The 53,523-nt window shown below is 64.2% G+C and carries 67 protein-coding genes and 2 tRNA genes (2 of these 69 running past the window's edge); 20 read left to right on the plus strand and 49 right to left on the minus strand.

Annotation, left to right across the window (positions count from 1 at the left end):
• The 4 genes from E3T46_RS17190 to E3T46_RS17205 form a co-directional block, all read right to left on the minus strand.
• Positions 1–1,234, minus strand: the 5' portion of a protein-coding gene (locus E3T46_RS17190) for an MFS transporter (protein ID WP_134579486.1). The gene continues 251 nt to the left of window position 1, outside the view; only the first 1,234 of its 1,485 coding nucleotides appear in the window; it begins with the start codon at positions 1,232–1,234; its stop codon lies beyond the left edge, outside the window.
• Between the two features lie 58 nt (positions 1,235–1,292).
• Positions 1,293–1,366, minus strand: a tRNA-Pro gene (locus E3T46_RS17195).
• Between the two features lie 77 nt (positions 1,367–1,443).
• Positions 1,444–2,436, minus strand: coding sequence for a metallophosphoesterase (locus tag E3T46_RS17200; RefSeq protein ID WP_134579487.1), 993 nt, complete (start codon positions 2,434–2,436; stop codon positions 1,444–1,446).
• Entirely contained in the window at positions 2,433–5,030 is a 2,598-nt protein-coding gene (locus tag E3T46_RS17205) for a transglycosylase domain-containing protein (RefSeq protein WP_241980887.1), read from the minus strand. The genes E3T46_RS17200 and E3T46_RS17205 overlap by 4 nt, the downstream gene beginning before the upstream one ends.
• A gap of 71 nt (positions 5,031–5,101) precedes the next feature.
• On the opposite strand from E3T46_RS17205, the gene E3T46_RS17210 reads away from it, so the two are divergent.
• Both E3T46_RS17210 and E3T46_RS17215 read left to right on the plus strand, forming a co-directional pair.
• Positions 5,102–5,269, plus strand: a complete 168-nt coding sequence (locus tag E3T46_RS17210) for a DUF4177 domain-containing protein (RefSeq protein WP_134441105.1) — start codon at positions 5,102–5,104, stop codon at positions 5,267–5,269.
• A 2-nt stretch (positions 5,270–5,271) separates the two neighbouring features.
• Positions 5,272–5,742, plus strand: a complete 471-nt coding sequence (locus E3T46_RS17215) for a RidA family protein (RefSeq protein ID WP_134441106.1) — start codon at positions 5,272–5,274, stop codon at positions 5,740–5,742.
• Positions 5,743–5,956: 214 nt separating this feature from the next.
• On the opposite strand, the gene acs is transcribed toward E3T46_RS17215, so the two are convergent.
• The gene (gene acs, locus E3T46_RS17220) at positions 5,957–7,933 is read right to left on the minus strand and encodes an acetate--CoA ligase (protein WP_134579489.1); all 1,977 of its coding nucleotides are present in this window, start codon (positions 7,931–7,933) and stop codon (positions 5,957–5,959) included.
• 502 nt (positions 7,934–8,435) lie between these two features.
• On the opposite strand from acs, the gene E3T46_RS17225 reads away from it, so the two are divergent.
• From E3T46_RS17225 to E3T46_RS17245, 5 genes are all read left to right on the plus strand, one after another.
• A complete protein-coding gene (locus E3T46_RS17225; RefSeq protein WP_134579490.1) occupies positions 8,436–9,665 on the plus strand; it encodes a TadA family conjugal transfer-associated ATPase in 1,230 nt (409 codons plus the stop codon).
• Between the two features lie 69 nt (positions 9,666–9,734).
• Entirely contained in the window at positions 9,735–10,733 is a 999-nt protein-coding gene (locus tag E3T46_RS17230; protein ID WP_241980889.1) for a type II secretion system F family protein, read from the plus strand.
• Positions 10,734–10,907: 174 nt separating this feature from the next.
• Positions 10,908–11,132 (plus strand): DUF4244 domain-containing protein, encoded by a 225-nt coding sequence (locus tag E3T46_RS17235; RefSeq protein WP_134579562.1) that lies wholly within the window; start codon positions 10,908–10,910, stop codon positions 11,130–11,132.
• Between the two features lie 82 nt (positions 11,133–11,214).
• Positions 11,215–11,550, plus strand: coding sequence for a TadE family type IV pilus minor pilin (locus tag E3T46_RS17240; protein ID WP_134579492.1), 336 nt, complete (start codon positions 11,215–11,217; stop codon positions 11,548–11,550).
• Positions 11,547–11,960 (plus strand): Rv3654c family TadE-like protein, encoded by a 414-nt coding sequence (locus tag E3T46_RS17245; RefSeq protein WP_134579493.1) that lies wholly within the window; start codon positions 11,547–11,549, stop codon positions 11,958–11,960. The genes E3T46_RS17240 and E3T46_RS17245 overlap by 4 nt, the downstream gene beginning before the upstream one ends.
• On the opposite strand, the gene E3T46_RS17250 is transcribed toward E3T46_RS17245, so the two are convergent.
• Positions 11,957–12,190: a hypothetical protein gene (locus E3T46_RS17250; protein WP_134579494.1), complete on the minus strand. Its 234-nt coding sequence runs from the start codon at positions 12,188–12,190 to the stop codon at positions 11,957–11,959. The genes E3T46_RS17245 and E3T46_RS17250 overlap by 4 nt on opposite strands.
• A 207-nt stretch (positions 12,191–12,397) precedes the next feature.
• On the opposite strand from E3T46_RS17250, the gene topA reads away from it, so the two are divergent.
• From topA to E3T46_RS17270, 4 genes are all read left to right on the plus strand, one after another.
• Complete coding sequence (gene topA, locus E3T46_RS17255) at positions 12,398–15,403, plus strand: type I DNA topoisomerase (protein ID WP_134579495.1); 3,006 nt, start codon at positions 12,398–12,400, stop codon at positions 15,401–15,403.
• The gene (gene tmk / locus E3T46_RS17260) at positions 15,400–16,017 is read left to right on the plus strand and encodes a dTMP kinase (RefSeq protein WP_104133359.1); all 618 of its coding nucleotides are present in this window, start codon (positions 15,400–15,402) and stop codon (positions 16,015–16,017) included. Before topA ends, tmk begins: the two co-directional genes overlap by 4 nt.
• Before the next feature lie 104 nt (positions 16,018–16,121).
• Positions 16,122–17,597, plus strand: coding sequence for a HAMP domain-containing sensor histidine kinase (locus tag E3T46_RS17265; RefSeq protein WP_134579496.1), 1,476 nt, complete (start codon positions 16,122–16,124; stop codon positions 17,595–17,597).
• A complete protein-coding gene (locus tag E3T46_RS17270; protein WP_134579497.1) occupies positions 17,594–18,250 on the plus strand; it encodes a response regulator transcription factor in 657 nt (218 codons plus the stop codon). Before E3T46_RS17265 ends, E3T46_RS17270 begins: the two co-directional genes overlap by 4 nt.
• Positions 18,251–18,332: 82 nt before the next feature.
• Here E3T46_RS17270 and E3T46_RS18110 read toward each other — a convergent pair whose 3' ends face one another.
• The 3 genes from E3T46_RS18110 to E3T46_RS17285 all read right to left on the minus strand — a co-directional run bounded on the left by E3T46_RS18110 (position 18,333) and on the right by E3T46_RS17285 (position 20,573).
• Positions 18,333–18,830: a hypothetical protein gene (locus E3T46_RS18110; RefSeq protein ID WP_166790322.1), complete on the minus strand. Its 498-nt coding sequence runs from the start codon at positions 18,828–18,830 to the stop codon at positions 18,333–18,335.
• Positions 18,831–18,961: 131 nt separating this feature from the next.
• Positions 18,962–20,176 (minus strand): aminoglycoside phosphotransferase family protein, encoded by a 1,215-nt coding sequence (locus E3T46_RS17280; RefSeq protein ID WP_166790323.1) that lies wholly within the window; start codon positions 20,174–20,176, stop codon positions 18,962–18,964.
• A complete protein-coding gene (locus E3T46_RS17285; RefSeq protein WP_134579499.1) occupies positions 20,163–20,573 on the minus strand; it encodes a hypothetical protein in 411 nt (136 codons plus the stop codon). Before E3T46_RS17285 ends, E3T46_RS17280 begins: the two co-directional genes overlap by 14 nt.
• A gap of 196 nt (positions 20,574–20,769) precedes the next feature.
• Between E3T46_RS17285 and E3T46_RS17290 the strand changes: the two genes are divergently transcribed.
• From E3T46_RS17290 to E3T46_RS17320, 7 genes are all read left to right on the plus strand, one after another.
• Positions 20,770–21,945 (plus strand): DNA polymerase III subunit delta', encoded by a 1,176-nt coding sequence (locus E3T46_RS17290; protein ID WP_092449764.1) that lies wholly within the window; start codon positions 20,770–20,772, stop codon positions 21,943–21,945.
• Positions 21,946–22,118: 173 nt separating this feature from the next.
• On the plus strand, positions 22,119–23,654 hold the full coding sequence (locus tag E3T46_RS17295; RefSeq protein WP_134579500.1) for an alpha/beta hydrolase: 1,536 nt from the start codon (positions 22,119–22,121) through the stop codon (positions 23,652–23,654).
• A gap of 39 nt (positions 23,655–23,693) precedes the next feature.
• The gene (locus E3T46_RS17300; RefSeq protein WP_134441119.1) at positions 23,694–24,332 is read left to right on the plus strand and encodes a TetR/AcrR family transcriptional regulator; all 639 of its coding nucleotides are present in this window, start codon (positions 23,694–23,696) and stop codon (positions 24,330–24,332) included.
• Between the two features lie 46 nt (positions 24,333–24,378).
• A tRNA-Thr gene (locus E3T46_RS17305) sits at positions 24,379–24,454 on the plus strand.
• Positions 24,455–24,592: 138 nt separating this feature from the next.
• Entirely contained in the window at positions 24,593–24,781 is a 189-nt protein-coding gene (locus E3T46_RS17310) for a hypothetical protein (RefSeq protein WP_134579501.1), read from the plus strand.
• Positions 24,782–24,937: 156 nt separating this feature from the next.
• Positions 24,938–26,035: a type I restriction endonuclease gene (locus E3T46_RS17315; protein ID WP_134579563.1), complete on the plus strand. Its 1,098-nt coding sequence runs from the start codon at positions 24,938–24,940 to the stop codon at positions 26,033–26,035.
• Between the two features lie 370 nt (positions 26,036–26,405).
• Positions 26,406–26,798 (plus strand): hypothetical protein, encoded by a 393-nt coding sequence (locus E3T46_RS17320; protein WP_134579502.1) that lies wholly within the window; start codon positions 26,406–26,408, stop codon positions 26,796–26,798.
• A gap of 96 nt (positions 26,799–26,894) precedes the next feature.
• On the opposite strand, the gene E3T46_RS17325 is transcribed toward E3T46_RS17320, so the two are convergent.
• The 6 genes from E3T46_RS17325 to E3T46_RS17350 all read right to left on the minus strand — a co-directional run bounded on the left by E3T46_RS17325 (position 26,895) and on the right by E3T46_RS17350 (position 29,510).
• Positions 26,895–27,335, minus strand: coding sequence for a hypothetical protein (locus tag E3T46_RS17325; protein ID WP_134579503.1), 441 nt, complete (start codon positions 27,333–27,335; stop codon positions 26,895–26,897).
• Positions 27,332–27,661: a hypothetical protein gene (locus E3T46_RS17330; RefSeq protein WP_134579504.1), complete on the minus strand. Its 330-nt coding sequence runs from the start codon at positions 27,659–27,661 to the stop codon at positions 27,332–27,334. Before E3T46_RS17330 ends, E3T46_RS17325 begins: the two co-directional genes overlap by 4 nt.
• A 263-nt stretch (positions 27,662–27,924) precedes the next feature.
• Positions 27,925–28,260: a hypothetical protein gene (locus E3T46_RS17335; RefSeq protein WP_134579505.1), complete on the minus strand. Its 336-nt coding sequence runs from the start codon at positions 28,258–28,260 to the stop codon at positions 27,925–27,927.
• Between the two features lie 167 nt (positions 28,261–28,427).
• On the minus strand, positions 28,428–28,661 hold the full coding sequence (locus E3T46_RS17340) for a hypothetical protein (RefSeq protein WP_134579506.1): 234 nt from the start codon (positions 28,659–28,661) through the stop codon (positions 28,428–28,430).
• A gap of 4 nt (positions 28,662–28,665) precedes the next feature.
• Positions 28,666–28,977, minus strand: coding sequence for a hypothetical protein (locus tag E3T46_RS17345; protein WP_134579507.1), 312 nt, complete (start codon positions 28,975–28,977; stop codon positions 28,666–28,668).
• Positions 28,974–29,510: a hypothetical protein gene (locus tag E3T46_RS17350; RefSeq protein ID WP_134579508.1), complete on the minus strand. Its 537-nt coding sequence runs from the start codon at positions 29,508–29,510 to the stop codon at positions 28,974–28,976. The genes E3T46_RS17345 and E3T46_RS17350 overlap by 4 nt, the downstream gene beginning before the upstream one ends.
• 47 nt (positions 29,511–29,557) lie before the next feature.
• On the opposite strand from E3T46_RS17350, the gene E3T46_RS18115 reads away from it, so the two are divergent.
• Together E3T46_RS18115 and E3T46_RS17355 are read left to right on the plus strand one after the other, a co-directional pair.
• Positions 29,558–29,704 (plus strand): hypothetical protein, encoded by a 147-nt coding sequence (locus E3T46_RS18115; protein WP_166790324.1) that lies wholly within the window; start codon positions 29,558–29,560, stop codon positions 29,702–29,704.
• 53 nt (positions 29,705–29,757) lie between these two features.
• Positions 29,758–30,216 carry a hypothetical protein gene (locus E3T46_RS17355; RefSeq protein ID WP_134579509.1) on the plus strand — a complete coding sequence of 153 codons (459 nt, stop codon included), beginning with the start codon at positions 29,758–29,760 and terminating at the stop codon, positions 30,214–30,216.
• On the opposite strand, the gene E3T46_RS17360 is transcribed toward E3T46_RS17355, so the two are convergent.
• From E3T46_RS17360 to E3T46_RS17525, 34 genes are all read right to left on the minus strand, one after another.
• Positions 30,213–31,013, minus strand: a complete 801-nt coding sequence (locus tag E3T46_RS17360; RefSeq protein ID WP_134579510.1) for a hypothetical protein — start codon at positions 31,011–31,013, stop codon at positions 30,213–30,215. The two genes, E3T46_RS17355 and E3T46_RS17360, sit on opposite strands and share 4 nt — an antisense overlap.
• 29 nt (positions 31,014–31,042) lie before the next feature.
• Entirely contained in the window at positions 31,043–31,912 is an 870-nt protein-coding gene (locus tag E3T46_RS17365; protein ID WP_134579511.1) for a hypothetical protein, read from the minus strand.
• Positions 31,913–31,918: 6 nt separating this feature from the next.
• The gene (locus E3T46_RS17370; RefSeq protein WP_166790325.1) at positions 31,919–33,232 is read right to left on the minus strand and encodes a hypothetical protein; all 1,314 of its coding nucleotides are present in this window, start codon (positions 33,230–33,232) and stop codon (positions 31,919–31,921) included.
• A gap of 17 nt (positions 33,233–33,249) precedes the next feature.
• Positions 33,250–34,122, minus strand: coding sequence for a hypothetical protein (locus E3T46_RS17375; RefSeq protein ID WP_134579513.1), 873 nt, complete (start codon positions 34,120–34,122; stop codon positions 33,250–33,252).
• Positions 34,119–37,262: a phage tail tape measure protein gene (locus E3T46_RS17380; RefSeq protein WP_241980893.1), complete on the minus strand. Its 3,144-nt coding sequence runs from the start codon at positions 37,260–37,262 to the stop codon at positions 34,119–34,121. Before E3T46_RS17380 ends, E3T46_RS17375 begins: the two co-directional genes overlap by 4 nt.
• A 3-nt stretch (positions 37,263–37,265) precedes the next feature.
• The gene (locus E3T46_RS17385; protein ID WP_134579514.1) at positions 37,266–37,556 is read right to left on the minus strand and encodes a hypothetical protein; all 291 of its coding nucleotides are present in this window, start codon (positions 37,554–37,556) and stop codon (positions 37,266–37,268) included.
• Positions 37,557–37,582: 26 nt separating this feature from the next.
• Positions 37,583–37,981 (minus strand): hypothetical protein, encoded by a 399-nt coding sequence (locus E3T46_RS17390; RefSeq protein WP_134579515.1) that lies wholly within the window; start codon positions 37,979–37,981, stop codon positions 37,583–37,585.
• 3 nt (positions 37,982–37,984) lie between these two features.
• A complete protein-coding gene (locus tag E3T46_RS17395) occupies positions 37,985–38,767 on the minus strand; it encodes an IPT/TIG domain-containing protein (protein WP_134579516.1) in 783 nt (260 codons plus the stop codon).
• Complete coding sequence (locus E3T46_RS17400; RefSeq protein ID WP_134579517.1) at positions 38,764–39,180, minus strand: minor capsid protein; 417 nt, start codon at positions 39,178–39,180, stop codon at positions 38,764–38,766. The genes E3T46_RS17395 and E3T46_RS17400 overlap by 4 nt, the downstream gene beginning before the upstream one ends.
• Positions 39,173–39,490: a hypothetical protein gene (locus E3T46_RS17405; protein WP_134579518.1), complete on the minus strand. Its 318-nt coding sequence runs from the start codon at positions 39,488–39,490 to the stop codon at positions 39,173–39,175. Before E3T46_RS17405 ends, E3T46_RS17400 begins: the two co-directional genes overlap by 8 nt.
• 9 nt (positions 39,491–39,499) lie before the next feature.
• Complete coding sequence (locus E3T46_RS17410) at positions 39,500–39,826, minus strand: hypothetical protein (RefSeq protein WP_134579519.1); 327 nt, start codon at positions 39,824–39,826, stop codon at positions 39,500–39,502.
• A complete protein-coding gene (locus E3T46_RS17415; RefSeq protein WP_134579520.1) occupies positions 39,823–40,182 on the minus strand; it encodes a hypothetical protein in 360 nt (119 codons plus the stop codon). The genes E3T46_RS17410 and E3T46_RS17415 overlap by 4 nt, the downstream gene beginning before the upstream one ends.
• An 18-nt stretch (positions 40,183–40,200) precedes the next feature.
• Positions 40,201–40,479, minus strand: coding sequence for a hypothetical protein (locus E3T46_RS18205; protein ID WP_174845418.1), 279 nt, complete (start codon positions 40,477–40,479; stop codon positions 40,201–40,203).
• Positions 40,479–41,396, minus strand: a complete 918-nt coding sequence (locus E3T46_RS18275; protein ID WP_198419249.1) for a hypothetical protein — start codon at positions 41,394–41,396, stop codon at positions 40,479–40,481. Before E3T46_RS18275 ends, E3T46_RS18205 begins: the two co-directional genes overlap by 1 nt.
• 26 nt (positions 41,397–41,422) lie before the next feature.
• The gene (locus E3T46_RS17430; RefSeq protein ID WP_134579521.1) at positions 41,423–41,815 is read right to left on the minus strand and encodes a capsid cement protein; all 393 of its coding nucleotides are present in this window, start codon (positions 41,813–41,815) and stop codon (positions 41,423–41,425) included.
• A gap of 2 nt (positions 41,816–41,817) precedes the next feature.
• Positions 41,818–42,969 (minus strand): head maturation protease, ClpP-related, encoded by a 1,152-nt coding sequence (locus E3T46_RS17435; protein WP_134579522.1) that lies wholly within the window; start codon positions 42,967–42,969, stop codon positions 41,818–41,820.
• Entirely contained in the window at positions 42,966–44,222 is a 1,257-nt protein-coding gene (locus E3T46_RS17440; protein WP_134579523.1) for a DUF935 family protein, read from the minus strand. Before E3T46_RS17440 ends, E3T46_RS17435 begins: the two co-directional genes overlap by 4 nt.
• Before the next feature lie 13 nt (positions 44,223–44,235).
• Entirely contained in the window at positions 44,236–45,867 is a 1,632-nt protein-coding gene (locus E3T46_RS17445) for a terminase (RefSeq protein WP_174845419.1), read from the minus strand.
• A gap of 17 nt (positions 45,868–45,884) precedes the next feature.
• Positions 45,885–46,229 (minus strand): hypothetical protein, encoded by a 345-nt coding sequence (locus E3T46_RS17450; RefSeq protein WP_134579524.1) that lies wholly within the window; start codon positions 46,227–46,229, stop codon positions 45,885–45,887.
• Between the two features lie 145 nt (positions 46,230–46,374).
• A complete protein-coding gene (locus tag E3T46_RS17455; protein WP_134579525.1) occupies positions 46,375–46,710 on the minus strand; it encodes a hypothetical protein in 336 nt (111 codons plus the stop codon).
• Positions 46,711–46,725: 15 nt separating this feature from the next.
• On the minus strand, positions 46,726–47,070 hold the full coding sequence (locus E3T46_RS17460) for a hypothetical protein (protein WP_134579526.1): 345 nt from the start codon (positions 47,068–47,070) through the stop codon (positions 46,726–46,728).
• Between the two features lie 20 nt (positions 47,071–47,090).
• The gene (locus E3T46_RS17465) at positions 47,091–47,411 is read right to left on the minus strand and encodes a hypothetical protein (protein ID WP_198419251.1); all 321 of its coding nucleotides are present in this window, start codon (positions 47,409–47,411) and stop codon (positions 47,091–47,093) included.
• 748 nt (positions 47,412–48,159) lie between these two features.
• Positions 48,160–48,360 (minus strand): hypothetical protein, encoded by a 201-nt coding sequence (locus tag E3T46_RS17470; protein WP_134579527.1) that lies wholly within the window; start codon positions 48,358–48,360, stop codon positions 48,160–48,162.
• Positions 48,357–49,226 carry a hypothetical protein gene (locus E3T46_RS17475; protein WP_134579528.1) on the minus strand — a complete coding sequence of 290 codons (870 nt, stop codon included), beginning with the start codon at positions 49,224–49,226 and terminating at the stop codon, positions 48,357–48,359. The genes E3T46_RS17470 and E3T46_RS17475 overlap by 4 nt, the downstream gene beginning before the upstream one ends.
• Complete coding sequence (locus tag E3T46_RS17480; RefSeq protein ID WP_134579529.1) at positions 49,223–49,498, minus strand: hypothetical protein; 276 nt, start codon at positions 49,496–49,498, stop codon at positions 49,223–49,225. Before E3T46_RS17480 ends, E3T46_RS17475 begins: the two co-directional genes overlap by 4 nt.
• Complete coding sequence (locus E3T46_RS17485; RefSeq protein ID WP_134579530.1) at positions 49,495–50,034, minus strand: hypothetical protein; 540 nt, start codon at positions 50,032–50,034, stop codon at positions 49,495–49,497. The genes E3T46_RS17480 and E3T46_RS17485 overlap by 4 nt, the downstream gene beginning before the upstream one ends.
• Position 50,035: 1 nt before the next feature.
• Positions 50,036–50,323 (minus strand): hypothetical protein, encoded by a 288-nt coding sequence (locus tag E3T46_RS17490; RefSeq protein ID WP_134579531.1) that lies wholly within the window; start codon positions 50,321–50,323, stop codon positions 50,036–50,038.
• Positions 50,320–50,718: a hypothetical protein gene (locus E3T46_RS17495; RefSeq protein ID WP_134579532.1), complete on the minus strand. Its 399-nt coding sequence runs from the start codon at positions 50,716–50,718 to the stop codon at positions 50,320–50,322. Before E3T46_RS17495 ends, E3T46_RS17490 begins: the two co-directional genes overlap by 4 nt.
• Positions 50,719–50,854: 136 nt before the next feature.
• Complete coding sequence (locus E3T46_RS17500) at positions 50,855–51,142, minus strand: hypothetical protein (protein WP_134579533.1); 288 nt, start codon at positions 51,140–51,142, stop codon at positions 50,855–50,857.
• Positions 51,143–51,281: 139 nt separating this feature from the next.
• Entirely contained in the window at positions 51,282–51,638 is a 357-nt protein-coding gene (locus E3T46_RS17505; RefSeq protein ID WP_134579534.1) for a hypothetical protein, read from the minus strand.
• Positions 51,635–51,823, minus strand: coding sequence for a hypothetical protein (locus tag E3T46_RS17510; protein WP_134579535.1), 189 nt, complete (start codon positions 51,821–51,823; stop codon positions 51,635–51,637). Before E3T46_RS17510 ends, E3T46_RS17505 begins: the two co-directional genes overlap by 4 nt.
• A complete protein-coding gene (locus E3T46_RS17515; RefSeq protein ID WP_134579536.1) occupies positions 51,820–52,143 on the minus strand; it encodes a hypothetical protein in 324 nt (107 codons plus the stop codon). Before E3T46_RS17515 ends, E3T46_RS17510 begins: the two co-directional genes overlap by 4 nt.
• Positions 52,144–52,327: 184 nt before the next feature.
• Entirely contained in the window at positions 52,328–53,107 is a 780-nt protein-coding gene (locus E3T46_RS17520) for an N-6 DNA methylase (protein ID WP_134579537.1), read from the minus strand.
• Positions 53,108–53,168: 61 nt separating this feature from the next.
• Positions 53,169–53,523, minus strand: partial view of a single-stranded DNA-binding protein gene (locus E3T46_RS17525; RefSeq protein ID WP_134579538.1) — the 3' portion only. 161 nt of this gene lie beyond the right edge of the window; the window shows 355 of its 516 coding nt (coding positions 162–516); its start codon lies off the right edge, out of view — the gene reads right to left on this strand; its stop codon occupies positions 53,169–53,171.

A 53,523-nucleotide genomic window follows, 5' to 3' on the forward strand; every position in this document is an offset into this window, starting at 1 on the left:
AACGGTCGACGGTTGCGACGATGAAGGACACATTCGGGGCGATGAAGAATCCGCTGCCGAGGCCCGCGATGAACAGGGGCGGCAACAGGTGCCAGTTGGTCAGCTCGCCCGGTGTCACCACGAGCATGGCCAGCCAGATCCAGATCAGGCCGATCGTGACGAAGGCGACGCCCACCACGAGCACGGTACGCCCGAGACGCTTGGCCAGGCGGTCACTCTGCGACGCCCCCAGAATGGTTCCGATCGCGAACGGGATGGAGACGAGCCCTGACTCGAGCGCGCTGTGCCCGAGGCCGGCCTGCCACAGAATCGAGATGGTGAAGAAGATGCTCGTGAAAGCTGCGAAATAAACGAGCGCGAGAATGACGCCGCCGGTGAATGCCGGGTGGGAGAACAGGTGCGGCGGCACGAGCGGGCTGCCGTTTCGCTTGGCGACGACGACTTCCCAGACGCCGAACGCGACGACGAGCAGCACCCCGACCGCGAGGGTGACAAAGGTCCAGAGCGGCCAACCCTGATCTTCGCCCTCGATCAACGGCACCAGCAGGGCAACGAGGCCCGCCGAGACGAGCACAAGGCCGAGCCAATCGATACCGGCCCGCGACGTCGGCGCGGCCTTGGGCAGCGCTGCACCGCCGGGCAGCAGAAACACGGTGGCTCCGAGCGCGAGAATACCGATCGGCAGATTCACCCAGAACACCAGGCGCCAACCGTTCTCTACGCCGAAGGCCTCGATGATGAGTCCGCCGACGATCGGGCCGAGCGCGGTGGAGACGCCAATGACCGATCCCATGATGGCGTAGGCCTTGCCGCGCGCGCTGGCCGGGAACATCAGCTGGATGACGGCGGTCACGGCCGGCACGAACATACCGCCGGCCAGTCCCTGAATCACGCGGGCGATGATCAGCTGCAGGTCATTCTGGGCGAGGCCGCAGGCGAGGCTCGCGACCGTGAACAGCGCGAGTCCGCTGAAGAACACCCATTTGTGGCCGTAACGGTCGCCGACGCGACCGGCCGGGATGAGCGCGAGGCCGAAGGCGAGGGCGTAGCCGGAAATGATCCATGACAGTGTCGCTTCCGACGCATCGAGGCTCGTGCGAATGCTCGGCAGAGCCACGTTCACGATGGTCGTGTCGAGCAGTGCCATGAACATGCCCGCCAGCAGCACGATCAGGGCCTGCCAGGCCCGGCGCGAAACGATCGGAGCTATGGGGGGAGCGGGCGTAGATGTCACAGGAGATCCTACAACAAAACCCCCACTCGCCTGGAGTGGGGGTTTTGTGTTAATACTGTCGGGGTAACAGGATTTGAACCTGCGACCTCGTCGTCCCGAACGACGCGCGCTACCAAGCTGCGCCATACCCCGATGGCCCTTAGGCCTTGATCAGTATAGGCGCTTCCGGGCCGTCCTGACGAATTGAGCGAGTAGGCAGCCAGCAGGCCTTATCCGGCGCAGAGGGTAAGCAGGGTTGCCTCGGGCGGGCAAGCGAATCGAACCGGAGCGTAAATCGACGTGCCGAGTCCGGCCGAGACATTGAGAAAGGCGGTGCGCAGCCCGTGGTTCCAGGTGCTGAGGCCCTTCACCTGGCGGCGGGGAATGTCGCAGTTGGTCACGAGCGCGCCGAAACCGGGCACGCAGACCTGGCCGCCGTGGGTGTGCCCGGCCAGAATTAGCTGGGCGCCGTGATTCACGAACGAGTTCAACACCCGCTGGTACGGCGCATGGGCGACGCCGATGGTGAGCGTGGAGCGCGGGGCCGCGGCCTCCTCCGGGTCGGGCCAGACGTCGTCACCGAGCGGATCGTTCGCCCGCAGGTCATCGATCGCGCGCGTGATCAGGTCGAGCCGGTCGCGCCCGATGTGCGGGTCGTCGACGCCGAAGAACTCCACGTGGGTGCCCTTCAGGTCGAGGGACTCGGCCGCATTGTTGATGTCGGTCCAGCCGAGATCGGCAAACACCCGGCGCAGGGCATCGGTGTCGAGTTCCTCGCGGCGCACGTTGCGCCGGCTGGACGGCCCGCCGAAATAGGTGAACGGGTTCTTCAGCTGTGGCCCGACATAGTCGTTGGAACCGTTGACGAACACGCCGGGGATGCCTCGGAACGGTGCGAGGGCATATTCGATGCCGGTGACGCCGTTTTCATGCCCGAGGTTGTCGCCGGTGTCGACGACAAGATCAGGCTTCAGTGTGGCGAGGCTGCGCACCCACTCCTGCTTGTTTTTCTGCCACGGGGCCATGTGCAGGTCGGAGAGATGCAGCACCCGAATGGGCGCTGACCCCGGTGCGAGCACCGGAACGCTCACCTCACGCAGCGTGAACCGGGTGCGCTCGACCAGTGCCCCCCAGGCGAAGGCGGCGAGGCCGACCGCGCCAGCAGCGACGAGGGACGTGCCGACGAGACGGACACCACCGCCGAGGCCACGAGCCGCGGTCATTCGTCCTTCTTGTCGGTGCTGGCGTCCGCATTAGGAGCCGTGTATTTTCCGACGACAATCGTCACGGCGTCGCCGGGGCGACTGGCCGTTCCTTCGCCGGGCTGCACGGCGACAACCTTGCCGTCCTGGGCCTTGTCCATTGTGATCTGTTCGGTTTTGGCCACCGTGAAACCGTACGGAGCGGCGGTGAGCGTGCTGCGGGCATCCGCTTCACTCTTGCCGATGACGGCCGGAATGGTGACGCCGGTGCCATCACTCGAGTAAGCCGTGATGCTGGAACCGCGACTCGAGGAGGACCCGCCGGCCGGGTCGGTGTTGGCCACGGTACCGGCCGGCATCTCAGAGCTCGTCACGCCGCCGTCGACGAACAGGAAGCCGGAGGCTTCGATGGCGGATTTGGCGTCGGACATCGACTTGCCGCGCACGTCGGGTACCGGAACAGACACCGCGTTGATCACGCTGGACGAGGCCTCGGGGAATTCGCCTTCGCCGTACCGTTCGTTGGCCTTGGACATGATGATCGGCCAGATGCGGTGGCGAGCCTCGGCGGTATACATGCCGTTCAGGTAGGCGTTTCTGGACCGCTGACTCTTCCAGTTGGACCCACCCACATTGACCACGCCGACGACGGTGGCCACCTTGGTGGTGGCACCGCTCATCCAAGTGTCCTTGGACCCGTCTGTGGTTCCGGTCTTACCGATCATGGGCAGGCTGTGAGTCGTTCTGTTGTTGGACTGTACGGCCGTTCCACGGGTCATGACCGTTTTCATGGCGTACTGCATGCCGGCAGCGACCGAGGGTTCAACCGACTGCTGGCAGGTGGACTTGGGGATGGGCAGCTCGGTGCCATCGGACCCGATGATCTTGGTGATGGCGATTTCACTGCAGGTCATGCCGTTGTTGGCGATGCCGGCAAAGGCCACCGCCATGGTCAGCGGGGCGATCTCGTTGGTGCCGATCACTGAAGCGGCACCCTGGTCGAGGTCCGCGCCGTCGGCCCGGTGCACACCAAAGGCTTCGGCGGTCGTGCGGATGCCGCAGAGGTCGAGCTTCTTGGCCATGCCGATGAAGCCCGTGTTAATCGAGCCGGTGGTGGACTGCAGGGCCGAGTAGTTGGTGCCGCCCTCGTTGGAGTCGTTGCGCGGGTTGAAAGGCGGCGAGTCGTTGTCGTAGTTCCGCACGCCGAGGCAGCTGTCCTGAAAGTTGCCCCAGTTGGACTTGCGGCGGGAATCGACACGCTCGGTGAGTGCGTGGCCTTCCTTGAGCCACTCGGCCAGGGTGAACACCTTGTAGGTAGAACCGGGCTGGAACCCGCCGGAGCCGCCGTAGGCGAAGTCGGTGTTGTAGTTCACGCTGGTGTAGTTGGCGCCGGTGGCCTGCACGGCGGGGTCCTGGCTGTAGTCCTTGTTCTGGGTCATGACCAGGACGTTGCCCGTGCCGACCTGCACGCTGGACACCACGCCGCCAACGTTCCAGTCATTGACAACCTTGGGAATGTTCGCGTTGAGCGCGGCCACGGCGGTGGCTTGAAGTTCGAGGTCGAGAGTTGTGTAAACGTCGAATCCGCCGCGGGTGAAGTTGTCGAGGCGTTCCTCTGCGGTCGCGCCAAAGGTCTCATTGTTCTTGAGCACCTTGGTCACGTAGTCGCAGAAGAAGGCGTTGTCGCCGGCGGTCTGGCAGCCGGTGCTGGGCACGGTGATGACGGGCTCGACCGGTGCTGCCACAGCGGCGTCGTAGTCGGCCTGGGCGATCTTGTCGTACTTGAGCATCTCGTTGAGAATGTAGTCGCGACGAAACTTATTGTCGGCGTAGCCGTTGGCCGCACCATTGGTTTCGCTGTCGGGGTGGTCGAGCTGAAACTTGACCGGGTTGTTCACGATCGCCACCAGACTGGCCGCCTGCGGCAGGGTGAGCAGTGCCGCGGTGGTGTTGAAATAGTAGTTGGCAGCGGCTTCGATGCCGTAGACCGATCCGCCATACCCGGCAATGTTCAGATAGCCGCGAAGAATGTCTTCTTTTTCGTACTTCTTCTCGATGCCGATGGCCAAACGCATTTCGCGCAGCTTGCGGTCAGCGGTCGGCTTGGTGGCATCGGAATAGCAGGCGTCGGCCTCGTCGGCGTCGGTCATCACCTCGCACTTTTGAATGAGCACGTTCTTCACGTACTGCTGCGTGATCGAGGAACCACCGCGAGTGTCACCGCCGGCCAGGGTCTGCACGGCACCGTTGAAGCTGGACTGAATGTCGACGCCACCGTGCTCCATGAAGCGCGGGTCTTCACCGGCGATGGCGGCATCCTTGGCGAACTGGCTGATCGCGTCGGAGGCCACATCGACCCGGTTCTGCTCGTAGAACGAGGCGAGGAGTACTCGGGTGCCCACCGGATCCGCGGCGTCGGTCGACGCGTAGATGTTGCTCTTCTGGGAGAGCCGATCGATGGAGAGGTACTCGGGCAGGCTGTCGAACACGTTGATCGTGTTCGTGGCGGCCATGCCGGACAGGGCAACGGCTGGGGCGACGGCGGCGGTCACGAGAATACCGGCGACGGCACTCATCCCGACGAGACCCAGGAGACCGCCCAGAGCCCCGCTCACGGTTCGATTTTTGGCAGACATAGAATTGAGCGTAAGCGACAAATCTGAAAGCCCGCCTCAATAGGAGTCACATGCCCGCCTGGGAGTACCTCACAACGCCGTTGATGATCCACAACACGGCCGCCATTCTGAACAACTGGGGCTCTGACGGGTGGGAACTCGTGCAGGTCGTACCCGGTCCAGAAGGTGGCCTCGTTGCCTACCTGAAACGCCCCCTCGCCGCCAAGGAAGGGGCATAGTCGTGTCGAAGATCGAAGCACGCCTGGCCGAACTGGGCCTTGAACTGCCCAGCGTCGTGCCGCCGGTCGCCGCCTACCTGCCCGCCGTGATCAGCAACGGTTTCGTCTACACCGCCGGCCAGCTGCCGATGGTTTCTGGCGCGCTGCCTGCTGCCGGCAAGGTCGGCGACGGCCACGGCCTGATCCCAGCCGCTGATGCTCAGGAGTATGCCCGCACCTGCGCGCTCAACGGCCTCGCCGCCATCAAGAGCGTGATCGGTTCGCTTGACCGCATCACCCAGGTGGTCAAGGTCACCGGCTTCGTCGCCTCCGATCCCGCGTTCACCGGCCAGCCGGCCGTGGTCAACGGTGCTTCGAACGTTCTGGTCGAGATCTTCGGCGACATCGGGCGTCACGCCCGCTCCGCCGTGGGTGTTGCGGTGCTGCCGCTCGATGCTCCGGTCGAGATCGAGTTCGTCGTCGCCTTCGCATAAGTACGTGTTCGGCGCGCCGGGCATCCGCTTTTGAAACGGATGCCCGGCCCGCGGTGGCGAATTCAGGAAAAATGCGACGGCGGTGTCCAGCGCGGCCCGCAATCGCGGGGTGCCGGCACACGGCTGACCCGGTTTTCCTGAATTAGCCACCGCAAAGACCTGAGGCCGCTCCCTGGTGGGGCGGCCTCAGTGGTTGAACGCGAGTTTGGCGCGGCTACTTCTTCTTCATCTGCGAGGTTATGGTGTTCATCACCATCGTGTCGGCGAGGGTCGTCACATCACCGACGTCGCGCCCCTCGGCCGCGTCGCGCAGCAGACGGCGCATGATCTTGCCGGAGCGGGTTTTCGGCAGCTCGTCGACGATGTAGATGTCGCGCGGGCGGGCGATCGCACCGATCTGCTGGGCGACGTGCTTGCGCAGAATGCCGACGATGTCCTCGTGCGAGGCGATTTCGGCCTGACTGAACTTGATCACAACGAACGCGACGACGGCCTGACCGGTCGTTTCGTCGGCGGCGCCGACCACGGCCGCTTCAGCGGTGAGCGAGTGTGCCACGAGCGAGGACTCGATCTCGGCGGTCGACAGGCGGTGCCCCGAGACGTTCATTACGTCGTCGACGCGCCCGAGCAGCCAGATGTCACCGTCGTGGTCGAGGCGGGCACCATCGCCGGCAAAGTACAGCGGGCCGTCCTTCGCGCCGGTGGTTCCCTCGAACTTGTCCCAGTAGGTCTCCTTGAAACGCTCCGGGTCGCCCCAGATACCGCGGAGCATGGCGGGCCAGGGCTGGGTGACCACGAGGAGTCCGCCGTTGCCGTGGCCAACGTGCAGGCCGTCATCGTCGAGCACGTCGATGGTGATGCCCGGAACGGGAACCTGGGCCGCGCCCGGCTTCGTCTCAGTGAGACCCGCGAGGGCCGAGACCATGATCGATCCGGTCTCGGTCTGCCACCAGGTGTCAACGATGGGCGTGATGTTGCTGCCGATGACCTCGCGGTACCACATCCAGGCTTCGGGGTTGATGGGCTCACCGACCGAGCCGAGCACACGCAGGCTCGACAGGTCGAACTTCTGCGGAATCTGGCGGCCGAGCTTCATGAAGGTACGGATGGCCGTGGGCGCTGTATACAGAATCGAGACCTTATACTTCTCGATAATTTCCCACCAGCGACCGGTGTGCGGAGAATCGGGGGTGCCTTCGTACAGCACCTGGGTGGCGCCGTTGGCGAGGGGGCCGTAGACGACGTAGCTGTGTCCGGTGATCCAGCCGACGTCGGCGGTGCACCAGTAAACATCCGTTTCGGGCTTGAGATCGAACACATTCTGGTGGGTGAACGCGTTCTGCGTGAGGTAGCCGCCGCTGGTGTGCAGGATGCCCTTGGGGGCGCCGGTCGTACCCGATGTATACAGAATGAACAGCGGGTTCTCGGCCGGGAAGGCCTCAGCCTCATGCTCGGGGGAGGCCGTCTCCATGGCATCGGACCACCAGATGTCGCGGTCGTTCCACTGCACGTCCTGGCCGGTGCGCTTGACCACGAGAACGTTCTTCACCGAGGAGTCGTTGGTCTGGAGGGCAGCGTCGACGGCCGGCTTCAGGGCGCTGATCTTGCCCTTGCGGTAGCCGCCGTCGGCCGTTATAACGAGCACGGCGTTGGCATCGTCGATGCGCGAGCGCAGGCTTTCGGCACTGAAACCACCGAAGATGACCGAGTGCACGGCGCCGATGCGGGCCACGGCAAGCATCGAAATCACCGCCTCCGGAATCATCGGGAGGTAGATGGCCACGCGTTCGCCGGCCTTGACGCCGAGGCCGAGCAGCACGTTGGCGGCCTTTTTGACCTCGCTGGTGAGCTCGGCGTAGGTGTAGCTGCGGGAATCGCCGGGCTCGCCCTCGAAGTAGAGGGCGACGCGGTCGCCGTTACCGGCGAGGATGTGACGGTCCAGGCAGTTGTACGCGACGTTGAGTTCACCGTCTTCAAACCACTTGGCAAACGGCGGGTTGGACCAGTCGAGAGACTTGGTGAACGGCTTGTGCCAGTGCAGTAGATTGCGCGCCTGATCAGCCCAAAATGCGGCCGGGTCCTTTTGCGCTTCGGTGTACAGTTCCGGTGTAGCTGCGGTCTCCGCTGCAAATTCCGGAGTGGGTGGGAATCGGCGCGATTCGTGGAGGAGGGTATCGATGTTGACCGTCATATTTGTAATTCGCTCCTTTGCGGTACGTGCATGCAGGACATTGCCAGCTCAACTGAACCCTACCGGTTCCGGGCCGATCTCTGTATACAGAGCGACTTTTTGAGCAATAGGAACCTAGAAATTAGATTCGAAATGGCAATTCTGTACGCCCCCAAGCGAGTGTCCTCTCTTTGGAGGACATTGGACTTGCAATTTGTCCCGGGCCGCGTAAACTAAAACACGTCTGGATGAAAGTTCTGACCAGCAAGACGTATGGTTCCCCCCAATCTGCGTGTTGCTAGGCGGCACCTGTTCCCCCCAATAGGTGCCGCCCCTTCTATTTAAATGCGCAGATCGTCAGGCGTGGGTCGCTTGCGTGGCAGCTCATTTCAGGGCAGGTCGGGCGTGCCAGGTGCGCTGCGTGGGGCTGGTGCCGATCCTCCCCAGACGCGACCAGCAGCCGTTTCCCACCGATCCCGGCGGCGGCCTACCTGCGCGCCCGGACCCGCTCTACGGTCGGAGCATGGTCCAGCCCTTCGTCGCCGTTCCGTCTTACGCCGTTCCGGGTGTCGCCGGTTCGTCTTGCGCCGGCGCGGTTGCGGCGTCGCCTGCGAATCCGCGCACCGCGTCGGGCACACGACCGCTCGCTGCGCCGCAGCGAGCGCCGACTCCCCGGCATCGCACGGTGCCCACGGATGCCGTAGGTACCGTGCCGCAGAACAGCGCCGTTCTGCAGGCGGTCGCCGCTGGCGGCATCCCCGGCGGGATCGGCGCCGAACCGGTTTACAGCCCGACTCGCCCCGGGACCAACCGTTCCGACCTTCGGGCGCTCGGCCCGCTGGCCGGCTACGCCGAAGACCCCGAGACCACCGACCTGTTCGTCAACGGGGATTCCGGGCTGTGGATTGATGCCGGCCACGGCCTTGCCTTCGCACCGGCCTGGCAGCTCGGTGAGGCGGAGGTACGTGCTCTGGCCGTGCGGCTGATCGCCCTCGGCGGGCGACACATCGACGAGGCCAGTCCCTGCGTTGACGTTCGGCTGGCCGACGGCATTCGGGTGCACGCGGTACTGCCTCCGGTATCCAGCACGGGAACGCTCCTGTCGATTCGGCTTCCGCACGCCGCGCATCGTAGCCTCGGTGCGCTCGCGGAAGCCGGTTTGTTCGGCGTGGGCGAGGCATCCGCTGCCCGGCTGAACCGACTGCGTGCGGCGGTGCGCGGTCGGCAGAACCTGCTCATCACCGGCGCGGCCGGCAGCGGAAAGACCACCCTGCTGGCCGCATTGCTCGGCGAGGCACCGGCCGACGAGCGCATCGTCGCGATCGAAGACGTGGCCGAGCTGCGCATCCTGCATCCGCACGTTGTCGCGCTCGAGGCCAGGCAAGCCAATCTGGAGGGCGCCGGACGCATCGGCCTCGAGGCCCTGCTGCGTGAAGCTCTGCGCATGCGGCCGGATCGGCTCGTTCTGGGCGAGTGCCGCGGATCCGAGATTCGGGAGCTGCTCGCGGCGCTGAATACCGGGCACGATGGGGGAGCTGGCACCCTGCACGCGAATTCCCTCGACGACGTACCGGCCCGTCTGGAAGCCCTCGGGGCGCTCGCCGGCATGAGCGCGGCGGCGGTAGCCCGCCAAACGGTGAGCGCGATCGGGCTCGTGCTGCACCTGGAACGTACCGAGGGGGTGCGGCGGCTGGAGGCGGTCGGCCGGTTTACGCTCAATGGTCGGGACCGCCTGGCGATCGAGGCCCTGTGATGCGGCCGTGGGCAGCGATCGCGTGGTGCGATGTGCCTCTTCACACGGTCGCGAGGGGAGGATCCGCTCTTGCGGCACGGTGAATCGGTGCCGCCGATCGAGGAGGTCGCGGCGGTCACCCAACGGCTGGCCGTGCTGCTCTCGGCCGGCGTTTCTCCGGTCTCGGCCTGGGGCTATTTGTTACCAACCTCGGGTGGCCCGCCGGCGACAACGAGTCGTACCGTGCCACGCGCCGGATCGCCCGCGGCGGGCGGCGCGGAGACTGCGACCACGGGCATTCTGCGGGCTGCCGCTCGGGCTGCGGCCCGTGGCGACAGCGTGGCCGATGCGATCGCCGGGCAGGCACGCGGCGAGACCGAATCCGCCTGGCGGGGACTCGCTGCGGCCTGGCAGGTCGCCACCCAGGCCGGGGCACCACTGGCCGGTTGCCTGCGGGAACTCGCCGCGTCACTGCGTGACCTGGCGCAGGTGCAGCGCGACCTCGAGGTCGCCCTGGCCGCCCCGCGCGCGACGGCACGATTGGTCATGGTGCTGCCGGTGATCGGCATCCTCTTTGGCAGCCTGATGGGCTTCGACTCGGTGCACACGCTGTTCGCGACCGTGCCCGGGCTGCTCTGCCTGGCCGGCGGCGGTGTGCTCATGGCCGCCGCTGCGGGTTGGAGCCGCGCGCTGGTACACCGAGCGGCGCCGACCGAGCTGACTCCCGGTTTGCGACTCGAACTCATGGCCATTGCCATGTCCGGGGGCGGGTCGATCGATCGTTCCCGGGCGTTCGTGCACGCTGCGGCTGAGCGCTATGCGATCGGGTCTGGAGCGGAGTCGGAGGATGATCCAATCGAGCGGGTGCTTGACCTGTCGACCCGGGCGGGGGTTCCGGCAGCGGAATTGTTGCGCAGCGAAGCCGAACAAGTGCGACGGGATGCCCGAAGTGCGGGACAGCGTCGAGCCGGGACCCTCTCGGTGACGCTCATGCTGCCGCTCGGCCTGTGCATTCTGCCCGCGTTCATGCTCGTCGGCGTCGTGCCACTGCTGATCAGCGTGCTCTCCTCCACCCTCGCCACGTTCTAAGGCTGTGCACAGATCAGCGGATGCGTGCGGCTGCCACTTCCAGATCGGAGCAGAGTGAATGCGCTCGTGCCACCCAACCCGCGTCGACAGACGCCAGAAGGAGACGAGCCTGTGTATACAAAGATCGGGTCAGTGGAAAAAGCGGTGCCTGTCGCGGTGGTGTCTGCCGACGTGATGCTGGCCGAAACCGTGCCGGAGGAATCAGCGGCTAACACTGTGCTGCCCGCGCGAAGTACCCTGCGACGGCTGACCGACGAGGCCGGAGCTGCCACCGCCGAATACGTGGTCGCCACGATGGCCGCGGTTGGCTTCGCCGGATTGCTCATCGTCATTCTGCGCAGCGACGAGGTACGTGGGATGCTCACCGACCTGGTGCGCCGTGCACTCAGCATCGGGTAGTCGCGGGCGCGCGCATCGGAGGCAGGCCTGGCCGAGCCGGTCCAGTCGGGCGAGTCGGGAAAATTGGGCCAGCCGGTCAAGGATGAGCGGTCAGACGAATCGGGGCAGCATTACGGCCGAGTTCGCCACCGCGCTGCCGGCCGTTGTGCTCGTGCTGGCCTGCTGCCTGGGCGCAGTGCAGGTCGTCGGGGTGCAGGTGCGGCTGACGGATGCCGCCGCCACCGCGGCGCGGGTCCTGTCCCGCGGCGACAGTGTGGCCCGCGCAGCGGCGCTCGTCGCCGGTGCAGTGTCGGGAGCCGACCTGGCGGCGGAACGACGCGGCGAATTCGTCTGCGCCCGAGTCACCGCGACCGGCTCTGGTCTGTTCGCGGAGCTCACCCTCGAAGCGCGTTCCTGCGCCCTCGCCGGTGGCCAGTGAGCGCGGGCGGGCGGCGGGGCGGGCCCGAGCGGGGGGCAGGCTCGATCCTCGCGATCGCGGTGCTTGGTGCCACCGTGCTGCTGACGATCCTCGTTGTGTCCACCCTCGCGCTGCTCGCGGTCGGCCGGTCCATCGCGAATGCCGCTGACGCGGCCGCGCTCGCTGCGGCCGACACCGCATCCGGGGCAATCGCGGGCTATCCCTGCCCAGCGGCGGATGCCGTCGCAGCGCTCAACGAGGTGGCCGTAACCCGCTGCGCGGTGACCGGGCTGCTCGCATCCGTTTCGGTGAGTCGCACGGTTCTGGGCATCGAGCTCTCGGCGAGCGCACGGGCCGGGCCGCCGCCGGAGTCTGCACTGCCGGAGGCTGCACCGCCTGAAACTCAGCCGCCCGAAGGCGACCCCACCTAAGCGAGCAGAACCTCGAGGTACCGGTACTCGACCGCCGTAGGACGACCGGATTCGGAGCCCTCGAACTCCCGGCCGGCACCACGCGCATAGAGATATCGTTTGCCAGCGTCGGCCGGAATCTCAATGCGCGGTTGCGGATCGCCCGAATCGAGGAAGGTCGTCGTGATTGTCTTGCCCTGGAGGGGGCCATCCGTCAACATCGCGGTGTATGTGGCCGTCATTGTACCCATGGGTCTATTCTGCACTCTGGCTTACAAACGGCAAGGGTATCGAGCCGACACGCGGCACGCCCAGAGCGAACTGGATGGTCGCTGGGAGTGGCGTGTATGCCAGCGGGACGCGCCGACCGGCACCCGTCGATTAGGCGGGCACTCCATTCCAGTGTGTATGGTGTGCCTTGGCCCATCATTTGGCCACTACCTATAAAGAGGAGTCTGGTGCCAGGCACTAAGAAGCTGGTCATTGTTGAATCACCGACCAAGATGAAGTCGATCGCCGCGTATCTCGGCGACGGCTATGAAGTTTTGTCTTCGGTCGGTCATATTCGCGATCTGATCGAGCCGAAAAACCTGCCGCCGGAACTCAAGAAGGGTGCGCTCGGCCGATTCTCGGTCGATGTGGAAAACGGTTTCGAACCGTACTACGTGGTCTCCGACGCCAAGAAGAAGACCGTCAGCGAACTCAAGCGTGCCCTCAAGAATGCGAACGAACTCTTGCTCGCAACTGATGAGGACCGCGAAGGCGAGGCCATTGCCTGGCACCTGCTGCAGGTGCTGCAGCCCAAGGTTCCGGTCAAGCGCATGGTGTTCCACGAGATCACCAAGGACGCCATCCTCGCTGCCAAGGACAATACTCGCGACCTCGATACCGCCCTCGTCGACGCGCAGGAAACCCGGCGCATCCTCGACCGCATCTACGGCTACGAGATCTCTCCGGTGCTCTGGCGCAAGGTCGGCCCGGGCCTCTCCGCTGGCCGCGTGCAGAGCGCCGCGACCCGCCTCGTCGTCGACCGGGAGAAGGAGCGCCTCGCGTTCGTCTCGGCCGGCTACTGGGATCTGCTGGCGCGACTGGGGGCATCCGCTTCAGAAACAGACCAGGCCTTTGACGCGAAGCTCGTGCGTCTGAACGGTGAGCGCATCGCCACCGGCGGCGATTTCGACGATTCGGGTGCGCTCAAGCCGACCGTGAAGGCCGTCACCCTCGACGCGTCCGCTGCTCAGGCACTGACGATCGCTCTGAAGAGCCCGGGCGTCAAGCTCGAGGTCACCAAGGTCACTTCCAAGCCGTACCGTCGCAGCCCCGCCGCACCATTCACGACCTCGACCCTGCAGCAGGAAGCGGCGCGCAAGCTGCGCTTCACCGCCCGGCAGACCATGAGCGTGGCGCAGTCGCTGTACGAAAACGGGTACATCACCTATATGCGTACCGACTCGCCGTCGCTCGGGCAGCAGGCTCTCACCGCTGCCCGCACCCAGGCGGCCGCGCTCTACGGTGCTGAAACGGTTCCGGATGCCCCGCGCGCCTACAAGGGCAAGAGCAAGAATGCGCAGGAAGCGCACGAGGCAATTCGCCCCTCCGGCGACACTTTCCGCACCCCGACCTCGCTCGCGTCGAGCCTGCGTGGCAACGACTTCAAGCTCTATGACCTCATCTGGAAGCGCACCGTCGCCTCGCAGATGAAGGACGCCACCGGTTTGACCGCCTCGGTGACCATCGCCGCCGGCCCGACCGGCACGTCGGAGCACCCCGCCGCCTCGGGCGCGCTCGCCGAGTTCTCGGCCAGCGGAACCGTCATCACCTTCCGCGGCTTCATGCTCGCCTACGAAGAGTCCAAGGACGAAGAGCGCAACGCGTCGACGGATGCGACCGAGTCCAAGCTGCCGCCACTCGAAGAGGGCCAGAAGCTGGCCCTGCAGGGCCTCGAGGCCAAGGGCCACGAGACCACCCCGGCCGCCCGCTACACCGAGGCCAGCCTGGTTAAGAAGCTCGAAGAGCTCGGCATCGGCCGGCCGTCGACCTTCGCCTCGATCATCTCCACCATCACCGAGCGTGGCTACGTCACGCCGCGCGGCCAGTCGCTCGTTCCCAATTGGATCGCCTTCTCGGTCGTGCGCCTGCTCGAAGAATTCTTCGGAGACCTGGTCGAATACGACTTCACCGCCGAGATGGAGGACGACCTCGACCGCATCGCCGGCGGCGAAGCCAACCGTCTGGACTGGCTCAACAGCTTCTACTTCGGCAGCGATAAGCATCGCGGCCTGCGCCAGGTCATCGACAACCTCGGTGAGATCGACCCGCGGGTGATCAACTCGGTCACCATCAGCGATGACATCACCCTGCGCATCGGCAAGTATGGCCCCTACCTCGAGGTCATCGACCCCGACGCTGCAGCGGATGCCCCGCCCCGCCGGGTGAACATTCCGCCGGAACTCGCTCCCGACGAATTGACCGCGACGAAGGCCCGCGAACTCATCGACGCCCCGGTCGTCACCGACCGTGTGATCGGACTCAACCCGGAGAACGGCAAGGAGATCGTCGCCAAGGACGGCCGCTTCGGCCCGTATGTCACCGAGCTCGCGCCAGCTCCGGACGAGCCGGTTGTTCCGGTTGTCGTGGCTGTTCCCGTGGAAACGATCGACCCCGCCACCGGCGAGGTCACGGTGACTAAGCCGAAGCGCAAGCCGGCCGTTAAGAAGGTGGCCGCTGCTGACAAGCCGCGCACAGCATCCATTTTCAAATCGATGGATCTGGCCACCGTCGACTTGGAAACCGCGCTGCGCCTGCTCGCCCTGCCGCGCATGGTGGGGCTCGACCCGGAGACCGGCACCGAGATTCTGGCCCAGAACGGCAAGTTCGGGCCGTACCTGAAGAAAGGCATCGACACCCGGTCGCTCACGAGCGAAGACCAGATCTTCGACATCGACCTGCCCGGTGCGATCGAGCTGTACGCCCAGCCGAAATATGGCGCCCGCCGTGCGTCGAGCGCCCTGAAGGAATTCGAAGCGCCCGACCCCGAAAGCGGTAAGGCGATCAAGATCAAGGACGGCCGGTTCGGCGCGTATGTGACCGACGGGGTTACCAACGCGACGATTCCCAAATCTGAGGACATCGAGGAGATCGACTTCGAGCGGGCCGTGCAGCTGCTCGCTGACAAGCGGGCCAAGGGTCCGGCGGCTCCTCGCAAGAAGGCGCCGGCCAAGAAGGCCGCCGTCAAGAAGCCGGCCGTGAAGAAGGCGCCGACGGCAGCAGCGAAGGCTGCCACCGCTAAGAAGGCTGCTGCGACCCGTGCCGCGAACGCGGCGGCCAAAGCAGCGTTGGCCGGCACACCAGTGGCTCCGGTCAAGAAGGCCGCGGTCAAGAAGCCCGCCGCCAGGAAAGCGCCAGTGAAGAAACCGGCCAGCTCTGCCGCTGACGCGGCCTCGACCACCACGATTGCGCCGTGACCGGCCTCTTCATCACCCTGGAAGGCGGCGATGGATCAGGCAAGACCACGCAGGCGCTCCTGCTCACCAACTGGCTTGAGGAGCGGGGGCGCACCGTCGTGCGCACCCGCGAGCCCGGCGGAACGGATGTCGGGGTCGCGATTCGCGAGATCGTACTGCACCACCGCGGCGAGGTGGATCCGCGCGCCGAAGCCCTGCTCTACGCCGCAGACCGGGCCCAGCACGTCGGTACGAAGCTGCGGCCGGCGCTCGCCCGCGGCGATGTCATCGTGCAGGACCGCTACCTCGACTCCTCGGTCGCCTACCAGGGGGCGGGCCGGGTGCTCGGCGCCACCGAGGTGCGGGACCTGTCGCTCTGGGCCGCCGAGGGGCTTCTGCCCGATCTGACCGTGCTGCTCGACCTCGACTCGCGCGCCGCCCGGGCCCGCCTCGAAGCCGACGACAAGGTCTTCGACCGGCTCGAGGCCGAGAAGAACGACTTTCACGCCCGCGTGCGCGCCGCTTTTCTCGAGCTGGCCGCCGCGGAGCCCGCCCGTTTTCTGGTAGTGGATGCTGCGGCCCCCGCCGCCGAGGTCGCCGCCATCATCCGAGCTCGAGTTTCCACCCTCCTCTAGCGTTTCGGGCCCGCAACCCGGGCCCGGTTTATAACTGGGCCCACGGTCGGCGCCCTGGCCCCGAACGTGGGCGGGGTGGCAACTCTCTAAGGGATACTGAAGCTATGACCTCGACTCCCTCGTCCGCTGTGCGATCCGGCTGGTCGGTGCGGGTGCGCATCCTCACCGCCATTCTGGTCGTCGCCGGCCTCGGCCTGGCCGTCGCGGGCGGCACGGCCTACCTCGTGCAACGCGACCGCGCCCTGCACGACATCGACGCTCGCCTCGCGACGAGCGTCGAGAGCGTGCGCTTCATCGTCACCGGCGTGCCGACCACCAACCTCAATGAGGTCGAGGCATTGCCGGAGGCGTCCGGCGCGAGCTACCTGTCCACCCGGGAGGCATTGCAAGCGGTCATGGCCCGACTCGTTCCGAGCCCCAACGAGAGCACCCTCGGAATCATCGACGGCATCCCGGCGCTGATCCCTGGCACCGAGTTGTCTTTCCACCTGGAGGATGATGCCGGGCTCGTCCTGCGCATTCTCGATGAAGTGGCCGGTGTCAATGTCGTGCGCGGCACTGCCGTCTCCGAACTCGGCAACCTGCGGTATATCGCCGCGCCGGTGACCGTGGAGGGTAGCGGGGAAGCGGGAATTTTCGTCACCGCTTTTGATCTGGACGCTGAGCTCGGTGAGTTGACGAGCGCCTTTCGCATCTATGCGGCCGTCGCGGCTGCGGCGCTCGTGGCGATCGGGCTGGTCGGATGGTTCGTCGCCGGCCGCCTGCTGCGACCGGTGCGCCAGCTGCAGGCCGCCGCGTCGCGGATCACCGCAACCGACCTGCACGAGCGTATCCCGGTGATCGGCCATGACGACATCTCCGAGCTCACCGGAACGGTCAATGACATGCTCGAGCGTCTTGACGAGTCGCTGACCGCGCAGCGACAGCTGCTCGAGGATGTGCGCCACGAGCTCAAGACTCCGATCACCATCGTGCGCGGCCATCTTGAGTTGCTGGATCCGCGCAATCCCGACGATGTCGCATCCGCTCGGGAAATTGCGCTTGACGAACTCGACCGGATGACCGGACTCATCGACGACATCGAGTCGCTCGCCAACGCCCAGCGCGGCAATCTGCAGCGGGTACCAACGGATGCCGGCGACCTCACCGAGCAGTTCTACCTCAAGGTCAGTGCGCTGCCCGGCCATGTCTGGATCCTGGCCGAGCGCGCGCACGTTGTCGTGCCGGTCGATCCGGCCCGGCTCACTCAGGCGTTCCTGCAGCTGGCGAACAATGCCGCCAAACACTCAGCTTCCGGCACGACCATCGAGATAGGCAGCACCGAACACGCGGAAGCGGTGGAATTCTGGATCCGCGACAACGGCCCCGGCATTCCGACGGAGGCCAAGGCCCGCATTTTTGAACGGTTCGGCCGTGTCGATTCCGGGCGTGGTGTCGAAGGTTCCGGCCTCGGGCTGCCGATCGTCGACGCTATCGCGCGGGCGCACGGCGGCTATGTCGACCTGGTGACGTCGCCCGACGGATCCCGGTTCGGCATACTGGTGCCGCGCCGTGCCGTTGATGTGGTGGCCGCGACATGACCAGCATCCTCATCGCGGAGGACGAGGCTCGAATCGCTCTGTTCGTGAGTAAGGGCCTGAGGGCCGCCGGCTATTCCTCGACCGTGGTCGATGACGGGCTCGACGCCGTGAGCTACGCCCAGTCCGGCACCTTCGACCTGCTGCTGCTTGACGTTGGACTGCCGAGCATAGATGGCTTCGAGGTGATGAAACGGATCAGGGCCGAACGGCTGCCGCTGCCGATCATCATGTTGACCGCTCGGTCCACGACCAGCGACATGGTCGCCGGCCTCGACGGTGGTGCCGATGACTATCTCGCCAAACCGTTCAAATTTGATGAGCTGCTGGCGCGCATCCGCTTAAGACTGCGAGATGCCGAGCAGAGCTCGCCGACGGGGCTGGCCTATGGGGAACTCGCCCTCGACCTGCGCACCCGCCGTGCAACGGTGGGGGAGCGCACCGTGGAACTGTCGGCCCGGGAGTTTGCCCTCGCTGAAGAGTTTCTGCGGCACCCCGACCAGGTACTCAGTCGTGAGCAGCTGTTGAGCCGGGTATGGGGTTACGACTTCGATCCAGGTTCCAACGTCGTTGACGTGTACGTGCGATATCTTCGGGCGAAGTTCGGGCCGGAACGCATTGAGACGGTGCGCGGCATGGGATATCGGCTCAAGTAATCCCGCTCGAGGAAGCAGAAAACCCGGGCGCGGGCCCGGGCTTTCTGCCGCTCGTTGTTCGACCTGAGCCGCGACGCTCTGCTTAGTCGACGGATGCGGGGCTCTGGACCGATGCCGGGCTGGCCGGCGAGGCGACCGAGGCGGCAGACACCAGGCTCGCGACGGACGGTGCGGAGACCGGGGTCACGACCGAGACGGCTGAAACCACCGAAACGGCTGAGACCGCCGACGCGACACTTACGGTGCTCGACGTGCTCGAGCTGCTCGAGCTGATCGACGAGTCGTTGCTTGAGTCGTTGCTTGAGTTGTCGGATGAGTTGTCGGATGAGTTGTTGGAGGAATCATCGCTCGAGAAGGACACCGAGTCGTCGAATGTCGAGACACTCGCCGTGCTGAACGGAATCGCCGTGCTCGTCGAGATGGAGCTCACCGGCTGCACACCGATCGAGCTTCCCGAACGGTCCTCAATCTCGAAGGCGTTCGCTGCGGTCACGGCACCGCCAGCGAGAAGTCCGATACCGAGTGCGGATCCGGCGCCCATAGCAATCCAACGCTTCTTGGCTGTCATCTTGGGGTTCATGGTGTCTCCTTGTAGTTGGCGGGTCGAGCCTGTGCTCGTCTGCTGTTACTTCAAGATTCCTGCCCCAGCATGAGAAGCCTCGGAGCCCGGCGTGAGAGGACTCTCATCTTGGCCGAAGGCATCCGCTGGTCTCAGGCTGAGGCGGGGTCGACGACGAGTTCGGTGGCCGCGGCGAGCAATGTCGCGCTGTGTGCGCCCGGGGTCAACACGTGCCCGAGCAGGTGGGTTGCCGCGATGTACCGCGCCCGGTTGAGAAACTGCTCGCCGCGGCGAGGCCACCGGCTGCGGGCGCGGGCAGCCAGGACGCGGCAGCCTTCGGCGGCTTCGGGATTGGAATGGTCGTCGTGGTGCAGGGCGCTCACGACCAGGTGCGCGTAGAGCGCAGCGGCATCGTCGGCCGGGTCGCCGAGCCCGGCCGTGTCGATGTCGAGCACGCCGGAGATGCGTGGGGAGTCGAGAGTGTCGGGGTCCAGAAAGATCTGCCCCAGGTGCAGGTCGCCGTGCACGGTGACGGGCGCGGCGGGAATCGCGGCCGCGCGCATCCGTTCTATGGCAGCGCCGAGGGCGGTGATCCTGGACCATTCGGCCGGCAGCAGAGAACCCGCCCGCTGCACGTACCAGGGCAGGCGCGCTGACAGCGATGCTCGTGCCGGGCCGGAACTTTCGATCAGGCCGATTTCTGTTGTGAGCCGATCGAGCTCGTCGAGGAAAGGTTCGGGCGAGAATTGCGCGACCACCTGGCTCGCTTCGACACCGTGAACGGACTCCAGGGCGATGAATCCGTCGGCGCTCCAGCCGCGGCTGCGCGGTACCGGAACGCCGGCGGCTCCCCAGAACACGTGGCGAGCATGAAGCGGCCCTGCGGCGGCCGGGCGAACGACTTTGAAATACACCGTGAACTCGGGAGCGACCATACGCACGACAGCGCGTTTTCCTGGCCGATAAGCCGCGATGGTGACGACGAGGCTGCTCGCGTGCAGGCCGAGCCGGGCGAGCAGGACCTGGGCGGCGTCCGGGTAGACCGCCGCGGCCAGGGCCGGTAGCTCGGGATCGTTCGGGTACAGCCAGGCGGCCACGGTTTCGCCGGTTTGCTCGTCACGGAAGGCGAGCACGCCGGGCCGGTCACGTTTGGTCGGATTCGATTCGAGGTAGACGGTGTGGGACTCGGTCGTCTGGGTGCCGGGATCCAGCTCGATCGTGTACCCGGCAGTGAAGCCGCGAGCGGTCGTTTCGATGCTGAACCGGTGCAGCCCTACCAGGGTCATTCCGAGCGACTCTGCGACGGCCTCGAGAATCTCCGGCGCCTGTTCCAGCGGCCGCGACCCGCCGGGTTCAGTCGTCGTCAACGTCAACGTCAACGTCGTCAACGTCGTCAACTTCGTCAACGTCGTCAACGTCGTTGTCTGCGTTGTCTACGTTGTCTACGTTGTCTACGACGTCAATTTCGTCAACGTCGTCGTCGTCGATGTTCTGTGATCCGGCCGGGGGAACAGCGACGGGCGGGGCGACCGGAACATCAGCGGTGGCGGTCGAAGTGGGCGTGGGCGTCGGTGCGATTTTGGGCGTGGTATCCGCATCTGTCGTGCTCGAGTCAGAGTCGGTGCTCACGGGATCGATTCGCTGAACCAGCCCGGGCTCGTCGGTGATAGTGAGAGCGGACGTCATCGCGACGGCACCCGCCGATCCGGCGCCGAGGGCGGCCACAATCGCGGCACCGAACGCCACCTTCCAGAAAGTCTGCATTGTTCCAGTCTGGGGCCTCGACGAAGGTTCTCACGCAGAGCAGCATGAGAGGGTTCTCATCTTGAGTCGGTCGTGACCTCGTGACCTCGTGACCTCGTGGCTTCCGCAACCGGGCCCATGATCTACCAGTCGCCCACCTTCCGGGCCCGGGCCCGAGCACGCGGGCGGTGTCGGTGGGGCGGGTTACCCTTGACTCATGGCAGTGTGGGACAACCTAACGGGACAGGCCGACGCAATCGCCATCTTCCGGGCGGCGGCGCAGCGGGTGCCCTCCGCCAGTGACAGCAGCAGCTCCGCCGAGTCCAACTCGATGACGCACGCCTGGCTCATCACCGGGCCACCCGGGTCCGGCCGCTCGAACCTCGCATTCGCCTTCGCCGCAGCCCTGCTCAGCCCGGGCACCCCCGCCGAAGACCTCGCCGCGGCGCGCCAGGTCGAGGCCCGCACCCATCCAGACCTCAGCGTGCTCGCCACCGAGGGCGTCATCATTAAAATGGAATCCGTCAAGGAAGCCGTCGCCCGCTCGCAGTACTCGCCCTCGGTCGGCCGCTACCGCGTCGTCGTGGTCGAAGACGCTGACCGCATGGTCGAGCGCACCTCCAACGTGCTGCTGAAAGCCCTCGAAGAGCCGCCCGAACGCACCGTGTGGATTCTGTGCGCGCCCAGCGAGGCCGACCTGCTCCCCACCATCCGCTCACGCGTACGCACCGTGCGCCTGCGCATGCCAAGCGTCGCCGACGTGGCCGACCTGCTGGTGCGCCGCAACGGTGTCGACCCGGTCATCGCCGAACTCAGCGCCCGCCTCGCCCAGAGCCACATCGGCATGGCCAAGCGGCTCGCCACCAATGCCGACGCCCGGGCCAGACGCGAGGAAACCCTGCGCACGGCCCTCGGCATCCGTTCGGTGTCGTCGGCCGTCAACGCTGCCGCACGGCTGCTTGCCATCGCCGGCGACGACGCCAAGGCCATCACCCTCGAGCTGGATGCCGCCGAGCGCGACGGCATGCTGCGCTCGCTCGGGGTCGAGGCCGGCCAGTCGGTGCCGCCGGGGCTGCGCAGCCAGATCAAGGCCCTCGAAGACGACCAGAAGCGTCGGGCCGTTCGCAGCCTGCGCGACGGCATCGACCGCATCCTGGTCGACCTCGCCTCCCTCTACCGTGACGTGATGATGGTGCAGCTGGGCCGGGACCAAGCGGTGATCAATCTCGAGCTGCTGGCCGAACTGCGCACCGCGAGTGCGGCCAGCGCTCCGGCGGCCACCGTCGCCACCATGGACGCAATCGCCGTGGCCCGCCAGCGTATCCAGGGCAACGTCGCGCCCGCGCTCGCGCTCGAGGCGATGCTGGTGTCGGCGATCCGTCGTCCCCAGTGATATCGAAATCAGTGACATCGAAACCAGTGACGTCGAAACCAGTAACACAGCGACGTCGAAACCAGTAACACAGCGACGTCGAAACCAGTAACACAGCGACGTCGACAACAGCGACTCCCAGCCGCTTTCGGTAGCGTGAGCCGTAGCATCCGCTTCAGGAAAGAGGAAATCCGTTGAACCGCAGTATCCGCGCACTGAGCGCCACGGCCGCCGCACTGGCGCTCACGCTTATTTTGAGCGGATGCTCCGCCTGGTTTGCGACGGATGACGGCCCGGCCGAGTCCACGCCTACCGGCGAACAGGTTGACAGCGACCTCGCCCCGTTCTACAGCCAGGTGCTGCAGTGGGACGGCTGCGGCGACGGCCTGCAGTGTGCAGAGGCGTCCGCCCCGCTCTCCTATGGCGATCCGGCCGCCGGGGAGATCTCGCTCGCCCTCGTGCGCCACGTGGCCACCGGGAACGATCGCATCGGTTCCCTGCTGGTCAACCCCGGCGGACCCGGCGGTTCCGGCTACGATTTTGTCGCGGATTCCCTCGACTACGCCACCGACAAAAAACTGCAGGCGAGCTTCGATATCGTCGGATTCGACCCGCGCGGGGTGGGCCGTTCTTCGGCGGTGTCCTGCTACGACTCCGCCGAGATGGACGAGTACCTGTATGGGCTGACCGAGGCGAAACGCGGCACGGATGCCTGGATCGCGGAGCTTGCAGCGTCGTCCGACGCCTTCGCAGCGGCCTGCGCCGACGAGACCGGGCCGCTGCTCGGCACCGTCGACACCCAGAGCGCCGCCCGTGACCTCGATCTGCTGCGCGCCGCCCTCGGCGACACAGAGCTCAATTTTCTCGGCTACTCCTACGGCACCTTTCTCGGCGCCACCTATGCCGAGCTCTTTCCCGAGAAGGTCGGGCGCTTCGTGCTCGACGGGGCCGTCGACCCGTCGACGAGCAACTTCGAGGTCACCAAGACGCAGGCGGTGGGCTTTGAAAATGCGCTGCGCGCCTACCTCGCCGACTGTGTGACGGGGGAGGACTGCCCGTTCCGGGGCAGTGTTGACAACGCTCTGACGACAATCGGGGCGCTCATGGCGTCGGTTGACGCGAGCCCGATCACGGCAACGGATGGCCGTCAGCTCGGCGCGAACGCGCTGCTCACGGCGATCATCTATCCGCTTTATCAGGCCACGGCGTGGCCGCAGCTCAGCGTCATGTTCGACACCGTCATGCACGGCAGCGCCGACGGCGCCTTTCAGTTCGCCGACGCCTACAACGGCCGGGATGCCGACGGTAACTATTCCGACAACTCGACCGAGTCATTCATGGCCATCAACTGCATCGACTACGCCTACAACGCCGACCCGGCGTCGATGCGCGCCCAGGCCGCCGAACTCGCCGAAGCTGCCCCGGTGATCGGCCCGTACATGAGCTTCGGCGACATCGGGTGCGCCAACTGGCCATACACGTTCACCGGCGAACGCGACGAGATCCACGCGGCGGGCGCGGCACCGATTCTGGTCGTCGGCACCACCAACGACCCGGCGACCCCTTACGTTTGGGCGCAGCAGCTGGCCGAGCAGCTCGACAGCGGCACCCTGGTGACCTACACCGGTGAAGGTCACACCGCCTACAACAAGTCGAATTCCTGCGTGAATGATGCGGTCGACTCCTATCTCATCGACGGAATCGTGCCGGCCGCCGACCCGCAGTGCTAACCACTCAAGGGCGTTCGAGCGCTGTGGAACAATTGGGGCATGTCGATCGAAACGGAACAGCCGGGCCTGCGTGAGCGCAAGCGCCTCGCCACCCGGCGAGCCATCCAACACGCCGTGCTGACCCTGTCCCGCGAGCGCGGCATTGAGCACGTCACGGTCGAGGAGATCAGCCGCCTCGCCAATATCTCGCCGCGCACCTTTTTCAACTATTTCCCTTCGAAAGACGCCGCCCTAATTGGGGACGCGCCCGGAATGGCATCCGCTGAAGATATAGAAATCTTTGTCGCGGCTGGCCCGAGCAGCGACGTGCTCGCCGATCTGGCCCTGCTGCTCGCCAAGAGTCTGCAGCGCACCGAGGCCGACCGGGAGATTCACCAGCTGCGCCGCACGATTATGAAGGAGAACGCCTACCTGTTCGGTATGCGCATGGCGACCCTGCGCGACTTCGAGGACCAGCTGCAGCAGATTATCGAGCGCCGTTTCAGAGCGGATGCCCCGGAGCGAGCCGAGGACCCGGCCGAGCGGAATCAGCGGGCCCTGTTGTTCACGCTCGTAGCCGTCGCGGCGATCCGTCATGCCTGGCGGGTCTGGGCGGAGGGCGACGATGTGGCCCCGCTTTCGGAGTGCGTGAACGCCTCATTCGCCGAGGTGTACAGAATCACTCGTAGAAACGACTAGGCTTGGCTGCTGTGTCACCGACTGCCTTTCGAGGTGATCTGGTAACGCCGCCTTAGCTCAGTTGGTAGAGCATCTCACTCGTAATGAGAAGGTCGTCAGTTCGATTCTGACAGGCGGCTCCACATGAACAGAGGGATCGGAGCCTACGGGCCTCGGTCCCATTCTTGTCAGTGCACCCTATCTGGCACCCTATGGAATTTTTCGCTCGTTTCTGAGTGTTCGCCACGCCGCGATAGGCTCGCGGTAACACAGTGGGAACGATGTTTGAATATTGGTTTATCTCACTGCCGACGCAGGCAGGCAAACGGCTCAAAGGTGAGTCGGTTGAGGATCATGCGAATCGAGAGCTAAACGAACTGGCTGATCGCGGCTGGAAAGCGCTGAGTGCGACTCGCCCAAATGTGATCGGCCCCATCGGGTTCCTGCTGCGCAAGGCAAAGAATTCATGAGCGGCGTGCCACCACCCTGCTCGACGCGCAACGACGCATCCGCGCACCATCTTGGCGGGCGAACCGGAACCGTGGGCGTGCAACCGTCGCGCGCGTCCTCGCCTGTCGGTTGTGGCAGGTATTGTCATCAATAACTACATAATCTTGGGGTGGGACATGGAATTTTCAGAATTGCTTTCAGCATTGGCGCTGAAGGTGCGTAACCAGAAAGACGCAATCGAAACCGAGGAGGCCACGAAAAACGCCTTCATCATGCCGTTCATCTCGACGATCCTTGGGTACGACGTATTTGACCCGCTGGAGGTCGTGCCTGAATTCACCGCAGATGTTGGCGTCAAGCGTGGCGAGAAAGTCGATTACGCGATCATGCGTGAGGGCGAAGTTCAGATTCTCATCGAATGCAAGAAGTCGACCGAGCCGCTCAAGATTGAGCACGCCTCGCAGCTCTTTCGTTATTTCGCGGTCACTAACGCACGGATTGCAGTTCTCACCAACGGTCAGGTGTACCAGTTCTACACCGACCTGGATTCGCCAAACCGAATGGATGACAAGCCGTTCCTTTTGCTTGACCTGCTAAACATTGATGACAGCCTGCTTCCGGAGCTTCGCAAGCTCACCAAGGGCGTCTTTGACCTGGACTCCATCATCAGTTCAGCCGAAGAGCTGAAGTACATTGGCCAGATCAAGCGAACGATTGCCGCGCAGTTCACCGACCCGCACGATGAGTGGATCCGTTTCTTCACCACTCGCGTATACGACGGCGCTTTCACGCAGAAGGTACGGGAGCAATTCACATCGCTAGTTGCCAAGGCCACGAAGCAGTTTCTGAACGATCAGGTTAATTCGCGACTCAAGACAGCACTGGGTGGGTCCAACTTTTCGCCCGCCGTGTCGGACGAATCCGCCGACGCGCTCGATAGCCTGCCGGTGGCCCAGGCAGACCTGAATCGTGACACCGAGCTGGAGACCACCCTCGAAGAACTCGAGGGCTATCAGATTGTGAAAGCCATTGCCTGTAGTGAGGTCAAACCTCACCATGTCACCCATCGGGACGCGAAGTCCTATTTCGCCATCTTGCTGGACGACAACAACCGCAAACCTATTGCGCGCCTTCATTTCAATAGCAAGAAGCAGAAGTACATCGGTCTCTTTGATGCCAACAAGAATGAAACTCGTCATCCAATCGAGACGCTGGACGATATCTACCTGCACGCGCTTGAAATCCGAACGGCCGTAAAAACACTTCTGGCCTAGGACGACGGTCGGCACGAATCGGTTCGTGCCGACCAGATCGCGGGAACCTGCATGGCCCCTGATACTCCTGGATGTAGCGGGACAGAGGCGCTGCGTGCCCGGTGACAACATCTGAGGTCGGGCATGGAGGAAGCACTGAGCGGATGGCGGGAATCGAACCCGCGCTATCAGCTTGGGAAGTTGAAGTTCCAAGGTGACGCATAGTTATGGGTAGTATTCAGCGAATTTCCAGGGAAGACTATCCGTAACTACATACAGATATTCACTGAAAGCAGCCAATAAGTAGCCAATTTCTGCCCTGCATTGCGCTGGCCAAAGGCGACGGATGTCCGACACGCCGCGCTAGGCTCGTGGCAACACAGGGGGAACCATGAAGCTGCGCACCATTGCCATCGCTGCAACCGTTCTACTACTGGCCGGGTGCTCAGCCGCCGGGGCCGGAAAGACGGGCGCAGCCGATAGCCCGCCAGCTGACGCGTGTGTGTTCCTCGCCAGAGGTGCGTACTCTGATGGCGTCGACTTCTTCCTTGAGTACGCGGCAGAGCCTGCGTCCGCCGAAGTTGCTGACCTCACGAGCATTGTTGATCGCTTCTCACGGGCGTCAGAAGTAAGTGACGGAAACCTTGCACGGGCCCTCGCGAGTGTGAATGTTCAGTTCGGTGCAATCGAGGAGCGGCTCAGCGGTGGTGATCCACTCGCGCCCGTTGACTACCAGGCCCTCAAGGATGGGCTTGATGAAATCGGTGCTGAGTGTTCCGATTAGGAATGTAGGTCCCCGATACGACGAAAAGCCCCGCCACCTCGTGAGAGGGGCGGGGCTTCAATTCGAGGCGGGCAACCGTGGCCGATGGAGTCGGATCTATTTCGGGTCTTCGATAGGGTCCCCGACGAGAGGATGGAGCGGGCCGCGCTCTTGCGCGGCGTCACGCAAGTGTCGCCCCTTTTTCTCACATGCGCCGCGGCTATGCATGGTGAAATCGACAGAGGCATGGCCGTCAGGCTGATCGTCGTCCATCGAATCGTCGTACGCGTGCAGCGACCGCTTGTCGACATCCTCAATACTCAGAGCCCAGGTCCCAACGGACTCGTGCTCGACGACCCAATCGTCATACGCCTGGGCCGCACCGATCCGCTCTCTCCTAGTCGAGAGGAGCCCCGCGTCCAGTGCGGACGGGCGGAACGCGACCGAGGAGAGAGCGCCGTCGGCCAAGAGCTGATCGGGGTGCACTTGCCTGAGGAGAAGCTCTGATTGATTGACTAACGGTTCGAGTCTTTGGCTGATACCTGCATCAGCTGTCATGCCAGAACTCCAGTGACTATGAATGCTTCAAGCGAGGCCGCATCGAGACCCGTGGTCTTCTCGTCGAACTCATCTGTCTGGGTGTTATCGACATACAGGTACATCTGATTATCGGGGCGCAGCTCTGCGGTGTACTCGCACGCCGACGTTTTCCACTGAAGCGCGAGAGCACCATCGCCTACAGGAATAAGAGAGATGACATGACTGCTCGAAGCGACTGCATCCGCATGACGCTCGATCCAATCCAAGAGGTCGGCGTCTGGCGCGACGCTGCCGGCGCCGAGCCAACCGTCTTCCAAGGTACGGATCTTGGAGAGTCGCTGCATGACTGCCTCCCGACCGGTTGTGCTGTGCATCATATCGCCACCCGAAGTCACAGTAGATGCCGGAGCAACCGCGACAGCGGGCGTCCAAGCAAGTGTGATCAGAGTAGCGCGAGGTGTGAACTTCTCATAGCTCGCATCCGCAGCCCACGGTCGGCCAACCATCTGGGTAACGAATGTTGTCTGCGCGCTAGCTGCAGGAACTCCTGAGATGAGTAGCGCCGCAGACGCAGCAGCAACGCCAACAGAGAATGCAACACTATGACTCATCGAGTGCTGGGATCAGTTGCTTCCAGGTAGCGCCCCAGCGTCGCGTGGAAACTCTTCAGCCGCTCCCGCGAAACGAAGAATCGTGAAACGGGCACGACCGGAAGAATCGTGTTCGCGAAGGCGTCGGGTCCGGGATCAGGCTGCGGCTCCATGGATATCGGCGGATTGAGGTGCCCAAATGTGAGGTAGGTGCCATCCGGGGTCATGCCATTCTCAACAGGAGGCCCCTCCTGAATGAGCATCTGATTTACTACCGCAGGGACACTCAACGGATCCAGCACCCACTGGGCCTGAATTTGGAACTGTACTTGCGGTGGCATTGTCTCACTCATTGTTTGAGTATGTCAGACCGTTCCTCGTCAGAAATGACCAGACGGTCACAACTGCTACCCCCGAATAGGGTGTCTACTCGGATCGCACGGGCCTGACGTGGCTGACATGCCGACCCATTGCGATAGCCGCGACTGTCTAACGAGACCTGGGTGGGGGTGGCCTAGAGTCACGCTTCCTTCGTGGTTGGCGTCTCGGTTTCTGTGGCCGGTTCCTCCTCGACAGGTTCGGGGATGATCGCGGCGTCGAGTGTCGCCTGGTCGCCGCCGGCGGTGAGGAATTGGGCGGAGAGTTGGGCGACTTGCTGCGGGATGACGATCAGACTGAACTGCCTGTTTTGCTCAGCGTTGACGTCGAGTCGGTGCTGCTCGAATTCGGAGTCGGTGAGGGTGGTGAGGTCCATGCTGCTACTCGGCGTGCTTCGCAGTGGCGTAGACCGGTGTCTTGGAGCTGCCGAGCATGAGTGTTTCAATCTTGGGCCAGCGCTTGCCGAGCCACCGTGCGAGGGCATAGTAGGCAAGGATCACGAGTGCTGTCACGAGCGAGTACAGCAGGGTGCGCCATTCGGGATCGACGGCGGCGAGGAAGTCGAAGACGGCGGGGATGCGGCTGGCGAGCCAGGTGAGGAGCGCACCGATGAGTGCGGGCACGCCGGTGCGGACGTAGGCGAGTGCGCGGGTGCGGATGGTGTCGCCGATGGCGAGTTCAGTGGTGGTCATGGTTTCTCCTTGGGGTGGGTGTCTTCGAGTTCTTGACGGATCTGGTCTTCGTCGTCGGTGGCGCGGATGCCGGCGGCGTCGAGGCGCTTGAAAATGGCGAGCATGCCGCGCTCAAGGCGGTCGACGGCGAGTTCAGTTCGTTCGCCCGAGTCCTTGATGCTTGAGCCGTCGTTGTTGTGCGTCTCGTGGAATATGCCCGCGATCTTGTCGGTCTGCGCCGCCATCGTCTTCGTCTGGTCGGCGAGGGTCGCATCTGTCCGGGCAATGAAAGCGGTGAGGCCGCGAATGCTGGCGAGGGTCGCGGCGAATGCGACAATGCCCTTCGCGCCGGCAACGACCGCGGCCCACCATTGACGGCCCCATTTGAGGCCAGCGGCAATGGCGAGGGCGTAGATCAGCAGCTCGAGCAGCGTGACCGAGCTTGCCCAGTCGATGAACCAGTCGGGGAAAAGCTCGGGCATCAGCTGGTCGGATGCTGGCATGAGTCGCTGGTCGGACCGCACGTGCAGGTGTTCGATGGATCGTGGCGACACGCCATGGGTGCCCCTTTCGGTGTTGTTGTGTGTGGGAGGATCAGGGCGTGGCGAATCAACCGAAGACACCGATCACGGGTGTGCGCATTCCCCTGGATCTGAAGGTGGCAGCTCAGGCGAAAGCAGCATCGAATGGCGAGACGCTTTCGGATGTGGTGCGTCGGGGTTTAGCCGAGTACGTGGCGGAACCATAACGAGGGTGTGCATACACCTTGCGCGGGTGTTCATACACCCGTAGGTTGGAGCCATGAAGATCACATGCGCTCTTGCCATTGCCGCCATAGTCACAGCAGCCCTCAGCGGATGCGCGGGTGCCGAGATGGAGCCGGTGAGCATTCGGGAAGTGCTAGCAACGACCGCGCCGATGTCTGAACCGACCGCGGAGCCCGTGGCGCCGATTGAGGCCCCTCAATCGATCGAGGTGCCCGTCGAAACTGTCACCCCGGTCAAGCCCACAACGCCCGCAGTCAAGGCTCCACCAGCACCGGCAGGCACGGCACCGGCTGCTCCAGCAGCTCCCGTACCCGCCCCCGTCGCGCCTATTCCGGTAGCTCCGATCGTGGAACCCGTTGTTGAGCCTGCCCCGGTCGAGACTGTTGATCCGTTCGCTGCATGGTTGGCGAGCCCGACTTTCACGTGTGAAGAGGGATTCGCGCCCGGCTGGTTGAACGATGCAGGCATCCCGACGGGGTGCGTCGCGAACTAGCTAGCGAGGCGTGCGGCCGCGTCGTCGTTTACTGCCTTGGCAATTGCGGCTTCGTCGATGGTGACGTTCACGTCGCCGATCTGGGAACGCACTGCCTCCGCGACAACCTTGGCGATCGCTCCGGCGTCGATGGTCGGTGCGGCTGCCTGTGTGTTGTTGTTGAGCGAGAGGCCGCGCAGTACGTTGTTCATCATGTCGGTTTCGAGCTTGTTGAACGTTTGCGGCGCGTCTGCCGTGCTGTTCAGCAGCCGCTTGAAGAGGTCGTAATACTGCATCGAGGGCAGGCCGAACCAGCCCTGATCGGTGACGAGGTATCCGGTTCCGTTGGTGTCCCAGGCGAGGTACATGCTCTTCTTCTTTCGGGTAGGTATTGGGGCTGAATGGGTCGCAGCCGGCGCGGCCGATGCTGCCAAGGTTTGCGTGCCGTGCCGGAGCGACCATCCGCGGTATCGCATAGACGGCTTACGCTTGGAGTATTCGGCCAGGGTTGCGGTTCCGAGCGCGGTTCCCCATAGTGAGGTTGCACCGTCGCTTGCCATGAGCATCAGCCCGCCGCCGAGTTCAAAGGCGACATGCCCCGGCCCGTTGCCCCAGTAGTGGATGGCGCCGCGTGGTGCCGAGAGTGGACTGGGGTTTAGCCAGCCAGCCGCGTTGCCTGCGAGTGTCGCCGTGGAAAAGCTCTGGGAGAACCCGCCCGCCCGGTAAACGAACGACTCGCACCAGTTGTGCCACGTGCCACCGCCGCGTGTCGGGTGCGCCCGCGCGTAGGCGATTACTTGCTCGATGGTATTGGTCATGAATGGCCCGCCGCCGCAGTAAGCATCGTCTACCCCACCCGGCTAATGGATACCATGCCGGTAACTGTGCGCGTGGCCCCTGTAACTTGCAGTAGCTCAGTTCCGATAGTTGCGCCTCCTGCCGGAATGCGGATATTAGGAACGGACACCGACATTCGGTCGCGCGAATTTGTGTTGCCTCGCACGATGGCCCCATTGGGCGCGGTGATCCCAACAAATGATTCCCCGGTTGAAACAGCACCGATGTTCACTGCGACGGTGATTGCATAGATGCCGGCTTGCGGGATGAAGAACGAGCCAGTGCCGGCTTGCACCATACCTGCGTATGTACTGAACGTCTGGGTAACGGTTCCTAAGGTCAGCTGTGATCCTGAGGCTGCCGAAATCGAGGTGGTGAATTCGGAGTGGTACTGAGTTGTAATCCCGGCACCACCATCGTTTGAAGTGGCGCGCGCGTCGAACAGCGCAACGGCTGTCGTTGTGGCGTTCACCCACGCCCACCACAGTGGCTGGTCATCGACCACGCCGGGGGTGGAGTTGATCGTGGGGTATGCCGTCGGCGGTGCGGTCGGGGTGGTGCTGGTCGTAGTGGCACCGGCAACCGCGACGAGCTCGCACGTGCCCCCTGTGCCTGCCCACGTCCGGCGCAGCACGCTCAGGTGCCACTGTCCGGCGGTGGGCGCCGAGAAAGCAACCACCTCCGCAGTCGGAGCGGTTGCCATGACGAATGGCGCATAAGCATCACCCGCCGAGATGGAGATCGAGCGCACGCCCGCGACTTGCGTGGCCATGTAATCAGCCGCGCTCCCCACGGCATAGCGGACGCCAGCCAGCGCCATCATCTTCGCCAGCTTTGCCTCATCAAGGGTGCCGTCGAAGCCGTAACCTGTGATTGCCATGTCGTCCTACCTGCTCGTTGAAAGTCGTCGTTGTGCAGCGGCGAGCTGCGAAATAGCCCGTGCGAAAAGCTCGTCGGGATTGTCAGTGCGGTTGCCGACCTGCGGGGTGACCTTCGCACCATTGGTTTTGTCCCATTTGAGATTCACGGCCATAATCTGGTCAGTGAATGGGATGCCGTTCGCCATGATGGAGATGTGATCGCCGCGCCGAAATCCGGTCGGGCTGTACTGGAAATTCGGGGTCTCCGAGAGCGTCAGCGACAGGCCGGAAGTCGGCGCACCCTCCGCGAGACCCTTTGCCCCCGTCGCATTCATGTAGCCGGTGAACTGATTTTTATCTGCGGTCGCAACCTCGGTGCGGAGCAGGTAATACTTCGCGATCCGGTAGGCATCTGCGAGCGTGCCCGGCCAATTCAAGGTTGCGCCGGTTGCGTCCCGAAAGACCTCGATGATGTCGCCGTACTCGGCCTCAAGACCGGTCGTGTCGCGCACGTCCCAGAATGCGCGCGCGACATCCTCACCAGGGCCGCCGCCGACAATTCGGGTTGCGGTCGGATACTGCTGTGACCAATCCCCGTCGAGGACAACACCCGAATCAACGGTCAGATCCAGCGGCCATGTCGCTGGCTGCCACACCTCGGCCGTGATCGTCGGCGTGAGGCCGTCATGCTGGAATCGCAGGCCAAGACCCGACCATTTCAGGAGGGCCGCGACCGCCTCATCGAGCGGAGTCATGCGGACCGATGGCAGCATCCCCGCCGCTCTGGCATCACCGCCGCGCGCGAGGTCCGGGCTGACCGTCACCGGTCGGCCCATCCGCGACACCATATTCACTGTGATTAGGTTCTTGATAGCGGATTCTGCCGAACTGAGAATTGAACTGCCACCGCTGCCATCCGGGAAGACGTAGTAGCCGTAGCCATACGCGAGCCCCGGCTCCATCGCGGCATCCGTCCACGCCTGCGCATGGTCCGACAGATCCAGCGGGGCCAGCTTCCCCGACGACCGCGACGACTCGTTCGGCATCACCCAGCCAAGCGTGTTCGGCATATACCGGTAGTCGTCCTCGATCTGGAAAATGACCGTGCCGAAAGCCGTCACCTTGCCCGTGGGGTGCAGCAGCGGCCCGGACATTTCATGCCCGCCCTTGTATGTGATGCGGCAGCGGGAGCCGTGCGCGAGCATGAAGTCCAGCATCGGATCGGATGCTGACACCTCAATTTCACCCGTACCGACCTTATTGAATAGGGGCGTGAGGTCCAGCCGGAGCGGATCGCCAAGGATGCCAAGCAGATTGAACGCCTTGTCGAAAATCTGCACAACGAATGGAGACTCCATCAGAAAGCCCTTCTATATTGCGGGGAGAAAGCGACCTGCACGGAACCGGCACCGTTCAGCACAATGTCAACCGGGACCGAACCGCCCCGCGGGATCTGCGCAAACTGAATCGACGAGAACTGGAAGAACGGAACGATCGTCCCCACGCCGGCCACCCACTTTCGGGCAATCTGAGCCGTGGGATTGGTGTCGATCGTCAGCCATTCCCCCGCAGCCAGGGCGAGCGTGGCCGAAATGACCGACCCGCCCACGTTGATGGAGAAGCTCACAGCCGGACCGTAAACAGTGTGTGTTGGCCACGCCGGAGTGTCCCCAGGATTCGATACCGTCGCGCCGGCCACCGTCGACGCTGAGCCGATGGTGAAGACGAAACTGGAACCGGGCGGCGCGTAGAAATTACCCGTGTCGGCGGCAGTCTGGAAAACCTTCGAGGTGAGAGGGCCACGCCAGAAGGGTTTGTCTGCGACCATCTCTAGACCGAATGGGTAACCGGTGACGTCGGTCGGGTCTAGATCGAATGCCAGGTCGCCGTCACCTACGAAGCGAAGATCCAAGAAGCGCACGACGTCCGCCGAGGACGAAACAGTGAGGCGGCACGTCACCTCAGGATCCATGATCTTCCAGAACGCGCTTTCCGAAGCCAGCCACTCATCCACGCCCAAACCCATCGGCGTGAGCAAAGGGAGGAACACCGTTCGCGGTCCCGTCCTATACCCCGTCAGCACCTGCCCGTCGAGCGCTGCCGTTTCCCTTGTGTATGCCTCAAAGGGTGGCATTGACAGGCCCATGATCCCGGCACTGCTAAGGCGGATGGGACCGCTCTTGATGTCGAATTCGGTCCCATCCGGCCCCGTCAAGATGTATTCGCTCATGCGATACCTACCCTTCGGGTGTTGAATAACATCTGCGCGCGACGTTGGCCAATCTGTTGCTTACGAATGACGTCCTCAGCGTTCGCGCCAATCGGTCCGTTGAAGTTATTCGTGACCCCGGGCGCAGTCCGTGAGGCGTTGCTAGGCGTAGAGACGTTGATCCCGCCAGCGGCCATTGGCATCACACCCATGCGCCGCATAGTCTCGAGAAGTATCGACATCGACCGGGCGGACCCGTCAATAGGAATGAATGATTCGGGCACATCGCCGCGATCGCCGACAACGCGCCACGTCGACGGCGGCACAACCTGTGCGGTGTGCGACATCGGGGTGAGACCACGCATGCCACCCTGCGCCATGAACTCGACGATGTTCCCCTGTGCCTGGTAGGCAGCAGCGACAGCGCCGCGTGCTGCGCCTGTCTGCTGCACCACCTGGTTGATAACCACGTCGCGGCGACCCGGAATATTATTCAAGTCCCTCAAAAACTGAGCGAGCTTCTCTTGGGCCGTCGCGATGTCCGCGTTGATCACGACCGATCCATCAGGCAGAGTCGTGATGCGGTCTGCGAGGCCCTGCACCTTGGTCTGCTGCGCCTCCGCGTTGGAGCCGAACTCAGTCGTCGCCGAAGGAGGAGTCTTCAGAACCGTGTCGATGAGTTTGCGGGCCTGCTCCTCCGTTAGGCCCATCTGCGTGAGTTGCCCCACGAGGGCGTCCGTCGAAGTCCGATATCGCGCGGCCAGTTGGTCCTGGCTTTCGCCAGCCGTCGCTGCCGCGGTCGCCTCTTCGCCCATGGCCGCCAGAGAATTGCGCACCTGATCCTCGAGCAGCTTGCCCGAGTCCGACGCGCGAATTTGAGCAAGGTCAATTCCGTCTAGGCCGTAGGTGGCGCCCTCAGCGGTGACGCCGACCTCGCCGATGGTGTCGATCAGACGCAGTGAAGCATCGTTGAGATACCCCATGGCGACGGCTCCATCGCCGAACTCGTTGAGCTTGGTGCGGCTGTCGTCGAGCCCATCATGCAGGCTGCGGATGGTGTCTGCGGCATCCGCCGAAGTGTCATCGAATCCTCGCATGCTGGCAGCGAGGTCGTCGAGTTCTTTCGGTCGGCCGGCGAAGCCGTTCATGACGTCGATGGCGCCCGCAATGCCGTCGACCAGGTCCGCGAGAGGCCCAGCAACAAATTCACCGAAGGCCTCGGCCCCGTCTGCCGCCGCATCAATCGAGGCATCGCCGAAATCGAGCGCCCCGTTCGCGAGGTCGAGGAAGAACTCCAGCATCGGGCCACGGTTCTGTGAAATCCATTCCGCAGCGTCACCGAGCGGATCCGAGAACGCTGCAGCGAGAGCGCCCTTCATGCCGTCCGCGGCTACTTCGATATTGCGGGATGCCTGCTCCATTTTGGTCGCGTCGTTGTCGGCGAGGGTGTCGAACATCTGCTGTGCGGCACCCGTGACGCCGTTGAGCTCGTCAACTGCGGTCGAAAGGTCCATGGCGAATAGCGCCGTGCCGAGGTCCTCCGCCTGCGTGCCGAACAGCGCTACGGCTGCGGCGTTGCGCAGCACCGGGTCCTCAGTCTCGCGGAGCTTTGCCAGCACGAGCTCCAGCCCGTCGTTGGCCTCTTGCCCGCCGCGCGCGATCTTCGCCGTCATCTCTTCGGCGTTCAGGCCGAGAGTCTCGAAACCTTCGGCTGACGACTCGCTTGCATCGGTCGCGCGAATCTGAAACTCTTTGAGAGCATCCGCAGCGAGGTCGCTGTTTCGGGCTCCGGCGCCCAGCCCCTGATTTAGTAGTCCGAGAGCTTCCTCAGCGGACAGCCCGAGCCGAGAGAACGTGGCCGGATACTCGGTGAAGGTGTCGATCAGGTCTTCGCTGCGATTTACGCCTTCACGGGCACCGGTAGCGAGGATGTCGAAGGCGTTCTCCGCTGACTTGGCCAGACCTGAGTTCAGCATCGTGGTGACGGCGGCCGCAATCGGGCGCACGTCCTCGCCGAGCACGTCGGCGATGCCAGAGAGACTCTCGACAACCTTCTGCGCGCTCCGCGTGGAGGTGTCGGCGTCGATCAGATCGAACTGCAGCGCGAGGCGGGTAGTGTCCATGTTCGCTTCGACGGAGTCGCCGAAGACGTTCGCGTAGGCCTCACCAGCGGCGCGTCCGAGACGGAGCGCGTCAGCCTCGCTGACCCCGGTTAAGGCCTGCAGGCGGTCGTTGCCGACCTCGACCTGCAGCCCGTCCTGAATTGCGCCGCTGACAGCCTTGCCGATCGCGACCCCGGCCAGGATGATTCCACCCGCGATTGGGATTGCGGTCAGGGCCTTGATGAGAGTGCCCTCAATATCGCCGCCGACGACATCGCCGACCTTAGCGCCGGCGCCACGAGTGGCAGAGTCGAGCCCGCCGACAAACGACTTCCCGCTCTTGTCGCCGGCCGCGCCCGCCTTCGGCACCAGCTGGTCGAGTTCAGTCTCGGCCTTGATCGTGGACGTGTCGATCTCGATCTGAGTACGAGCGTTCTGCAACCCGGCTAGGCTCCGCTCGACCTTCGACAGATTGGCCTCAGCGCGACGAATGTCCGCCGTCACGTCGAGCCCGCCGAGCGCACGCACCTCGAGGTCAGCAAGGCGCTGCTTTGCCCGGTCGAGGCTCTTCTCGGCCCGGGTGACGTCGGCGTCGAGCTTGAGGGATGTGCTCTGCGAAACGAGCTTCTTCGCGGCGTCCTCTACGCGGTCCATGCTCTTGAGAGCGGGGGCCACGTCGACCTTGATCGGGATTTCTCCGCTCGCCACCTGCGCAAGTTCACGCGCGGCGGATTCAGCAATGCCGTATGAGCGCGTGAGTACGGACTGGATCTGGGCAGCAGACTTTCCTGCCGCGCGGTCCGACTCAAGGTAGTTGGATATCAGCGCGCGCTTCTGCCGGGCTGATGCCTCGGTGCTGTTCGCGAACGCGACCTTGTACGCGGCCTCAATCCGATCCGCACTGGACAGGACTTCGGTGGCATCGGCGGTCAGCTTCTGCTTTATGGGCTTCTTCTCGATCCGCTCGCCGATGGACTTGACGTCCTTATCGGCCTGCTGGATCTGCTTGGTATCAGCGGTAAAAAGTACTTCCAGCTGTGCCGCCCTGAGAGTAGCCATGGATCACCTCCGGGTGAGTACCGCGCGTAACCGCGTCGGGCTATCAATGAGCGAGAAAATCACCGCCCGAACACCGGGCCATGGACGTGCAAGAACAGCGGGGTCGTACAGGTCGATCCCTCGCTCAGCGAGCTCGGCGACGACCAGCCGCCAGTTCGTGATCAAGGCCAGCAGTGACCCGTCAATATCGGCCGATGTCGTCTTGCCCGGCAGAGCGTTGGGTGCTTCTGGTTTCAGGTGTTGGGGCACCGGCTTGTAATCCGGGAACCACCCCTCGGCGTCGGGGGTGCCCATGCCGTATGGAGACCAGTCCTCAGCCGTTACGAGCCTTTTGGGCCGACATCATCAGGGGTGCCCTGGCCCTCTCGTGGCAGCCACAGCAGCTTCGCGAGGGTGTCGGCGTATTCCTTGCCGCGCGCCCAGTAGAAGACCGCGTAGTAGGCCACGCGGTCAATGGTCGCGGCAGGAACCTTGTCGGCCACCATCGCCGCGAAAGCCTCGCCCAAGGCGGGGTGCTCGTCGCCGATCGTGTCGAGCATCGCCTGAACCTCGGGCGGGATCTCACCCGTGACGAGACCGAGATGAACCTCGCCACGGACAGCCGCAGCGAGGATCATCTTGGCGGCCTCGACCGTGGGCGGGGGCACCGTGTAGGTGCGCCCGCCCAGCTTGATCTCGAGGTCAGGCGCTACCCACTCAGCGAAGTCGATAGCGCCCATAGGTTACGCTGCCCGCGTGTAGTTGACCGCAGCCGACACGCCGGCCGGCGTGGTGACAACGACAGCGACAGTGCCAGCTACATCGGACGGGAGCACCGCGACGATCGTGGTCGAACTGACAACGGCGAACGAACTGGCCGCGATCGCCTTGAACGTGACAGCGGTCGCACCAGTGAGGTTCAGACCCGTGATGGTGACCTGCTTGCCGGTGCCTGCCGGGTTCGTCCCGGGCGACGAAGCAGACACGCTCGAGATACTCGGCGCAGTGACAGTCCAGCCCGCGAACGGGTTTGTGATCTTGTCGTAGGGACCCTTGCCGGTGAGGGTGATCGAGAGCACTTCGATCTCACCGTTCGGCCCCGAGTTCTGACGGGTGGTGGCAACGGTGAAGAAACCCCGGCCCGCGTCCTTCGGGTTCGCTGCGCCCGACTCCGGCTTGTGGTACCAGCGCGCATCGAGCACGGCATACTCGCCCTTCGCGTCGGGATCGGTGCGGGCGAGTACGGCCTCGATCTCGGGCAGGTAAAGACCCGTGGTGATGCTGCGGTTCACCTGGGCGTTAAAAGCATGGTTGATGCTCCACCCGGTGACGTCGCTGTTCGGCGCGCCGAGGTCGTCGTAGGTCTGCGCATCCTGCGTCTGCGGGGTTGGCGAGGGCTGGAACCCGCTGATGCGGCGCACCGGCTGCCAGGACGGCACATCGTACGTGCCGAGGTTGACGTCGATCCCGTACTCAAAGCTCTTACCGAGCGTCGTACCGGCGGGAAGGGGGACTTTGCTGCTCATGTGAGAGCCTCCAAATTATCGAGAATGATGAGGTAGTTCTCCGTGCGCTCTTCGCGACGGTTGTCGTCGGCACCGGCTGGTGCCATGGATTGGCGACTGATACTGCTGATCCCTCCCACGCGGGAGAGTCCTTGAAGGGCATCGAATGCCGGGGTGGCGAGCACGTCGGCACCATCGGGTCGACCAGGGTCGCCACGCAGCCGAAGCTGCACGCGCCGCCACCCGAGGTGCCGCTCGTCGGTTGAGCCGTACACGCGAACGCCGCACGCCGTGTCAGGTGTGGTATCGAGCGCGCCATAGAAGATGGTCACGGGGTCCGCGATCACGGGGCCCAGTCCGTCCGGGTTCCAGTCCCAGCTGGGGATCCCGCCGAGAATGGAGCAGATCAGCATTGTCAGGGTGCGATCATCCAAGAGCGGCCCTCACATGCTTCGCGAGGATCGCGCCGGTATCGACCTCGTCGAGGGCAGCCTCGAGGAACTTGGCTTGCTCGCCCGGCTTGTGCTGGTAGTCAAGGTTCTCGTGCTGCATGCGGGAGATATGGGACTTGAAGCCCACCTGCAGCGTGAGGTCGTCCACCAGGGAGAACCCGGACTTATCCGAGCCGCCCTCGTCGGTCGGGCTGAGTTCGCGGGCCCGCTTCAGGATCGCCTTGCCCGCCTCTTTCAGCCCCGCTTGCACAGCCTTCTCTACCTCCGAAGCTGCAGATACGTGCATTTGCATAGCGACCTCCTACTTCAGAGACAGGACAAGGAACGAGTCGAGATCATCGACGCCGTTCTCATTGGCACCGACCGCGAGCACTTCGGCCTCGCGCTGCCGGGCGGTGCCAGGCCACACGGTGACGAGCGACCCGACCGGGACGTGTTCGCTGATCGGCACGGTCACCGAGGATGACGACACGACCTCGGACCCGGCGGAGTTGCGGACGAGTCGCTGCTCGTCCTTCACCTCCGCCATGACCGTTCGTGCGGTGCCGTATCCAGTACCCATACCGCCCGCGGGCTGAGCGTTACGGATGCTCACCGAGTGCGGGTAGAAGAACTCATCCCAACTCACGAGTACTCACCCTCTCGCCACTCATTCCCGAAAGCTCGCGCCTTCGGAAAGCTGCCGACCGGGAGGCCAACGGCTGCCACGTCACACAGCGAGCGGAGGCTCATGATGTCGTCGTCGCTGAACGCCCCACCGGGGTCGTTGTAGCTGATCGACGTGCCATTGCGACCGCGCGACTTCACCCGGCGAGCACCGGGCGCCGGCACCTCAGCGATGACGCCCTTGAGGATCGCGATCGCATCGAGCTTCCGGTCGTCGCCATCAAGAAGGGAATTCAGGCAAGGGGCGATGGAACGCGCGCGTACCAGGATGCGTCGCGCCAGATCCGTGTCAGTGCTGATGTCCTCTGGGAGAATCACTCCATCGCCCCCTTCTCGTTACTTCTTGGCGTCGGCTGCGGCTTTGTCGGCTGCGGCCTTCTCTGCGGCTGCAGCGTTAGCCGCGGCCTTGTAGGCCTCGGACTTGGCCTCGTCTACCACTTCGGGCAGCTCGAAGACCTCGATGAGCCCCGCCGCGAGAAGGTGCTCCGCGTTCGCCTCGTCGAGAGCGTCGGCAGGGAACACGCCGCCGCGGTCGATGTAGCGCTCGTGGCCGTCCTTGCGGATGACCGCGACGGCGCCCTTGACTCGGTACGCCTTCGGCTTCGCGGCAGCCATCAGAGGAGCGTTCCCGTGATGGTGATACCGGCGAGCGGCTCCGTGACGACGGGCACCGTGACGCGACGAACGCGCAGCTCGTACTTGTCGAGGGAGCCGGCACGAATGCTGGACACCTCAACCTGAGAACCCGCGGAACGCACGAACTCCGGCGACTGCAGAGCCTCGTCGGCCATGCCGCCGAGCTGATCCGCGTCAAGGAACAGGGGGTTGTCGCTGAGGTAGTTCGGCGACGTGACCCACGTGTACCCGAGAGCAGTGAACGGCAAGTTCCCGGACAGGACGATGTTCGCCTGCTCCCGCGGGAACGCGCCAGCGTCCACGAGGATGCCGACGAGCTTCGCGAACTTCGCCGGCTTCAGAACAATGACCTGAAGGTCGATGCCGGTGCCGTCGCCGCGGAGTCCGTTTTGGGTCACGAGAGTCTCGAGCACCGCACCGGGCGTCGTCCACGCAGCCGAAGCGGCCGCCGAGGTCGTGACCTTCGACGCGATGACAGCCATCGCCCGCAGGTCGACATCCTGAATGACGGTGTTCGCGAGCCGGACGAGGCCCTTGTTCACGTAGCTGATTCCCTCGCGGGAGATCTTCTCGTCGGTGATGTCCGTGCCCATGCCGCGCTTGTCGGTCTTCGCAGCGGCGATTTCGCCACTGGTGAGGACCGTCTTCGGGTACGCCGAACCGGGCGCGATGACCTCGGGCGAGTCAGCGGCGAAAAGTTCCTCGCCGGTCTCGTAGAAGATGCCGCCGCCGACGGCGTTGAAGCGTCCGCGCAGCAGGAAGTCCGCGATGAACTTCTGATCGGCGAGAGTTGCCGCGCGCTTGGCGATAACAGTCGGGTTGGACAGGAGCAGATGAATCTGCGCCGTGGTGAGCGTGCCCGTGGGGCGTGCTACCGGGTAGGTGTAAGAGGCCATTGTGGTGATCCTTTCTGTCTCACCCCCTAGCGGAGGAGAGATACCTCGACGAGGGTGCCGGTGGTGGCGGTGGTGAGCGCAACGCCCACAATCGCGCGGGAGGAGGTCACATCAGCCGCGGTGGGCGTGGTGACTGCTGCGACAGTGGCGACCTGTCCAGCCGCGGCAGCGACTACGAGGTCACCGGCCGTTACGGTGCCAGAAGCGGTAAGACGCTGAACTCCGCCGGTGTAGACGGTGACCTGGTCGCCGGACGCAACGTCGAACGCCGCGACACCGAGCCATGAGGCCTGGGAGGCGGTGGTCGGGGCGACGGTGCCAGAGCCGGAGACTCCGACGAGCTGACCGCCGGCGATGGCAGCAGATGATGCTCGAGTGAACGGCTTGCCGCTATCGAACTTGGGCAGGTAATCAGCCATGATTAGGCCTCCTTCGAGTCGTCGCCGAACGCGAGTGCGTAGAGGGCGTCAGCGGCGGTCGGTTCGTCGGCGGTACCGATCTCGGCGACCGGGACGGTGTTCTTCGCCAGCGAGGCGATCAGAGCGGTGGTGCCCTTTTCGTTCGCGCTCAGCGATTCGAGCCAGGTGCCACGCGAGGCGGGCGCAATGCGGCCGTCACTCACAGCGCTGTCCACGATCGCCTCGCGGCGGCTGGTGTCCTGCGCTTCGCTGGCCTTGCGACCCAGCGCGGCGGATGCCTGCAGGTCGCTGAGCACGGCGGAGTCGATCAGAACGGTGCCGGCCGGAACTGCAGCGGCGGCCGGGGCGGTGGCCTCATCGAGTACCACGTCGACAGCTGCAAGGAGCAGCTCGTCGGTGATTGCGGAATCGGTAACGCCGAGCCGCTCGAGGAGGCCAGCCTTGAGAATGTCACTCATGTCGAGTGGGTCCTTTCGGTTGGGTGTTCCCGGCTCGGACGAGCTCGGGAGATTGAGGGAGGCGAGCGACGGAATCGCCGTTCGCGCTCGTGCAGAGAACCGCGCACGGTCCACCGGCTGAGAAGCGGGAGTGTCGACCCACTCGTCGGCGAGCCCAACGGCGACGGCTTCCTCGGCCGTGTACCAGGTCTCAGCCTTCATGGCATCGCGCCAAGTCGCCCGGTCGGTTCCGGTGCGGCCCGCGTAAACATCAGCGAGGGAGTCGGACAGCTTCTGGAGAATCGACGCAGTCTCTTCCATGTCCGTCGCATTGCCGTAGACGCCACCAGATGCGTCATGGATCATCAGCTGCGAGCCGCGATTCATGACGATCTTGTCGCCCGCCATGGCGATGATCGACGCGGCCGAGGCAGCGAGACCGTCGATGTGCACGGTGACGAACGCGCGGTGCCGGCGGATCGCGTTCATGATCGCGATGCCGTCCCACGCCGCGCCGCCGGGAGAGTTGATGTAGACGGCGAGATTGTCCACGTCGAGCGCGGCGAGTTCAGTCGCCATGCTCGACGCGGAAACACCTCCGCCCCAGAAGCTCTCGCCGATCTCGTCGTAGATGAACACGTCGGCCGAGGTCATCTCGTCCACCGCGGCCCGGGGTTCGATGCGGAACCAGTCTCGGGCCTTCTGTTTGGTCGTCATGCCGCCTCCTCAGGCTGTTCGTCATCCACCGGAGCGGGTGCGGTTGCGTCTTTCACGGGCAGACTGAATGCCGCCCGCATGAATGCTTCGAGTGTTTCGTCCGGGTGGATCACGCCGGCGTCGACGAGACTCTTCAGCGCCTCGGCCGAGAGTGATCCCGCGCCGATCGGCTTGAACACCAGCCGCGGTGCCGGCTCGCTCTCGCCCCAGTTCCAGTCGACGAGGTCTTCCACAACGTGCGCCTGGGTGACGTCCGCGATGTGAGCCGCGACGGCGTTCAGAGAGTCGGTGAAGAAGTTCGCGAACGTGGAGCCAAGCGCCCACGAGCCCGTCTCGGTGCCGAGGTTCAGGAAGTGCGCGAGCACCGCGCGAGCGATTTGCTCGTCGTGGTACCGGATCGGCTGATCAGTGTCGGGCAGCTTGCCGGTGACGCCCATCAGTGTGAGATTGGAACCGTTCGGTATGGATGCACCCGCAGCTTCACCGGCACGGAAGCCCTTAGCGAGAGCAAGACCCGATGCCTTCTCGGACTGCTGCCACGCCGCACGCTCGGCCGCATCGGCCTTTTCAGGAACCTCTGCACCCGTGTACACCGGGACGCCGAGGCCGTTGCGCTCAACCGTCAGAGCCTGAGCGCGCAACATGCGGTCCTTGAGCAACCAGTTCTTGTACGCCGTGCGCAGCAAGCTCTGGCCGATCCAGTTGCCGCCCTCGCGGTCGTTGATGTACGCGACGAGCCGGTCGACCGGAATCGGGCTACTGACGCCGTGCTGCTCAATCGAGACAAGGCCGCCGTCGCGTGCGACCGTCACATTCGAGATACTGCGCGGCGGACGCCATGCGAGCTTCTTGAGCCGCAGCTTGCCCTCTTCCGGCGCGTAGACCTGCTCGAAGTACGAGTGGCCGTAGACCAGCTCGAGCAGCGCCAGGCGGAGATGTTCGCCCCATTGGAAACGGCCCTTGGTGCGCAGAGGGTTGACCGGAGCCTGACCCTTCACCGGCAGTCCGAGGTCAGCAGCGACGAGGGCCACGACCTCAGGGCTGGCGCCGGCGGGATCGATCATCCACTCAGCCCCGCGAATCGGGAGTGTGACAGCGCGCAGCACCGACCCGATCTGCGAATCCTCGCGGCGCATTTTGTCGAACACCTCGGTCGACAGCGGCCACATGAGATCCGGGTTGGTCTCGTGCGACTCAGCGGCCATGCTCGCCCACGACGAGAGGCCGCTTACCTGATAGCCCTGCTCGGCCATGCGGCACCTACTTTCAGAAATTGGCGGTGGCGAGGTTCACGTCGGACGGCGTTACGTCGTCGCGGGTGACCATCTCGGCCTGGGGTGGGGGTGGCGGGGTTGCTTCGACCGGCTCAGGCTTGAGCAGCTCTAGCGCGTAGAGCGCGATCGTCTCCGCGATCAGGCCAGCAATGTCGATGGGCAGTGACTTCGGCCGCGACCACGCCATGTTGTCGGCGTACGGGACGACGACGCCGCCCTGCACAGCAAGGTCGATGTCAGGCTGGGCGATGACGACGAGCTTCTCGTCGCGCACCGCATCCCGGTATCGACCGGTGGCGATCGCGTACTTCGGGCCGTCGAACTCGTGCACGGTGAAGCCGAGCTTCTTGAGCGGCTCGATGAACTCCATCGCCGGGCAGCCCTTGGCATTCACGGCGACCTCGCGTTGCCCGGACGCCTCGGCCAGTTCGGCAAGGTAGTCGGGCAGCCACATCATGCCGGCGCGCGAGAGGCGCACCGTCACGAACGGGTCGCCGTCCTCGGTGAACACTGCAGCGGATAGCCATGTCGTCTTGCGGTCGTGCGATACGTCGACACCCCACACCGTGCGGGAGCCCTTCGGGATCACGATCTCATCGCCGGGCAGAACCCGAAGACGGTACTCCTTGACATCGATAAAAGAATCCACGTCGGCGATGACCCACTGGCACAACACCTCCGTGCGATATCCAGCCTCAGTCATGCCCCGGACATCCGAGAGCGCCGACTGGACCGTCATCGCACCGTGACCGATAGAGGGGTTCGCCTGCAGGATCGCGTCGACGTCGTCGAGCGCGCAGCCATCGGGCGCCGACCATTCGAACAGTCCGAGGGTGACGTCGTGACCGTTGGCGAATTCCTCCGCCGACATGATGCCAGCCTCGACGTACTCTTCCCACTCGGCGATGGACTCAAGGCCCGCGGTGCGCTGCGTGCGGAGGACTACCGCCGACGAGTCGCCAGCGTTTGAGATGCCCCACATCTGGCCAGACCAGAACGACTTGAGCGTCTGAGAGACAGCGTTCCAGGCGGTCCAGTTCTTCTGCTCGCGCATCTCGTCCATGAGTACGCGAGCGGCAGGCTTGCCACGGGCGTTCGCGGCGGCGCGGATCTCGTAGTGAGCACGCGACCGGGCGTAGATGCCCTCCTTGCCGTTCGTGTCCGACACCTTCGCGGTCGCGTTCTGCAGCGCCGGCAGCGCCAGCTCCCGCTCCTCGTCCGTGTTCGGCTCAGGGTCGCACCACATCTTCACCGCGGCCCACGGCTCGCGAGCGATGTCGAGGTTCTGCGCGACGCCGACCACCTTGAACTTCACCGGCGGCACCATGTCAGGGTGACGCTTCGAGTCCACGAACAGCCACCACGCAGCGAGAACAGAGGCGAGAGTGGTCTTGCCTTGCTGTCTCGCCACGAGCACGATGACGCGCTTGAACCGATACTGCCCATCGGGCATGATCTCGAGCGCGCCGATCAGCAAAAACTTCTGCCACGGGTAAAGATTTACACCGAGAATGACCAGCGCGAATTTGATTACCTCGAACCCGCGCGACGTTTCCGGGGTCAATTCGCGAAGAGGCTTCGTGAAAATGCGAGGCTCAGTGCGGCCGAGAAGCTTCGCAGCCACGAGCACCTCCACGAAAACTAACCGATACCGTGCTCCTCCTGGAAGGCAGAGAGCTCATCTTTGGGCACAGGGGCCGACTTCTTGCCAGCGACCAGCTCGCCACGGCCGCCAGGGGTCAAGCCGAGGGACTCGCAGTACTTCAGGTATGTCGGCAGCGATACGTTGTCCGACGCCGGCGGGCGGACCTTCGACTCAGGGTCATTCTCGATCTGCTCGAGAATGTGGTCGATGATCGTATCGAGGTCGTCAATCTTGTGCGCCAGGGCGAGCAGGGCCGCGATCGCGCCGGCGTCTTTGCCTTCGCGGTCAAGGTGAGAAGCGGCAGCGACGGAAACGACGGTTCCCTCAACGACTGCACCCATATCGGACCCTTCTACTCGCGCACGCGCACCTGCGACCCCCGGTCAGAGGGTCGGGGAGGGAGGAAAGCTCCCCTTGGCTCTGTCCACCCCCCAACCCGAAGGCTGGATTTTTTGACGATTCCCCCATTGAGGGGTCAATTCGTGGTCAGTATCGAGGGTTGACGATGTGGGCGCCGCCCTGGGCATGCTCGATGGTGGTTGTCGGGTCAGCGACTCCGAGTTCAGCGCTACAGGTCGGGCAGACGGCGATGGTCTCGACGGTGGCAGCCGGGATGGTGGCGAGCAGTTCGTCTGCAGCTCCCATGAGTGCGGCGACCATGGCCGAGATGACCGAGGCGTTGGTCGCGGCTTCGAGGTGGACTGTGCCGGTCTCCCCATCCATCGTCATGTGCACTGGGATGCTGAACGATCCCAGCGCCTGAGTCTCCATACCGTCGAATCCGACGCTCACGGTTCCGGTGATAGGTAGCAGTGCGGCCATGGTCTCTGTCCTTCGTTAGTGGCGGATGATCTCGCCGTGAGGGCTGGTATGGGTGACCGCGCGCAGGTCGTTGATGAGCTCGTTCGTGACGTAGCGCTCGTCTTCGATCAGGACGATGTCGGCGCTGGTGCCACGTAGGCGATTGCGCAGGTGCTGGTTGTCCGAGAGGAACCGAATCGATCCGCCGGCCGGGAGGGTGACTCGCTGGTCGCCGGAGGTGAGTCTCCATTCGATGTCGGGCACCAAGGCGCGCACCTCGTCGACCGCATCTCGGGCAGCCTGGTCGTGAGGCGATAGCACGATGATGCGCTTGCCCTCGGCTGCTGCGCCGAGTAGGCCGATAGCCGTGTACTTGTTCATGGGTGCTCCTGTCATCGTGGTTACCACCAGTCGGCGACGGCTTCACCGAGTCCGAGGCTGGGCGTGTTCGCGCCGCGCCCCTGATTACATGCTCGGTGCGAATGTAGAAAATTGCTCGGGTCCTCTTGCAACTCGGGGAAGTCACGGACGGTCTTGAAGTGGTCGAGGTTGTGCGAGTCGGGCGTGCTGTGCGGGTCGGCGAGGTAGTCGATGGGTTCCTTGCACAGCCAGCATCTCGACAGGACCTTGACTTCGGGATCGTCGGACTCTGATTGCTTGCGGCCCTCGGCGAAGAACTCATCGCGCAGGAGGTTCATGCGGCGCGTGTTTGTCCTGGCCATGCGCGCCTCCTTGGTACAAACATCGAGCGACTTCCGCGTCTTTGCGGGGTTCGGTCCGATTCGGGACGCTGCCAGCGGGGTCTCAGCCCGCGATTCCTGAGCCTTTGTACCAAGCTCGGCGGCTCGTTAGAGGATTCCCGGTGCTTCGCGCAGGTACTACAGCTCGTACAGAGATAGAGCCTTCAGGTAGTCCTTCACTGCATGCGGACAGTGTTGACGCTGGCACCGGGAGAATGGTCGGCGGTGACTGGCAGCCCTGCCGGGCCTTCGTGCCAGCTGTTCACCCTCGTAGCGTGCACTTGGCAAGGGGCCGCGTGCCGTCGAAGGCCACGCAAGTTTGTGAGGGTGCGGGTCGCGAGGCCGGTGGATATACCGCCCGGCCCCGCTCTGCGCTCGATGCTGCCCGCTCTGTTGCCGCCGCTGGGCACCGCGGTGTGTGGCCCATTCCGGGAGGGTTTGGGTGGCAAGGGTGATCCCAGCCGGAGCACTCGACCGTGTTGGCCTATGACGGGGCTGCTAGGTGTCGGCGGTGCTCGACTGGGAAGTGTGAGGGGTTGTCCCGGTGGGACACCAACGGGACATGCCCGGGTGTCCCAGCGGGACAAGTAAAGCCCCGGTCACGTCCGCTGGTGGCGGGAAAGACGGGGGCTTGCTGAGTAGCTGCGACAGCTCTGCTGCTGCGTTCAAATGTACCACGAGATGAAACATTTCCACCTATTCACAAGCGAACTCGTTTGGCGGGTTTCGATCAGGTGCGCGCCTCGGGCTTCTGACCGTCGAACAGCGCCCGTTCCGTTTCGAGGACATCGGACCGTCGCACGAGCACTCGGCCGCTGGCCTTCATGCGGCGTACGTACCTGAGCGTCACCCAGCGCACGATCGTCGTGCGTCCGGTCTTCGTGACGGCGATCGCTTCCTTGACGCTCATCCAGTCGGCCGAGGTCGTCACGCCGCGCCCAGAGCGGCGACCGCTGCTGCTTCCTTCGCCGCTTTCTCTCGCGCCTTAGTCTCGGCCTTGATGCGCCGCTTCACGATTGCCCGCGCCGCGCGAGCCTCGGCGAGCTCAGCAGCTTTCGTCTCGCGAATGGCCGATGTGACCTTGTCGAGCTGCGAGGCTGCGAGGATCGCGTAGAGCGTCGGGTCGACGACGAACCCGCACTCCGGTGTTGAACAGACGATGTGGATCGGCCCGTCGAATTCCAGCGGCGGTTTCCAGACCAGACTCAGCTGGCGGCATTCCCAGCAGCGCACGTTCTGCACCGGGTGATCGACGTCTGCGAACGGATGCTGCGCGAGGGCGTGCTGCATCGTGCGGAAGAAGTGCACGGCATCCTCAGCGTCGGCCCCACGCGAGACCCACGAGTCCACGTCGATCAGGTCGAGGTAGCGCTCGGTGATCGCGTCAATCTCGAACACCGTGGCATCCGAGGGGAACCCGGGCGCGGGGTGGCCGAGCAGCATGATCAGTTCATCCGCCATTCGCCAGGTATTCGGAACCGGGAGGATCCACGTGGCCGCCGCGCGCACCCCGTTCTTGTCGAGTTGCTGCGCCCGCTCCACCGAACGCAGGTGGGTGATCATGTCGAGCGCGAGCTTGAGCGCATCCCGCGTCTTTTCATAGCAGGTGTAGCAGAGTACGCCGTGCTCGGCGGGGGCCGGCAGACACCCCTTGCACTCGTTCGCCGTCGGGTAGGAGCATTCGGCCTCACGGTCGTACTGCCACTCTTGGCCGTCGCAGTTGCTGGCATGCTCGCCGTTGACGATGCACGAGCGCACGTCGTCGATTTCGTTGGTGATGCAGGGCAGGTAGCTCATTCTGAGCCTTTCGTGATGGGGATGATCCAGCGGCGCTGGTGCGGTCTGTCGATGGGCTGCCCGACGTTCTCCCGCCGAATGCGCTCGCCGCCGATGGTGAGGCTGGTCAGCGCTGCCGTGAGGCTGAGCGAGGTGAAGCCGGTCATGTTGTCGTAGCTCACGCGCACCTCGTGGCCGCCGCCGACCAGGGACGTGATCTTCAGGCGTGGTACGGGTGCTAGTGGCTGGCCGGACTCGATCGCGCGTGCCAGCTCGTCCTGTGGGGTGGTCATGACTGCACCACTTCCCACGGGCCTACATTGCGCTCGATCAAGACGGTTTTCATCTTGCGCTTGCGCTGAATAGCAATGGTCCGCTCAGCCGCCGCTCGTGAATGCTGGGCCGTATCCTCGTCTCGTCGCACTCCCCACTCAACAGTGGTCGGGGACTCAGCCCGCGCTGCCAAGAACTCCGCGTTGACCTCTCGGCTTGCGTCACGCTCAGCGAGGGCCTTGTCTCGCTCGACCTTGATGCGCTCGGTGTGCAACCACCCGCGCTTTATGGCCGCTGAGTTCTCGTCATTCAGTCGTATGAAATTCCCGAGAATTGCGGGCAGGTCGAGCACTGCGAAGTAGTTGCCCTCGACCAGTACATCGGCGGGCTTCGGCTCGGTCAACGTCAGCAGCAGATCCACGTTCTCGCCTTCGATCCGTCGCACGTACCGCAGATCCTCGGCCGCTGTCAGCTTGAGTGCCGCGACTTCCCGTTCCAGCCGCCCGCATTCTTCTTTGGCGACTTCCAGCATTTCGCGGTCATCGGTGGCTCCCATATCAGCTCCTCGTTTCGGTCAGTTCTGATTTCGTGTACGTGCGCTCGATCGTTTCGACCTCGGTCCTGTCGGTGAACACTTCGAGGGTCGCGACCGTTAGGCCAAACTCCCTGGCCTTGTTTTGCTGGTCCCACTGCTGGCGATCGACCCACTCGCGACGACTGCGTACCGTGTGGTAATCGGGGCGATGAGGCTCGTCCCGGAGCGTGATCTTGTGCCCGTTCGAGAGGGTGACCTCCAGCCGGATCTGCTCGGTGTACGTCTGGCGTGTGACTCGCTCAGTGCTCATTGTTTATCTCCTTGCTCTGTCGGCCACTCGACCGGTTCGGATGATTCGATGTGCCCGACGACGCCCCACTCGACCAGTTCAGCCATCACCTTCTGGGCCGCCGACTTGTTGAAGTAGTGCTTGCGGAATAGTGTGCGCGGCACGGTCATGATCAGCTCGCCGTACGCGCCGATCGGATCACCCCGCTTCACCGGCCATTGCTGGTTCCCGTACTCGCCCTCGTCTGGCATCCACTCCGTGATGTCGAGCGACTCCGGCAGCCATGACGGCCACTCGCCGCCCTCGTTGACCAGGTAATGATCGACCGCGGCCTGCCAAACCTCCTCGGGCTGATCCTTGAATGGCTTACCGTCCGGTGTCGGCCACGAGTCGATGACCAGCCGGTGGATCTTCACGAGTTGCCCCGCTTCATCTCTGCCCGCTTGTCGAGCCATGCAAATATCGGTTTCGCCACGGGCCTGTAGAACGCCACTACGACCAGCCGCACCCACGCATAGTGCAGGGTTGCGAACGGGTCTGGGTTGCGGCGGGTCACTGGGTGGCCTTGCGGATAGCAGCGGAGGCCATTCTGAGCCCGGACGCATAGTTGGAGTACCGGCTGCTGTCCGCCCATTCCCCCTCTGCAAAGAGTCGGTCGGCGGTCGCTCCGTACGCCTCACCGTGCTCCTGCGCGACCTTCGCCGCCTCTTCCAGCGCGTCCCGTTTCACTGCTGCCACTACAGCGGCGATACCGGCGGCCCTGATCATGTCGCTGCCGTTGCGTTCATCGATGGGCACGGCGTCACAGCCTGCTTCGTAGATGGTTTCGTAGTCGATCATTGAGGTTCCTCTGGTTCGTTTTTGCAGCGGATAGCGCTCTTGCCTGTCGGGGTTCGGCAGTTCGAGCAGATGTGGGCCGGCGGTGAATCCCACGACCGGCCCGGTGTTGGTTGTGGGGCGTTGAATGTGCCCTTGAGGGTCATGCGTTCCTCTCGTTAGTCGTTGGGGCTAAGCCCCGATGGTCGTATTCGAGGGCGGCGGCCACGTAGTCGTAGACACCGCCCACGGTGCGGAGAGACGCAGCGGCTGTGGTGATCGTCGGCCACTTCGGGGTGCTCGCGAATCCATGAACCCGGATCATCCATAGGTGCTTCAGCAGAATCGACTGAGCCCGCTGATTGGTCGGCGCGTGCACCCGAACCCCACATGCGCAATCCGCCGTCGCGTCGCGGCCATTGTGAGCAGCGGTAATTAGTGTGAGCATGTGGAATGGCGAGGTCAGCAGGTCGACCATCTCGGGAGGGGCTAGGTCGAAGTCCCAGGCGAGTTGGGTCATTCCGCCACCCGCTCAGCGTTCGGGAACAGCAGCTTCACGCCGCGACAGCCCTTCATCTGCTCATCGAATGCGTGCGCGTACGCGGCCTCGGCCATCTCGGTCTCTTCCGGGTCGATCACGAGTCCGCCGCGTTCAGCAACGAGATACCGTGAGGCCCAGATGATGAGGGCCCTCGGACGGCTCACCAGAGCATCCCCTCGTCGGCTGCCGCAGATTCGAGCACGCACCAGTCGGATTCGACCCACGACATGTGCGACTCGTCGTTCGGCCGGTCAGGATCGACCAGCCAGTATCGGGTCACGATGCGGTTAGGCAGGTCGCGGCCCATGCTCTGCGCGTACTCCGAGCCGTTGTAGTTCGGGATGATCCCCGATAGCAGCATGAGCTTGCGCTGACCGTAGAAGTGCCCCTCGGCCACCCGTTCGTCGATTGAGGCATCCCAGCGTGGGTGGCTCGGGTCGTAGAGCTGCTCGTAGACGAGATCCCCGATCGCGAACACGGTCACGTCCTCACCTCGACCAGGCACTCATCGCACTCGCGAGCAATGACCAGCGCCCGCTCAAACTCCATACTGTTCAGCGCCGAGTGATCCCCGCACGCTGCGAACTGCTCCGTCATGATTCCCCTCTCTGGGGTACGAGTAAAGGCATCGACCAAATGGTGGATGCCTTGTGAATAGGTGGGCGAATTTACGCGAAATCGAAATCGAACAGCGGGATGTTCGCGCCGAGGTCGACGGCGATCGCAGGCGGCTCGGTGACAGGCGGCGCGACCAGCTCGACTCTCGTGACCGTCAGAGCTGCGACGTCGCGCAGCGCTTCCCGATTCCGCAACCGCCGCGACCAACCGCCGAGGATATGCGCCGGTGTGTACCAGCTGTCCAAAACTTCGACCGTGAGTGTGTTGCCGTGGATCACGACCGCCGGAATGTGCAGCAGCGACAGGGCGATGTACGTCATGTGCACCGACGTGCGCTCGAGGTCCTGCGCCGTCACATGCAGCTGCGTCTGGTAGTTGAACCCCGCCGCCCGCATGGCATCGGCCAGGGCAACGATCATCCCGCCGCTCCCGCACGTCGGCTCCGAGACTGTGATGAACGCCTGCTCAGTGAGCACCTCCTCGAATCCAGTGCACGTCATCTGCGCGATCATCCGGCTGATATCGAACGGGGTGAAGTACTGGCCCATGTCGTCACTGCCCAGCTCCAAGCTCATGTACAGCTGGCCGAGCACGTCGGACAGGTCGCCGCCCAGCTGCTCGGTGAGCTTCGCGAGGATCTCGCCGAACCGGGCAGCCTCCTCGGGGGAGTACTCGCCGATGATGCGCATGTATCGTTCTTCCCGCTCGGCGTGCCCATTAGGGTCAACGGTGTTGCGGATCGCCAGGGCGGCCAGCTCGCAGAAGTCACCGAAGACTTGCGCGATCCGACGGCGGCCGTAGGTGACATTCGCCTCGAGTAGCTTCTTCATGCGACCTGCCCTCTGTGAAATTGTTGGCGGGGGCGACGAGCGCCGCCCCCGGGTCATGCGCTTAGAACGGTGTCTCGTCCGAGAAGTTGCCCGGCTTGTTCCAAACATCGCCGCCGGATGCCGGGCCTGCAGCGGCCGGCGCGGCGGGCCCGGTCGGTGCCCATGGCTCGTCGTTGCCTTGGCCACCCGATGCGGGAGCGCCGCGGTTGTTCGACTGCGTGCGGGTCAGGCTCGCGGTGGCGTACCGCAGCGACGGGCCGATCTCGTCGATCTCCAACTCCATCGACGTGCGCTTCTCGCCCTCCTTCGTCTCATACGACCGCTGCTTGAGGCGGCCCGAGGCGATGACGCGAGCGCCCTTCGTGAGGCTGCCGGCCACGTGCTCGGCGAACTCGCGCCAGACGGATGCGCGGAGG

Origin of the sequence: Cryobacterium sp. Hh11, assembly GCF_004404045.1 — a bacterium.
GTDB lineage: Bacteria > Actinomycetota > Actinomycetes > Actinomycetales > Microbacteriaceae > Cryobacterium > Cryobacterium levicorallinum.

Excerpts from the sequence above, each read along its gene's own strand:
- E3T46_RS17380 (WP_241980893.1), bottom strand. The coding sequence starts at position 37,262 with ATGGCTACTCTCAGGGCGGCACAGCTGGAAGTACTTTTTACCGCTGAT.
- E3T46_RS17345 (WP_134579507.1), bottom strand. The coding sequence starts at position 28,977 with ATGACCACCACTGAACTCGCCATCGGCGACACCATCCGCACCCGCGCA.
- E3T46_RS17225 (WP_134579490.1), top strand. The coding sequence starts at position 8,436 with ATGGTCCAGCCCTTCGTCGCCGTTCCGTCTTACGCCGTTCCGGGTGTC.
- E3T46_RS17375 (WP_134579513.1), bottom strand. The coding sequence starts at position 34,122 with ATGAGCGAATACATCTTGACGGGGCCGGATGGGACCGAATTCGACATC.
- E3T46_RS17450 (WP_134579524.1), bottom strand. The coding sequence starts at position 46,229 with ATGGGTGCAGTCGTTGAGGGAACCGTCGTTTCCGTCGCTGCCGCTTCT.
- E3T46_RS17435 (WP_134579522.1), bottom strand. The coding sequence starts at position 42,969 with ATGACGACCAAACAGAAGGCCCGAGACTGGTTCCGCATCGAACCCCGG.
- E3T46_RS17430 (WP_134579521.1), bottom strand. The coding sequence starts at position 41,815 with ATGGCTGATTACCTGCCCAAGTTCGATAGCGGCAAGCCGTTCACTCGA.
- E3T46_RS17330 (WP_134579504.1), bottom strand. The coding sequence starts at position 27,661 with ATGCAGCGACTCTCCAAGATCCGTACCTTGGAAGACGGTTGGCTCGGC.
- E3T46_RS17300 (WP_134441119.1), top strand. The coding sequence starts at position 23,694 with ATGTCGATCGAAACGGAACAGCCGGGCCTGCGTGAGCGCAAGCGCCTC.
- E3T46_RS17320 (WP_134579502.1), top strand. The coding sequence starts at position 26,406 with ATGAAGCTGCGCACCATTGCCATCGCTGCAACCGTTCTACTACTGGCC.
- E3T46_RS17395 (WP_134579516.1), bottom strand. The coding sequence starts at position 38,767 with ATGAGCAGCAAAGTCCCCCTTCCCGCCGGTACGACGCTCGGTAAGAGC.
- E3T46_RS17310 (WP_134579501.1), top strand. The coding sequence starts at position 24,593 with ATGTTTGAATATTGGTTTATCTCACTGCCGACGCAGGCAGGCAAACGG.
- E3T46_RS17240 (WP_134579492.1), top strand. The coding sequence starts at position 11,215 with ATGAGCGGTCAGACGAATCGGGGCAGCATTACGGCCGAGTTCGCCACC.
- E3T46_RS17335 (WP_134579505.1), bottom strand. The coding sequence starts at position 28,260 with ATGAGTGAGACAATGCCACCGCAAGTACAGTTCCAAATTCAGGCCCAG.
- E3T46_RS17490 (WP_134579531.1), bottom strand. The coding sequence starts at position 50,323 with ATGAGCACTGAGCGAGTCACACGCCAGACGTACACCGAGCAGATCCGG.
- E3T46_RS17390 (WP_134579515.1), bottom strand. The coding sequence starts at position 37,981 with ATGGGCGCTATCGACTTCGCTGAGTGGGTAGCGCCTGACCTCGAGATC.
- E3T46_RS17465 (WP_198419251.1), bottom strand. The coding sequence starts at position 47,411 with ATGGCCAGGACAAACACGCGCCGCATGAACCTCCTGCGCGATGAGTTC.
- E3T46_RS17200 (WP_134579487.1), bottom strand. The coding sequence starts at position 2,436 with ATGACCGCGGCTCGTGGCCTCGGCGGTGGTGTCCGTCTCGTCGGCACG.
- E3T46_RS17265 (WP_134579496.1), top strand. The coding sequence starts at position 16,122 with ATGACCTCGACTCCCTCGTCCGCTGTGCGATCCGGCTGGTCGGTGCGG.
- E3T46_RS17500 (WP_134579533.1), bottom strand. The coding sequence starts at position 51,142 with ATGATCGACTACGAAACCATCTACGAAGCAGGCTGTGACGCCGTGCCC.
- E3T46_RS17505 (WP_134579534.1), bottom strand. The coding sequence starts at position 51,638 with ATGACCCAACTCGCCTGGGACTTCGACCTAGCCCCTCCCGAGATGGTC.
- acs (WP_134579489.1), bottom strand. The coding sequence starts at position 7,933 with ATGACGGTCAACATCGATACCCTCCTCCACGAATCGCGCCGATTCCCA.
- E3T46_RS17290 (WP_092449764.1), top strand. The coding sequence starts at position 20,770 with ATGGCAGTGTGGGACAACCTAACGGGACAGGCCGACGCAATCGCCATC.
- E3T46_RS17210 (WP_134441105.1), top strand. The coding sequence starts at position 5,102 with ATGCCCGCCTGGGAGTACCTCACAACGCCGTTGATGATCCACAACACG.
- E3T46_RS17365 (WP_134579511.1), bottom strand. The coding sequence starts at position 31,912 with ATGGCAATCACAGGTTACGGCTTCGACGGCACCCTTGATGAGGCAAAG.
- E3T46_RS17480 (WP_134579529.1), bottom strand. The coding sequence starts at position 49,498 with ATGACCACCCCACAGGACGAGCTGGCACGCGCGATCGAGTCCGGCCAG.
- E3T46_RS17285 (WP_134579499.1), bottom strand. The coding sequence starts at position 20,573 with ATGCAGACTTTCTGGAAGGTGGCGTTCGGTGCCGCGATTGTGGCCGCC.
- E3T46_RS17235 (WP_134579562.1), top strand. The coding sequence starts at position 10,908 with ATGCTGGCCGAAACCGTGCCGGAGGAATCAGCGGCTAACACTGTGCTG.
- E3T46_RS18110 (WP_166790322.1), bottom strand. The coding sequence starts at position 18,830 with ATGAACCCCAAGATGACAGCCAAGAAGCGTTGGATTGCTATGGGCGCC.
- E3T46_RS17440 (WP_134579523.1), bottom strand. The coding sequence starts at position 44,222 with ATGGCCGAGCAGGGCTATCAGGTAAGCGGCCTCTCGTCGTGGGCGAGC.
- E3T46_RS17475 (WP_134579528.1), bottom strand. The coding sequence starts at position 49,226 with ATGAGCTACCTGCCCTGCATCACCAACGAAATCGACGACGTGCGCTCG.
- E3T46_RS17360 (WP_134579510.1), bottom strand. The coding sequence starts at position 31,013 with ATGACCAATACCATCGAGCAAGTAATCGCCTACGCGCGGGCGCACCCG.
- E3T46_RS18205 (WP_174845418.1), bottom strand. The coding sequence starts at position 40,479 with ATGGCTGCCGCGAAGCCGAAGGCGTACCGAGTCAAGGGCGCCGTCGCG.
- E3T46_RS17455 (WP_134579525.1), bottom strand. The coding sequence starts at position 46,710 with ATGGCCGCACTGCTACCTATCACCGGAACCGTGAGCGTCGGATTCGAC.
- E3T46_RS17325 (WP_134579503.1), bottom strand. The coding sequence starts at position 27,335 with ATGACAGCTGATGCAGGTATCAGCCAAAGACTCGAACCGTTAGTCAAT.
- E3T46_RS17355 (WP_134579509.1), top strand. The coding sequence starts at position 29,758 with ATGAAGATCACATGCGCTCTTGCCATTGCCGCCATAGTCACAGCAGCC.
- E3T46_RS17340 (WP_134579506.1), bottom strand. The coding sequence starts at position 28,661 with ATGGACCTCACCACCCTCACCGACTCCGAATTCGAGCAGCACCGACTC.
- E3T46_RS17460 (WP_134579526.1), bottom strand. The coding sequence starts at position 47,070 with ATGAACAAGTACACGGCTATCGGCCTACTCGGCGCAGCAGCCGAGGGC.
- E3T46_RS17315 (WP_134579563.1), top strand. The coding sequence starts at position 24,938 with ATGGAATTTTCAGAATTGCTTTCAGCATTGGCGCTGAAGGTGCGTAAC.
- E3T46_RS17385 (WP_134579514.1), bottom strand. The coding sequence starts at position 37,556 with ATGGGCACCCCCGACGCCGAGGGGTGGTTCCCGGATTACAAGCCGGTG.
- E3T46_RS18275 (WP_198419249.1), bottom strand. The coding sequence starts at position 41,396 with ATGGCCTCTTACACCTACCCGGTAGCACGCCCCACGGGCACGCTCACC.
- E3T46_RS17270 (WP_134579497.1), top strand. The coding sequence starts at position 17,594 with ATGACCAGCATCCTCATCGCGGAGGACGAGGCTCGAATCGCTCTGTTC.
- E3T46_RS17520 (WP_134579537.1), bottom strand. The coding sequence starts at position 53,107 with ATGAAGAAGCTACTCGAGGCGAATGTCACCTACGGCCGCCGTCGGATC.
- E3T46_RS17485 (WP_134579530.1), bottom strand. The coding sequence starts at position 50,034 with ATGGGAGCCACCGATGACCGCGAAATGCTGGAAGTCGCCAAAGAAGAA.
- E3T46_RS17405 (WP_134579518.1), bottom strand. The coding sequence starts at position 39,490 with ATGCAAATGCACGTATCTGCAGCTTCGGAGGTAGAGAAGGCTGTGCAA.
- E3T46_RS17250 (WP_134579494.1), bottom strand. The coding sequence starts at position 12,190 with ATGGGTACAATGACGGCCACATACACCGCGATGTTGACGGATGGCCCC.